Raw genomic sequence first — 57671 nt, 5'->3', positions numbered from 1 at the left:
CATACATCGATGGCAGCAACGTGCGGACGGCAATCGCCAGCCACAGCGGCGGCAATTTCGAGCGCGTCGAGGCCGATCGTTCGGCAGTGGTGACCAAAGTCACCGACGCCGTCGACACCACTGATATCAGCCTGAGCGCTACCGGCAGCGTCGCCGAGGGCGGCTCGATCGTCTACACCGCTACCCTGAGCAATCCGGCCGGCTCCGCCATGACCGTGACCCTGAGCAACGGCGCGGTGATCAGCATTGCCAAAGGCGCGAGCACCGGCAGCGCAACCGTCGCCGCGCCCGCCGATGATGTCTACAAGGACGCCGGCAAGATCGATGCGAGCATCACCAAGACCAGCGGTGGCAACTTTGAAAACCTGGTGGTCGACAAGACCCCGGCAGTCACCAACGTTACTGACACCATCGACAACAGCACTGTTTCGCTGACCGCCAGCGCCAGCGCGGTCGAAGGCGGCGCGGTCGTCTACACCGCTTCGGTGACCGCACCGGTCACCGGTTCGCCGGTAGTCGTCACCCTGTCCAACGGCCAGACCATCACCATTCCGGTCGGCGCCAGCAGCGCCAGCGTCAACTTCACCGCGCCGAACGATGCACAGGCCGGCGGCAACACCTTGAGCGTGAAAATCGATGGCGCCAGCGGTGGCAATTACGAAAATCTCGTGGCCGACCAGACCCCGGCGGTAACCTCGGTGACTGACGTCGCCGACACCACCAGCCTGGCGTTGTCCGCGACCGGCTCTGTGGCCGAGGGCGGTTCGATTGTCTACACCGCGACCCTGAGCAACCCGGCCGGCACGCCGGTTACCGTGAGTCTGAGCAACGGCGCGGTGATCACCATCGAGGCCGGCAAAACCAGCGGCACCGTCACCGTTCCGGCACCTGCCGATGACGTCTACAAAGACGCCGGCAAAGTTGAAGTCACGATCAAGGACGCCACCGGCGGCAACTTCGAAAACCTGGTGCCAAGCACCACGCCAGCGGTCACCGACGTCACCGACACCGTCGATACCTCGACGGTCAAACTGACCGCCACCGAGACAGCGGCCGAGGGCGGCACCGTCACCTACACTGCCACGGTTGGCGCTCCGGTCACCGGTTCGCCTGTGGTCGTGACCCTGGCCAACGGTCAGAACATCACCATCGAAGTCGGCAAGACCAGCGGCAGCGTGAGCACCACCGCGCCGAACGACGTCCTCGCCGGGCACGCGCCACTGACCAACTCGATCACCAATGTCAGCGGCGGCAACTTCGAAAACCTCGTCGCCGACCAGACCCCGGTCAGCACCACCGTGACCGACACCGTCGACACCACCAGTCTGTCGCTCAGCGCCACCGGCGCGGTGAACGAAGGCGGCCAGATCACCTACACCGCAACCCTGAGCAACGCCGCCGGCACACCGGTGACCGTGACCTTGAGCAATGGCGCGACGATCACCATCGAGGCCGGCAAAACCAGCGGCACCGTGACTGTCGATGCGCCGAAAGACGACGTCTACAAAGACGCCGGTTCTGTGCAGGCAACGATCACCAGCGCCACTGGTGGCAACTTCGAAAGCCTGGTTCCAAGCACCACGCCAGCCGTCACTCAAGTCACCGACACCATCGACACTTCGACGGTCAAATTGACCGCTGACACTTCTGTAGCAGAAGGCGGCACCGTCACTTACACCGCAACCGTCGGCGCACCAGTTACTGGTTCGCCTGTGGTCGTGACCCTAGCCAATGGTCAGAACATCACCATCGCTGTAGGCCAGACTTCCGGCACTGCGACCTTCACCGCACCGAACGATGCGCTGACCGGCAACGCTCCGCTGACCAATTCGATTACAGCCGTAACCGGCGGTAATTTCGAAAATCTCGTGGCGGACAAGACTCCAGTCTCGACTGCAGTTACCGATGTTGCCGACACCACCAACCTGTCGCTGAGCGCGACCGGTTCTGTGGCTGAGGGCGGCCAGATTACGTACACCGCGACCTTGACCAACGCAGCAGGCTCGCCTGTGACCGTGACCTTGTCGAACGGCGCTGTCATCACCATCAAAGCAGGCGAAACCAGCGGCACTGCGACCGTTCCGGCACCGTCCGATGACGTCTACAAAGACGCCGGTTCTGTGCAGGCAACGATCACCAGCGCCACTGGTGGCAACTTCGAAAGCCTGGTTCCAAGCACCACGCCAGCCGTCACTCAAGTCACCGACACCATCGACACTTCGACGGTCAAATTGACCGCTGACACTTCTGTAGCAGAAGGCGGCACCGTCACTTACACCGCAACCGTCGGCGCACCAGTTACTGGTTCGCCTGTGGTCGTGACCCTAGCCAATGGTCAGAACATCACCATCGCTGTAGGCCAGACTTCCGGCACTGCGACCTTCACCGCACCGAACGATGCGCTGACCGGCAACGCTCCGCTGACCAACTCGATCACTGGCGTAAGCGGCGGTAATTTCGAGAATCTGGTGGTGGACAAAACCCCGGTTTCGACTTCCGTCACAGACGTTGCCGACACTACAAATCTGTCGCTGAGCGCGACCGGTTCTGTGGCTGAGGGCGGTCAGATTACGTACACCGCGACCTTGACCAACGCCGCAGGCTCGCCTGTGACCGTGACCTTGTCGAACGGCGCTGTCATCACCATCAAAGCAGGCGAAACCAGCGGCACTGCGACCGTTCCGGCACCGTCCGATGACGTCTACAAAGACGCCGGTTCTGTGCAGGCAACGATCACCAGCGCCACCGGTGGCAACTTCGAGAACCTTGTTCCGAGCACTACGCCAGCGATCACTCAAGTCACCGACACCATCGACACCTCGACCGTCAAACTGACGGCTGATACTTCGGTGGCCGAAGGCGGCACTGTGACTTACACCGCAACAGTTGGCGCTCCAGTTACTGGCTCGCCTGTGGTCGTGACCCTAGCGAATGGTCAGAACATCACCATCGCTGTAGGCCAGACTTCCGGCATTGCGACCTTTACCGCACCGAACGATGCGCTGACCGGCAACGCTCCGCTGACCAACTCGATCACTGGCGTAAGCGGCGGTAATTTCGAAAATCTGGTAGCGGACAAAACCCCGGTTTCGACCTCCGTCACAGACGTTGCCGACACTACCAATCTGTCGCTGAGCGCGACCGGTTCTGTGGCTGAGGGCGGTCAGATTACGTACACCGCGACCTTGACCAACGCCGCAGGCTCGCCTGTGACCGTGACCTTGTCGAACGGCGCGGTGATTACCATCAAGGCAGGCGAAACCACTGGCACTGCGACTGTTCCGGCACCGTCCGATGACGTCTACAAAGACGCCGGCTCCGTGCAGGCAACGATCACCGGCGCTACCGGCGGCAATTTCGAGAACCTTGTTCCGAGCACCACGCCAGCGATCACTCAAGTCACTGACACCATCGATACTTCGACGGTCAAATTGACCGCCGATACCTCGGTTGCTGAAGGCGGCACCGTGACTTACACCGCCACGGTCGGTGCGCCAGTAACCGGTTCGCCTGTCGTCGTGACTCTGGCGAATGGTCAGACCATCACCATCGGCGTCGGTCAGACTACTGGCACTGCAACCGCTGTTGCTTCGAACGATGCGCTGACCGGCCACGCGCCGATCACCAATGCGATCACCAACGTCAGCGGTGGCAATTTCGAAAATCTGGTGGCCGACAAGACTCCGGTCAGCACCACCGTGACGGACACCGTCGACACCACCAACCTGTCGCTGTCGGCGACTGGCTCGGTAGCAGAAGGTGGTCAGATCACTTACACCGCGACACTGACCAACGCCGCTGGCTCGCCAGTGACCGTGACCTTGTCGAACGGCGCAGTGATCACCATCAAAGCAGGCGAAACCACCGGCAATGTGACCGTCCCAGCACCGTCCGATGACGTCTACAAAGACGCCGGCTCGGTGCAGGCCACGATCAAAACCGCAACCGGTGGCAGCTTCGAAAACCTGGTACCGAGCACTGCTCCAGCCGTGACGACAGTCACCGACACCATCGATACTTCGACGGTCAAATTGACCGCCGATACCTCGGTTGCTGAAGGCGGCACCGTGACTTACACCGCCACGGTCGGTGCGCCAGTAACCGGTTCGCCTGTCGTCGTGACTCTGGCCAACGGTCAGACCATCACCATCGGCGTCGGTCAGACTACTGGCACTGCAACCGCTGTTGCTTCGAACGATGCACTGTCCGGCCACGCGCCGATCACTAATGCGATCACCAACGTCAGCGGTGGCAATTTCGAAAATCTGGTGGCCGACAAGACTCCGGTCAGCACCACGGTAACCGACACCGTCGACACCACGAATCTGTCTCTGAGCGCGACAGGTTCGGTGGCCGAGGGTGGCTCGATTGTTTACACCGCTACATTGACCAACGCCGCAGGCTCGCCAGTGACCGTGACCTTGTCGAACGGCGCTGTCATCACCATCAAAGCAGGCGAAACCAGCGGCACTGCGACCGTTCCGGCACCGTCCGATGACGTCTACAAAGACGCCGGCTCCGTGCAGGCAACGATCACCAGCGCCACCGGTGGCAACTTCGAGAACCTTGTTCCGAGCACTGCTCCAGCCGTGACGACAGTCACCGACACCATCGACACTTCGACGGTCAAATTGACCGCCGATACCTCGGTAGCTGAAGGCGGCACCGTGACTTACACCGCCACGGTCGGTGCGCCAGTAACCGGTTCGCCAGTGGTCGTGACCCTTGCCAACGGCCAGACCATCACCATCGGCGTCGGTCAAACTACCGGCACTGCAACCGCTGTTGCTTCTAACGACGCGCTGACCGGCCACGCGCCGATCACTAATGCGATCACCAACGTCAGCGGCGGCAACTTCGAAAACCTGGTCGCGGACAAGACTCCGGTCAGCACCACCGTGACCGATACCGTCGACACCACCAATCTGTCGCTGTCGGCGACTGGCTCGGTAGCAGAAGGTGGTCAGATCACTTACACCGCGACACTGACCAACGCCGCTGGCTCGCCAGTGACCGTGACCCTGTCGAACGGCGCAGTGATCACCATCAAGGCTGGTGAAACCAGCGGCAATGTGACCGTTCCAGCTCCGTCCGACGACGTCTACAAAGACGCCGGCTCGGTGCAGGCCACGATCAAAACCGCCACCGGTGGCAGCTTCGAAAACCTGGTACCGAGCAGCACGCCAGCAGTGACCAGCGTCACTGACACGATCGACACCACCACCGTAAAACTGAGCGCAACCGCTGCAACGGCCGAAGGCGGCAACGTCGTCTACACCGCAACCGTCGGCGCACCTGTCACCGGTTCGCCTGTCGTCGTGACGTTGGCCAACGGTCAGAGCATCACCATCGCGGTCGGCCAGACCACCGGCACCGTGACCGCTGTCGCTCCAAACGATGCGCTGACCGGTCAAGCTCCGCTGACCAACTCGATTACCGGCGTGACCGGTGGCAACTTCGAAAATCTGGTCGCCGATAAAACGCCTGTCAGCACCACCGTGACCGACACCGTCGACACCACCAACCTGTCGCTGTCTGCGACTGGCTCGGTGGCCGAAGGTGGCCAGATCACTTACACCGCTACGCTCACCAACCCGGCGGGCTCGCCGGTCACCGTGACCCTGAGCAACGGCGCGGTCATCACCATCAAAGCAGGCGAAACCATCGGCACCGTGAACGTCCCAGCACCGTCCGATGACGTCTACAAAGACGCCGGCTCGGTGCAGGCCACGATCAAAACCGCCACCGGTGGCAGCTTCGAAAACCTGGTACCGAGCAGCACGCCAGCAGTGACCAGCGTCACTGACACGATCGACACCACCACCGTAAAACTGAGCGCAACCGCTGCAACGGCCGAAGGCGGCAACGTCGTCTACACCGCAACCGTCGGCGCACCTGTCACCGGTTCGCCTGTCGTCGTGACGTTGGCCAACGGTCAGAGCATCACCATCGCGGTCGGCCAGACCACCGGCACCGTGACCGCTGTCGCTCCAAACGATGCGCTGACCGGTCAAGCTCCGCTGACCAACTCGATTACCGGCGTGACCGGTGGCAACTTCGAAAATCTGGTCGCCGATAAAACGCCTGTCAGCACCACCGTGACCGACACCGTCGACACCACCAACCTGTCGCTGTCTGCGACTGGCTCGGTGGCCGAAGGTGGCCAGATCACTTACACCGCTACGCTCACCAACCCGGCGGGCTCGCCGGTCACCGTGACCCTGAGCAACGGCGCGGTCATCACCATCAAAGCAGGCGAAACCATCGGCACCGTGAACGTCCCAGCACCGTCCGATGACGTCTACAAAGACGCCGGCTCGGTGCAGGCCACGATCAAAACCGCCACCGGTGGCAGCTTCGAAAACCTGGTACCGAGCAGCACGCCAGCAGTGACCAGCGTCACCGACACTGTCGACACCACTACCGTCAGCATCAGTGGCAGCAGCTCGGTGACCGAGGGCCAGACCGCCAGCTACACCGTCAGCCTCAATCACCCGGCGCAGACCGAAGTGACCCTGAAAATCGTTTACAGCGGCACCGCTGCCGACGGTTCGGACTTCACCGGTGTGTACACCGTGAAGATCCCGGCGGGCGCCAGCAGCGCGCAGTTCAACGTCGCCACCCTCGATGACAAGATCACCGAAGGCACCGAGAACTTCGTCGTCAAGATCGATTCGGCTACCGGCGGCAACTTCGAGAACCTCGCGGTCAGCAGCACCAATGGCAGCGTCAGTACTTCGATCATCGACAACGATGCGCCACCGGTGCTCGATCTGGACGCCAACAACTCCAGCGGCGCGACCGGTGCCGATTACAAAGTGACGTTCACCGAGAACACCCCGGGCGCCGGCGTGTCGATCGCTGATACCGACATCAGCATCACCGACCCGGACAGCACGATGCTCACCGGCGCCACCGTGGTGCTGACCAACCGTCAGGACGGCGATGCACTGAATCTGGGCAACAGCGTCAACGGCATCACCATCAATGCCAACAGCACCAACGGCACGGTGACCCTCACGCTGTCGGGTAACGCGACGCTGGCCGACTACATGCAGGTCATCAAGAACATCAGCTTCACCAACAGCAGCGAAAATCCGAGCACCGTGCCTCGGATCATCACCGTGACGGTGACCGATGGCGGCAACTACTCGAACACCGCGACCACCACGGTCAACGTGGTGGCGGTCAACGATGCACCGGTCGCTGCGCCGAGCAATGTCACCGGCAGCGAAGACACGCCGCTGGTCCTCGGCTGGTCGACCTTTGGCGTCAGCGATGTCGACAGCCCTGCAACCAGCCTCGGGATCAAGATCACTCAGCTGCCGGGCGAGGGCAAACTGCAGTATCTGGAAGGCTCGACCTGGAAAGACGTTGCCAACAATCAGACCTTCAGCAAGGCCGACATCGACGCTGGCAAGTTGCGCTTCCTGCCGGATGCCAACGAGTCGGGCACCAACGGTTACGGCGGCACCGGTCTGGGCAACAATCAGGCGGACTACGCACAGATCAAGTTCCAGCCTACCGATGGCCAGGCGCTGGGCAATACCGGCACGGTGAAGATCGACATCACGCCAGTGACGGATGCGCCGACCGTGGCCGTGGCCGACAACAGCGTGAAATCCACTGGCCTGATCAAAGAAGTCTGGACCGGCCTCTCGGGTCTGGGCACTGACGGCAGCGGCGCGAACTCGACCACCCTGAAAAGCGTGATCGACGCGGCCGGCAAACCGAACTCCAGCGGCAACGTCACCAATGTGCAGTCCGACGGCAGCGTCGCCGCCGGTACGGCGTCGAAGACCTCTGGCCTGATCTACCTGGAAGCCGGCAAGACCTACAGCTTCAGCGGCGTCGCCGATGACAGCCTGCTGATCACCATCGGCGGCAAGAACGTGGCTTCGGGTACCTGGGGCGCGGGCGGTGCGATCAATGGTTCGTTCACCCCGACCACCAGCGGCTACTACACCCTCGACATCTACCACCACAACCAGAGCGGCCCGGGCAGCTACGACGTCAACCTGTCGGTCAACGGCAGCACACCGATCGACCTGAGCAACGCTGGCGTGCCGATCTACACCGGTGTGCAGGACCTGATCAACTCGGGCGTGACGGTGTCCGATCTGCACGGCACCAACGGCGAAGGTTACTACGACGGCTACAAGCTCAACACCGGCGCCGAGGGCACCACGGTGAAGCTGTCGGCGATCAGCACCGCGCTGACCGACACCGACGGCTCGGAAACCCTGAGCGTGAAGATCAGCGGTGCACCGGTCGGTTCGGTGCTCAGCGATGGCGCAGGGCATACCTTCACCGTTACCGCGAGCAATGGCGAAGCCAATGTCACTGGCTGGAACCTCGGCTCTCTGACCGTGACTCCGCCGACCTACTACAACGGTCAATTCAACCTGACCGTGACTTCGACGTCGACCGAACAGGTCGGCGGCTCGGCGAGCAGCACCGCGACCATTCCGGTCACCGTAGTGCCTGCGGTGTACAACGCAGTCACCGCCACCTCGGGTGACGACACCGTCACCGGCACCGACGCCAACGACATCATCGTCGCTGACATCGGCGGCCTGACCGTGGTCCCTGGCACCAACTACAACATCGCGTTCATGGTCGACAGCTCGGGCAGCATGAGCACGTCGTCGCTGAACGCTGCGAAAGACTCGCTGACTTCGGTGTTCAACAGCCTCAAGCAGAGCCTGGGCGGCAGCAACTCCGGCACGGTAAACATCTTCCTGGTGGACTTCGATACCCAGGTCAACAAGTCGGTGTCGGTGAACCTCAACGACCCGAATGCGCTGGCGCAACTCAAAGCCGTGCTGGACTCGATGGGCTCCGGCGGCGGCACCAACTACGAAGACGTGTTCAAGACCACGGCCAACTGGTTCCAGAGTGCCGATGCCGTGGCCAACACCGGGGCGAAGAACCTCACGTACTTCATCACCGACGGCCAGCCGACCTACTACCAGACCGGCGAGCAAGCCAATCCGACGCTGTACGGCAACGTGAAGCTCGATGACGTGGTGAAAACCAGCAACTACAAGCCGGGCGACACCTTCAGCACCTACATCGACAACACCCATGCGTTGACGATCAACAGTGCCGGCACCGTGACTCTGCAGACCTACAGCTCATGGTGGGGCTGGAGCAGCAGCAACCTGGGCACCATCCACGCTCAGGGCGACGGCACTTACGAGCTGTCGAACCTGGCCGGTACCGGCAACAGCACCAACTCGTCGACGACCAGCAACTCGGCCAGCGGCTTCGCCTTGCTCAGCGGGCTGTCGAACGTCGAAGCGATCGGTCTGAACAGCGGCGTCACCCTGGATGACCTGAAACCGTACGATTCGGATAAAACGCCGCAGACCAACATTGATCCGAAAGACCTGGCCAACTCGATCATCGGTCATACCGAAGCCACGATGCCGGGTAACGACACCGTCAACGGCGGCGAAGGCAATGACATCCTGTTCGGCGATCTGGTCAGCTTCAACGGCATTGCCGGCGAGGGTTACCAGGCGATGCAGGCGTTCGTCGCCAGGGAAACCGGCGTCGAGGTCAGCAAAGTCAGCACCAGCAACGTGCACCAGTACATCACCGAACACTACCAGGCATTCGATGTGTCCGGCGCACATGACGGCAACGACACGCTGCTCGGTGGCGCAGGCAATGACATCCTGTTCGGCTCGGGCGGCAACGACCTGCTCGACGGCGGCAAAGGCAATGACATCCTGCTCGGTGGCAGCGGCAAAGACACGCTGATCGGTGGTCAGGGCAACGACATCCTCATCGGCGGTTCCGGTGGTGACACCTTCGTCTGGAAATCGGGCGACACCGGTAACGATGTGATCAAGGATTTCAAAGCCAGCGAAGGCGACCGCATCGACCTGCGCGACCTGTTGCAGGGCGAGACCGGCAGCACGATCGACAACTTCCTGAAAATCACCACGGTCGATGGCACGTCGTCGCTGCAAGTCAGCTCGGCGGGTAAATTCAACTCGGGCGATGCCTCTGCGGCGACGCCGGACGTGACGATCAAACTGGAAGGCAACAATTGGGCGAGCGCCAACCTGCACAACCTGATTGCCGGCAGCGACCCGACCATCAAGGTCGATCACAACAACAGCTGAGGCTGAAACAAAAACGGCCGCCTCCGCTGAGGCGGCCGTCGCGTTTGCGGGCAATGCAGCGGTGACGATTGCATCGTCGCCCCGCATACTGGCGCGCAGTTGGCTATGCTGCTGACAGCATGACGCTGTTCATTTGTGAGGGATGCTCAATGTTCTACGTGCAACGCGATGCGCAAGGCCAGTTGATTCGCGTGGAAGCTGCGGCGTACGCCGAGGCCACGGAAACGCTGCCCGCCGACAACCATGAGATTCAGGCGTGGTACGCCAACGAAGCCGTGGAAAACAGCCTCAGACAGCTCAAGCAGAGCGACTTTGAAATGATTCGGGTGCTCGACGACCTGATTCAGGTGCTGACCCAGAAAGGCGTGATCCGCGTCACCGACCTGCCGGCGGCGGCCCAGGCCAAACTGATGGACCGCACCCAGGCGCGTGAAGCGCTGGGCGGGTTGAGCCAGTTGATCGATGAGGATGAGGGCGGGTTGATCTGATCCAGCCCAGATCAACAGCTTACCCTCACCCCAGCCCTCTCCCGGAGGGAGAGGGAGCCGATCGAGGTGTCTGGCGCTATCCATCGACCTGAGAGATCGAGTCGATCTTGGATTCAGTGGAGCTCTTGCACGTCGGCGTATCTCGTAAATATCCCACGGTCAGTCCCCTCTCCCTCTGAAGAGGGAGCCGATCGAGGTGTCTGGCGCTATCCATCGACCTGAGAGATCGAGTCGATCTTGGATTCAGTGGAGTTCTTGCACGTCGGCGTATCTCGTAAATATCCCACGGTCAGTCCCCTCTCCCTCTGGGAGAGGGTTAGGGTGAGGGCGCTTCCTGGCTCACCGCCATGGCTTCGGCTCACCGAGCAACTGCCCCTGCACGCCATACAGGCCCATCTCGCGAATCACCGACAACTCCCCTTCGGTCTCGACCCGTTCGGCAATCAACGGCAGATCGATGCTGTGCGCCGCGCGCTGGATCGCTTCGATGAACAGACGCTTGTCGCTTTCCTGATCGATCGCCCGAATGTAGCTGCCATCGATCTTCAGATACGCCAGACCTAAACGCGCCAGGTTGCCAATCATGCTGAAGCGTCCGCCAAAACGTTGCAGGCTCAGCGAGAAACCCAGCTCGCGCAGGCGTCGGGTCAACTGCTCCAGCACCGCCTGTTCAGGCAATTGCTCCTCACCGATTTCCAGAGTCAGACGCGCGCCGAGGTTGGAGTGTGCGCGCAGAATCTCGAACACTTTGTTCAACGCCTGCGGATCGGCCAGCGTCGCCGAGGACAGGTTCAGCGCCAGCGAATCCTCGTGCGCCTTCATCTGCTCGAGCACGCGTTCGAGCATCAGCCGATCGAGCCGTGCGGTCCAGCCGAAACGCTCCAGCCACGGCAGGAAGCGCCCGGCGGGAATGGTCTGGCCCTGCTCGTCGAGCAAGCGCGACAGCACTTTGTAATGCAGCACCAGTTGCGTGTCCTGCGCGGCGACCACCGGCTGGAAGTACAACTCGAAACGCTGCTGACTCAGGGCCTGATCCAGCAGTCGATGCCAGGCGTGGTGATCGTCGCCGACCTCCGCTACCAGACTCTGATCGATGCACGCCCAATTCTGCTCGCCCTGGCCTTCGGCCTGCGCCAATGCCTGATCGCCCAGGGTCAGCACTGCTTGCGGCGAATCACCATGGGCGAACGGCGCCAGCCCGATCGAAGCCACCGCCGGCACATCGGTCGCGCCGGTGGCATGCAGGCTGCTCAGTGCATTGTCGAGATTTTGCGCCAGCTGCAGCGCTTCCTCACGCACCAGCCCCGGCGCCAGCACGGCGAACTCACCGCCGCGAATTCGCGTTACCAAGTCTTGAGTCTGTGGATATCTTGCGCACTCGCGGGTCAGTTGCTCACCGACGGCTTTGAGCAACTGGTCGGTGCGCTGGCCGCCGAGACGCTGGTTGAGCCCGGCCAGATCCTTGACCCGCAACAGCAGCAGATAACCGGAACTGGCCTGCTCCGGGTTGCTAACCCGGTTGTTCAGTTGCATCTCGAAATAGCGGCGGTTGGCCAGGCCTGTGAGGTTGTCCTGATAGGACTCTGTGCGCAGTTTTTCGCTGCGCTCGGCCTGCTCCTGAAACAGCGTCTTGAGCTTCTCGACCATCTGATTCATCGCCTGCACCACCCTGCGCAATTCAGGCGTGCGCGGCAGATCCGGCAGGCTGAGAAACTCGCGGCGGGCGATGGCATGGGACTGCTGGACCATGTAATCAAGCGGCTTCAACTGCCGACGCAGCAGCAGCGCGCCGAGCACCGCGCTCAGCGCACCGCAGATCAACAACCAGCCGAGGCTGCCCAGTGCGCTCTGCCACAGCTTGGCCACGGCGAACATCGGATGGCTGACCACCTCGACCCGCGCCGCCTGCTCCCAGCCGCGGCTGACCAGCGCATCGCCACCGGCCGGTTCCAGACCGATCAGTCTGACGAACCAGTCCGGCACGTTGCTCACCGCCGGAGTGCCGCTGCGCTCGACGATGGTCTGCTCGGTCTTCACGTCGACGACGCGAATGCTCGCGTAATAGCCGCTGTCGAAAATCGAACTGACCAGCAGCTCGACCATCGCCGGGTCGTCGATATTCGGCGTCAGCGACAACGCCAGCGCCGTCGCGGCGTCCTGCGCGTGGGAGCGCAACTGATTGACGTACTGGGTGCGCGAGCTCTCCAGGCTGACCATGAAGCTGCCGGTGAAGGCCACGACCAGGAACAGACAGATAGCGATCAACAGCTGTTTGAACAAAGACATCTGAGCGCGTGCTCCTAGTTAGTCGTCTCGACCGGAAAACCTTCGGCCTGCATTTTTTTCAGCACATCCTGCCAGCGCGACAGGCGTTTGGTGTCGCCGACCTTTTTATTGCCCTTGGCGCCCGGCAGATACAGACCTTCGGCATTGAAAGAGTAGACCGGCAGCAAATCGGTCCGCTGCGACGCCGGCTGGATCGGATCGATCAGACTGTCGAGCACCAGCGGCATGGCGTCGGGGGTCGCATAGTACGTCAACACCATGTGCGCGCGGTTCTGCCGCAGCGCCTTGACGTAGGTGATGCGCAGCTTGTCACTGGAAACCCCGAGATGGCGCAGGCTGAAATACTTGGCGATCGCGTAGTCTTCGCAGTCGCCAGCGCCCTTCCACAGCGCTTCGATCGGGGTTTCCCAATAATCCACCTCGCGCCAGAGATCGATGTCCTCGACGTAGCGCACCTGCTTGTTGAAGAACAGGTTCACCACCTTGAGCTTGTCCATCTCACTGACCTGCTTCTGCGTCGCCAGCAGATTCTGCCAGGCGTCGATGCGCTGCTGCCCGGCACCCAGTGGCCCATAAAGAGCAGTGGCCTTGCGGCTGATCGCGGAAAAATCCCAATCGGCGTGCAGACCGCCCAGCATGACGCCGGCCAGCAGCAATGCGCAGCCAAGCCAGCGCAAGGTCCGAGGGATCGCGAAACGTACCGCCACAGCAGGTTTCCAGAGGACAGAAAGGAAGCGTTTGATGGTGAAGCTTAGCCCGGCAAAAAACAATGGCACCGTGAGATCATCGAAAGACGCGCTAGACTTGAGATGGCAGCGTTATGTTTTACAAGGTTTGACAACCTGTAGAGCAATCACTAGTGTCATTTGGATCCAAATATTACGACCTACAGGGTGTGTTGTCGTGACTCAGAAGCCCAAACCGCTGCACAGCATCAAAGTCGAAGGACCGATTCCTGCGCATCTGGCCCGGTCGGTAATTGAAGAAACCCTGCGCTCGGCCATTCTAGATGGCCGTCTACCCTGTGGCACAGCGTTGCGCCAACAGGATCTGGCCGACCTGTTCGGGGTCAGCCGTATGCCGGTGCGCGAGGCCTTGCGCCAACTGGAAGCGCAAGAGCTGCTCAGCGTCACCACGCACAAAGGCGCCGTGGTTGCGCCGCTGATCCAGGGCGATGCCACCGAAACCTACGAGTTGCGCATTCTGCTCGAATCCGAGGCATTACGGCAGTCGATTCCGTTGCTGACTGACGCCGAGCATCAACTCGCCGCCGGCTATATCGACGAACTGGAAGCCCAGCACGACTACAACGAAATCGGCCGCCTCAACCGTCTGTTCCACATGGCCCTGTACAGCAAGGCGCCCAATCAGCGCCTGCTGCGCCTGGTGGAGGACGGCCTCAACGAGGAAGAACGTTTCCTGCGTTTCAACCTGGAAGCCATGGGCCTGGGCAAGCTGTCTCAGGACGACCACCGCGCCATGCTTCACGCCGTGATCGAGCGAGACATCCCGCGTTCACTCGAACTGCTGGAGCAGCACCTCAACCGTGGCGTTGAGGTCATCACCCGCTACCTGGCGACCCCCGCCGCGCAGAAGCGCCATACCGCACGCTGACATCTCGCCCGCCGAATAATCCCCTTACAAATCTTCGCGACCGCTCTGCTGCCAGCTCTGGCAGCGGATCGGCGCGTGCGCGGCTGCCCGCCGCGCCCGGACCAGCGCTTTGTCGCTCTATGCCAATGACCAATCGGTAATAGCCGTGACGGCAATTTACCCGCACTCTTCCAGCGCCAACCCTATAGAACGGGGACACGCCGCCCTGACGGCACAGTCTCCGCAACAGGAACCTACGGAAGGAGCCTTGTCACGGGAAACAGGAAGTCATGGCGCCGGTCCCGGCCAACTTTCGCCCCCATCAATTCAATCAATCTCCTTAGTTAAAAGTTGCTTCGAGTGAGGCATTCACTCTTTTTATCTATTTTGGCCCCAATTAGCCGAAAGGAGCAACTTCGCCCAAATAAAACTTGCTCTGAAAGTTTTATCGGCAACTTTCATACTTGAAAAACAACCAACTTAAAATAATTGAAAATAAACTTGTTAATTGCTTTTGCCCTGTATTAGCTTTCTCTCGCCAGGTTTGAACTTTGTCGTTCACCGCGGCATACCTCACGTACCAAACGCAGCAACCGTGGCCCCGCAACGGCGTCAGAGCGCGATCTTGAAAGTATCTGGATAACTTCCATCCAACTTTCTCCATCGCTTACAGCAACTGAAAAGAACTGTGCACCTCATATCACTGATAAAGGACATCATGATGCCCACTAAGCAGCAACTCGCCCTGAAGAAAGCCGAACTGAGTATTCACCCGATCTTCTCCGAGATTACTTCGTTATCGGTACTACGCCGTTTCATGGAAACCCATGTATTTGCCGTATGGGACTTCATGTCGCTGACCAAGCGCCTGCAACAGGAACTGACTTGCACACGCTTGCCCTGGCTGCCGCCGCGCGATCCCCACGCGGCACGGTTGATCAACGAGATTGTGCTGGGGGAGGAATCGGACGATCGCCTCGATGCCGGCCATTACAGCCACTTCGAGTTGTACCTGGATGCGATGCGCGAAATCGGCGCGAGCACCACAGCAGTGGAGCGCTTCGTCGCGTTGCAGCAGGAAGGCGTGAGTTATGACGTTGCGTTGCAAAGCGTCGATGTCGAGCCGGCGGCGGCGCAGTTTGTCCGCGACACTTTGCAGATTGCCCTGCAAGCGCCGGGACACAGCGTCGCCGCCGCATTCCTGCATGGTCGCGAGAGCGTTATCCCGACCATGTTCCAGCGCATCCTCGATGACTGGGGCATCGGCATCGAACAGGCGCCGACTTTCCGGTATTACCTGCAACGGCACATCGAAGTCGATTCCGAAGACCACGGCCCCGCCGCCGAGCAGTTGCTGGAACGTCTGGTCGATGGCGATCCGCAGCGCGCAGCTGAAGTCTATGCCAGCGCCATCGCCGCCGTGGAAAGCCGCATCGCCCTGTGGGACGGGCTGCGCCTGAGCATGGGCGCAGAAGTTGTCGAGGTGGCCCAATGAACGCCGCCGACTATCAATCCTTCGCCGAGGCCTGGGAAACCCGCGCGACTATTCGTACCCGTCCGCGACGGGTGCTCGAAGACGATCAGCGCCTGATCTACCCGCTTAGCCGCCAGCCGCTGGTGCTCAGCGAAACCTTCCTGCGTGAATGCCCGCAACAGCGTGATTTCGCGCTGGTGCAGACGTTGTACAAATTCATCAATGACGTAGTGATTTTCGAAACCGAAATCGTCGACAAGACCGCCCGCAGCATTGCCAAAAATCGCTTCGCCGTGGCGTTTCCGTTCGCCTGTCGCTACGACGCGATGACCGTGGTGGTCGATGAGGATTACCACGCGCTGGTAGCCATGGATTTCATGCAGCAAACGGTGGCGCTGACCGGTATCGAACCGATTCAGTTGCCCGATGAAATCGAACTGAGCCGGGCGATTCCCGCCGCCGTGGCACTGGCGCCGGAGCACCTGCGCAGCGCGGTGGAATTGATTTGCGTGGCGATCGCCGAAAACACCGTGACCGGCGACGTCGCCGCGTTCGCCCGCGACGATTCGGTCAAGCCGTCGATCAAGGGCCTGATGGCCGACCATTTGCTCGACGAGGGTCGCCATTCCAGTTTCTGGGCGCGGATGGTGCGCATCTATTGGCACACCGCCAGCGACGCGGACCGCGAAACCATCGCGCAGATTCTGCCGGTATTCATCGGCCATTACCTGACCAATGACATCCAGAAGTCCTTCGACCTGCGCCTGATCGATGCACTGCCGATCAGCGAAATCACCCGGCGTTCACTGCGTGAGGAAATCGCTGGATTGGCCTTCCCGATCAACCGCCACCACCCGTTGGTGGGCAACATCGTCAAGTTTTTCCACAACAGCTCGCTGCTCGACACACCGTGTGTGCAGCACGCCCTGCGCGACTATCTGGTTTGAGGAGGCCGACATGAAACGTCTCGACATTTTGCTCACCGGCGCCAGCCAGGCCATGACCGATCTGGCCCGGGAACTCGAACAGCATGGCCATGCAGTGACGCGCAGCGGCGCGACACCCGCGGCGGTGGATCTGATCATCGACGATGGCTTTATCGGCGCCGGCGACTTCTGCGCGATCCCGCATCTGCACCTGCGCCTGGGTGTCGCTGCACAAGTTGACGGCGGCCTGCCGACCCTCGACTTGCTGTGCTTCCTCGGCTCGTCGCTGATCAGCCGTGTGCCGATCGGCGATGAGCCGTCCGGCAATGGTCAGTCCTTACGCCAGCGAGCGCTCGTCCATGTGGTCGACGAAGTGGCGTTGCTGGTCAGCCGTTTTTCCCGCGATGCCGATTATTTTCGCCATGCCCCTGCGCTGAGCGCGCCGGATTTCGAACGGCTGGAAGATCTGCTGTTTCTCGACAAACTGGCGTACGTCCACCGCCTCAACAATACGGCGAACCCTGCACTGCTGCAGCAAGCGCAGACCCCACTGATCGAGCGTCTGCAACAGAGCCTGATCGAGCATGCAGAACGGCCGGCGCTGTACCTCGGCGGACAGACCATCAGCTATCGTCAGTTGCACGCCCACAGCCGCGCGATTCAACAGCGACTGCTGCCGTTGCTCGAGCAACATCCGCAGCCGTGGGTGGTCGGAGTCTGCCAAGGCAAGAACCCGGCGTTGTTCGCTTCGATCCTGGCGATTCTCGGCAGCGGCGCGGTGTACTTGCCGCTGGAGCCGAGTCATCCGCTGCAGCGCCAGCAATACATCCTGGAAAACGCCGGCGCTGTGTTGTTGCTCCACGATGGGCGGCAGACGCTCAGCGAATCGATAACAGGGCTGGATGTCAGTGGCATCGAGGCGACCGACGCCGATCTCGATCGGCCGCTGATGCTGCACCCGCCCGAGCTCGATGCGCCGTGCATGGCGCTCTACACCTCGGGCACCACCGGGCATCCGAAAGGCGTGCTGCTCAGCCAGGCCAATCTCGCTCACTTCACTGCGTGGTACGCCGACCATGTGCGATTGCGCGCCGAGAGTCGGGTATTGCAGTTCTCGTCGCTGAGCTTTGATTCGTCGCTGATCGACATCTTTCCGAGCCTGCTCGTCGGCGCGGAGCTGGTGGTGCCGGACGACACCCAGCGTCGCGATCCTTTGCAACTGGTTGCGCTGATTCGCCGTCGGCAACTGACCCACGCCTTCCTGCCGCCGGCGCTGTTGAGCATCCTGCCGCTGCAACCACTCGAAGGCCTGCAGGTGATGACCGGCGGCGATGTCTGCGAGCCGTTCGTCATTGAACAACTGACCCGGCAAGGTACCCTGCACAACCTGTACGGCCCGACCGAAGCCACCGTGCTGATCACCGCACGCCAGCTGAAACCGGGCGACAGCAACCGCACGCTGGGAGCGCCGATCGCCAACAGTCAGGTGCTGATTCTCGACGACGATCTGCAACCGGTGCCCAATCAAACCGTCGGTGAACTGTTCATTGTCGGCCCGGGTGTCTGCCTCGGTTACCTGAACAACCCGCAGCAGACCGCCGAGCGCTATCTGACCCTGTCACTGCCCGGCGGCGAGACCTTGCGCGCCTACCGCAGCGGCGACATGGCCAAGTGGGGCGAGCACGGTATCGAGCTGTGCGGGCGGCGCGACAATCAGGTGAAAATCCGTGGCTTCCGCGTCGAGCCGGAAGAGATCGAACGCTGCCTGCGCGAGAGTCGCTTGTATCGGCAGATTGCCGTGGTCATCGACAGTCAACGGCGCATTCTGGCGTTCCTCGCCCAGCCGCAGACCGAGGCTGCCCGGGACGAACTGAAAGCCCATGCCCGGCAGTTTCTGCCGGACTACATGCAACCCGTGGCATGGACCGAACTGCCGCAGATGCCGTTCGCCAGCAACGGTAAGGTCGATCGCAGGGCGCTGTTGGGATTGCCGGTGAGCGTTCAGGACAGCGCTGCGAAATGCCTGCCGGCGAACGCCGACGAAGCGCTGTTGCTGGAGATCTGGGCCGAGTTGCTGGAACTGCCGACCAGCGACATTTCCACCGACGAAAGCTTCTTCAATCTCGGCGGCCACTCGATTCTGCTGTCGCGGATGTTGCTGCGCTTGCGCGAGGAATTCGGCCGAAGCATTTCGATCAATCGCTTCATCGAACTGCCGACGATCAGCAAACTGGCGACGCTGGTGCGCGGCACCGACGACAGCGCGGCACTCAGCGCTCAGGCCATGGCCGACGCCGAGCGCACGCTGGATATCGAACCGCTGCCGATCAGCCGCATGGGCGATGTGCACAAGGTCATCGTCACCGGCGCCAACAGTTTTGTCGGTGTGCACATCGTCGAAGCGCTGCTCGGTTGGGGCGCCAGCGAGGTCGCCTGTCTGGTGCGCGACGGCGCCGGGCAAACGGCAACACAACGCTTCGCTCAGGCCCTGCGCGAAAACCGTCTGGAGCATCTCGATCTGAGCCGTGTGCGGGTTTATGCAGCGGATATGAGTCGCCCGCAGTTGGGCCTGGGCGATGACGATTATCAGCGCCTGGACCGCGAGTTCGGCGCGCTGGTGCACAACGCCGCCAACGTCAACCACGTACTCGATTACGAGTCGCTGGCAGCGGACAACGTCGAGCCGATCTTTGCCTTGCTGAGGCTGTGCGAAGGGCGGAGCAAAAAGGTCTTCAATTTCGTCTCGACCCTGTCGGCCTCCAGCACCGTGGATGACGCCGGTCGAGTGCTCGAGTTGCCCGCCGCCGCGACGCCACCGATCTACATTCGCAACGGCTACAACCTGTCGAAGTGGGTCGGCGAACGCATCCTTGAACGAGCGCGCGAGCGCGGTGTGCGGGTCAATCTGTATCGTCCGGGCAATATCAGTTTCAACAGCCTGAGCGGCGTTTGTCAGCCGCACAAAAACCGCTTGATGCTGATGCTCAAAGGCTCGATCCAGCTCGGTCAGGTGCCGGCCTTTGCGCTGAATTTCGACCTGATGCCGGTGGACTTTCTCGCCCGCTTCATCGCCTTCCATGCCAGCCGTTATTCAGCGGAGCGCGCAGTGTTCAATCTGCACAACCCCGAGCCGCTGAGCTGGGATACCTACGTCGCTTCGTTCCGCGAAACCGGCAGCGAGTTCTCGCTGGTCAGCGTTGCCGATTGGCAGCAGCAACTGAACCGGGTCGACGCCGACAACGCGCTGTTCGGCGTGCTCGGTTTCTACCTCAACGGTTTCGAAGAAGACATCGGCGATATCTCGCTGATCGGCCACGCCAACGCCGAGGCCGGCGTGCAGCAGATGGGCGCGCACTACCCGCAGAAATCCCCGGCGCTGTTGCGTCGCGGCTGCGACTACCTGAAAGAAATCAACTTTCTCTGACTCATCAACAAGGAGCAACACCATGAGCAATCTGCAACCCGACACCCTGATCAAAAATCCGCAAGGCTGCCATGTTGTGTCGTCGGTGGAAGTGCCGGCGGACGCGGCAGAAGTCTGGGCCGTAGTGGGCGATTTCGCCGGCTTCGATCGATTCATTCCGGCGCTGTCGCACACCGAAATGACCGGCGAAGGCGTGTCTTCGCTGCGCAAGAAAATCTTCAAGGACGGCAACATCGTGGTCGAACAACTCAACGCCCGCGATGAACAGGCACGGCGCATGACCTGGACGACGATTTACAACACTCTGGGGGTGGCGAATCTGTGGGCGGCGATGCAGGTGGAATCGCTGAGCGAAGGGAAGTCGCGAGCGACCTGGACGATCATCGCCGAGCCGGCTGCGGGTGGGGATGAAGCATTGCCGGGATTCAAGGATTTCGTGCAGGGGTTTGCCGATGATGCGATGGGCAATGTCTTGAAGCTGTTTGTTTAAGGCTTCGGATTTGCGGTGGATGTCACACCGCTTTCGCGAGCAGGCTCGCTCTCACATTTCGATTGCATTCCTTCTATAGGAATGCGGTCACCCTGTGGGAGCGAGCCTGCTCGCGAAGAACGATAACGCGGTCAGATCTTGAAGCTGTCGACCAACTGCTTCAACCGGTTCGCCTGTTGCGACAACGCATCACAATCCTTCAACGTTTCGTTGAGGTTGGCCACGCTCTGCTGATTCAACAGGTTGATCTGGTTGACGTCGACGTTGAGGGTTTCCACCACCGCAGTCTGCTCTTCGGTTGCAGCTGCCACCGACTGGTTCATGCCGTCGATTTCGCCGATGCGCTGGGTCACGCTGACCAGGCGCAAACCGGCCTGATTCGCCACTTCCACGCTCTGCTCGCTGGACGCCTGACTGGCGTTCATCGTGCTCACCGCTTCACGCGAACCTACCTGCAGCGAGGTGATCATCTTGTGGATCTCTTCTGCCGACTCCTGGGTGCGATGCGCAAGGTTGCGCACCTCATCGGCGACCACGGCAAAACCGCGTCCGGCTTCACCGGCTCGCGCGGCTTCGATGGCCGCGTTGAGCGCCAGCAGGTTGGTCTGCTGCGAGATGCCTTTGATCACATCGAGAATGTGGCCGATGTTGTCGGTGCTGGCGTTCAAGGTCTCGATCTGCGTGCACGACAGGCTGATCTTCTGCGACAACTCGGTCATCGCCTGAATCGTCTGCTCAACCACCTGACGCCCGTCATCGGCTTGCTCGCTGGCGCCACTGGCGTGCTGCGACGCATCCGCCGCGTTGCGGGCGATTTCCTGAGTGGCCGCGCCCAATTCGTTGATCGCGGCAGCGACGCTGTTGGTGCGTGCACTTTGCTCGTCGGAACCGATGATCGAAGCGTTGGACGATGCCATCACCCGTTGCGACAGATCATGGACATGGCGGGTGGCGGAAGACACTTCGGAAATCGACGCGTGAATCCGTTCAACGAACTGGTTGAAAGCGCTACCCAACTCACCGAATTCGTCTTTGCTTTCAACCACCAGACGCCGGGTCAGATCGCCCTCGCCTTGAGCGATATCTTTCATCGCACGGCCCATGGTGATCAGCGGACGCATCAACACGTTGATCAACAGGCTCAGCAGCAACGCAATCGCCGCGACTGCGACAAACATGGCGATCAGCGCCGAGGTGCGGAATTGGCTGAGTGCGGCGTAGGCCTTGTCGCGATCGATCGACAGACCGATGTACCACTGCGCATTCGGCAGATCGCTGACCGGGGTGAACGACAGAATGCGTTCCTGGCCGTTGAGCACAACGTTCTGGTTGCCCTTCTCGATGCGCACGTTGGTGTTCGGGTAGATGTCCTTGAGGTTTTTCATCACCTGATCTTTGTCCGGGCTGACGATCACCTGGCCGTCACCGCTGACCAGAAACGCATGGCCGAGGCCACCGAAATCCACCGAATTGATGATCTTCACCAGCGTTTCCAGACTCAGGTCACCGCCGACCACACCGAGCAGTTCGCCGTCCTTCTTCACCGGCATGGCGATGGTCACCACCAGGCCACCGACTGCCGCCATGTAGGGCGGCGTCAGCATGGTTTTGTCAGCGACCACTGCCTGCTTGTACCAGGGGCGCTGACGCGGATCGTAACCGTCCGGCATCTTCGCATCGGGACGTTGGGTGAAGACACCGTTGGCCTGCCCGACGTAGGTGAACTGGAAGTTCGACGTGAAGGCTGGTTGATCGACCAGTCCGGGGAAGTCGGCATTCTTGCCTTGATGAGCCACGTTCTGCGCGAGGTTTTCCAGCACCAGAATGCGCCCGCTCATCCAGTTCTGCACGCTGCTGGCGGTCAGGTCACCGGCCTGCTGCACGGAGGACTGCAGATTCTGGCGAATGGTGTTTCGCTGCAAGTAATCGTTGTAGAGCGTGAACAAGGCGAACGCCAGGACGACGACGCCCGACGCGGCCAGGAGGATTTTATGGCTGAACTTGAGATTCATTTCAGAGGACTTCTTATGCCAAAAGTGGGTATGCGTTCCGGATGCAACATTCCATGTACAGCGCAGGCAGCATTCTTCTGGCCGCTCTACTTTGGTGCACGCATTTCTCACCAGTCTGTCGGCCAGTCGGCGATAAATCTTAGGGTCGAGTAGGAAATGGATGAGATTCGTGACTGATTCCCGCCGAACGGCGTGCCAGAGCGGCTGAGGTGAAATTTTTCTCACTGTCCTCAGGACGACAGTTGCAAAATCGGTAACCCTTGATGACAATGCGACTAATTATCATTTGTGACGTTCGGGCTGGCGTGGTCATGTCTTCACCTGAGTTGGTCGTACAGGCGCTTTACGGTAGTCATCACGGCTGGCTGAACGCTTGGCTGCGCGCGCGTCTGGGCAATGCGGCGGATGCCGCGGATCTGGCTCAGGACACTTTCCTGCGTCTGCTCCAGCGCACCGAGCGCCTCGAATTGAAAGCGCCCCGAGCCTTTTTGCGGACCATTGCCCGCGGTCTGGTGATCGACCATTGGCGCCGCGAGGAAATCGAGCGCGCTTATCTGGAAACCATTGCTCATCTGCCTGAAGGCGAAGCACCCGACACGGAATCCCGAGCATTGGTGCTTGAACTGCTGGAGAGCATTGCGCGCATGCTTGAAGGACTGAAGCCGAAAGTGCGTCAGGCGTTTCTGCTGGCGCAGTGTGAAGGTCTAACCCACAAACAGATCGCCGAGCAGCTGGGGGTGTCGGTTCGCTCGGTGGAACGCTACGTCGCCGATGCGTTGTTTCACTGCTATGTGTTGCGGTACGAGCGCTGATGCCTGTGGATAACCTCTCGCTCGGTCGCCGCGTTGAACCTCGGCAACAGGTGGTTAAACAAGCGATTCACTGGCTGCTGCGGCTGCGCAACAACCACGGCAATTCCCGGTTGACTCGCCAATGCGAGCAGTGGCGCGCCGAGCACCATGAGCATGAAATCGCCTGGCAACGGATGCAATCACTGCACGCCGAATTGAGTTCCAGCCTGCGTGCCGTGCCCGGCGCGCAGGTCGCGTTCAACACCCTGGAAAACAGTGCGCAGGAGCTGGGCCGACGCCAGGCTTTGAAGTTGCTGTCCGGTGCGCTGTTGATGGGATCTGCCGCGTGGCTGGCCAAGGACAGCGCCGCCTGGCAGCAATGGAGCGCCGACTACGCCACGGCGACCGGCGAACGGCGCGGCTTCCAGTTGCCCGACGGCACGCGGATCGAGCTCAACACCGCCAGCGCCGTGGATCTGGATTACACCGCCCGGCAGCGCCTGATCAAACTGACCCGCGGCGAAATCATTATTACCTGCGGCGGCTCTGACGAAGGCGCGGCGACGGATCGACCGCTGCGCGTACAGAATCGCCACGGGAGTTATGAGCCGTTCGCTGCGCGTTTCATTTTGCGTCAGGAAGATCAGTGCACGCGGCTCAGCGTTACCCGTGGCCGAGTGGTGGTTCGCGCTGGCGGTCATTCGCTCGAAGCCCTCGCCGGGCAGAGCTTTCTGGTCGATCAAGGCGGTTTGCGCGCGGCACCGAAGCTGGATATGGATGCGGGCGCCTGGCTCGATGGCTTGATTGTCACGCGCAATATGCGGCTGGGCGACTTTATTGCTGAAGTCGCCCGTTACCGCCCGGGGTTTCTGAGTTGCGCGGCGGATATTGCTGAGCTGCGCTTGTCCGGTGTGTTCCGTCTGGAGGACACCGACAGGCTGCTGGCGGTCCTGCCGCAGACGCTGCCGGTGCAACTGCGCTACCGCACCCGTTGGTGGGTGACCCTCGAGCGCGCGGTGTGAAATTTTTTTGGCGGGTTTTTTCAGACAGTCCGGCTTAGTCAGTAAGCACTTCAACTCAGCCCTCGCGACTGCCTACGGAAATCCATGATGACTGTCCGCGCTACTTGTAAGAACCCTCTGAATTTCACTGCAGAATCGACACTGCTGCGCCATGCGGTGCGGGCAGCCCTGCTGTCCACCGCGCTGGGTGTCAGCGTATTACCAAGCCTGAGTCTGGCCGCCAACCCTGCCGGCACCGAGGTCAGCCACCGCTACAACATTGCTGCCGGGCCACTGGGCGAGGCGTTGAATCAGTTTGCCCGGCAGGCCGGCATCACCTTGTCGATGACGCCGCAACAGACCCAGGGTCAGCAATCCCCGGGCGTGCAGGGCGAATATTCGACCGATCAGGCCTTGAGTCATTTGCTCGGCGGCTCGGGACTGGAAGCCGTCAGCCAGGACGGCAGCAGCTACATCCTGCGCCCGCTCGCCGAAAGCGAAGCACTGGCCTTGCCGACTACCGACATCAAAGGTTTTGCTCTCGGCAATGCGCTGGGCAGCATGGCCGGCTACAACGCCACGCACAGCCAGATCGCCACCAAGACCAGTACCGCGTTGCTGGAAACCTCGCAGAGCGTATCCGTGGTCACGCGCGAGCAAATGGATGACCAGGGCTCGCAAACCGTCTCGCAAGCGATGCGCTACACCCCGGGCGTGCTGACCAACCCATACGGCGCCACGCATCGGTATGACTACGTGGCGATGCGCGGTTTCAACGACGGCTCGGTGGACAACATCTACCTCGACGGCCTCAAGTCGATGGGCGACAGCGGCACCTACAGCACCATGCAGGTCGATCCGTATTTCCTCGAACGCGTGGATATTCTCAAAGGCCCGTCGTCCGTGCTGTACGGCCGCAGCTCACCCGGCGGTCTGGTCGCACTCACCAGCAAAAAACCGTTGTACGAGGCATACCACCAGGTGCAGGCCACCGTTGGGACACAAGGCCAGCGTGGGGTTGGTTTTGACTTCAGTGGCCCGGTCGATGACGACAAGCGCATTGCTTATCGTCTGACCGGATTGAGCGATCAGTCCGACACGCAATTCGACCACAACAAGGAAAAACGCTTCGCTCTCGCCCCGACGTTGAGCATCGATTTCACTGAAGATACCTCGCTGACCCTGCAGGCCTATCTACAGCATGATCCGGACGGCGGCTACCACGGCGGCGTTCCGGCGGACGGCACGATCCATCAGCGAAATGGCGGCCGTATCTCGCCGCGCTTCTTCGAGGGCGAGCCGGGGATCGATGGTTATTCCCGTGACCAGCAGTCGTTCGGCTACCAGTTCGAACACCGATTCAACGACGTCTTCACCGCCCGGCAGAACTTCCGCTATCTCGACTCCAAAGTGAATATGGATCAGGTCTACGCCTATGGCTGGACCACCCCGACCAGCAACGAACTGAACCGCTATTACACCGGCGGTGATGAGCGCCTGCATGCGTTCATCGTCGACAACATGCTGCAGGCGGAATTCTTTACCGGCGCGACCAAGCATACGGTGCTGATGGGCGCGGATTATCAGCGGCGTAAAACGGTGGTCGACTGGACCAGCGGTGGACTGGCACCGATCAATGCGTTCAATCCGGTGTACGGCAACTCGGCGATCGAGATGTACGGCGAGACCAGCTATCTGCGTCGCCTCGAACAGACCGGTGTGTATCTGCAAGACCTGATCGAGATGGACAAATGGCGCTTCTCGCTGGGTCTGCGTCAGGACTGGGTGGAGACCTCCGATGAAAACCGCATTGCTGAAGCGGGACGTCCTGTTGGTACAGAGATCAATGATCGACGCACGAAACTCACTGGCCGCGCCGGCGCGTTATACCTGTTCGATAACGGTCTGGCGCCCTACATCAGCTACTCCGAGTCGTTCAATCCGAACTCCTATGCAGACAGCGCCGGCAACCCACTGGCCCCCACCGATGGCACGCAGTGGGAAGTCGGATTGAAGTATCAGCCACCAGGCACCGACAACTTGTTCACCGCCTCGCTGTTCCGCATCGATCAGGAAAACCTCGCGACCAAACTGCCCCAGGAGAACTTCTATCGCGCGGTCGGCGCTGTGCGCTCGCAAGGTCTGGAGCTCGAAGCGCACATGCAACTGACCGACAACTTGAAAGTACTCGGCAGTTACACCTTCACTGACATCGAGTATTCCAAATCGATGATCAGCACTTTGAGTACACCGACCGACGTAATCGAGAACAAGGGCAACTCACCCACTCAAGCGCCGCGACACATGGCCTCGCTGTGGGCTGACTACAGATTCGACAGTGCCGCACTTGATGGTCTGCGCCTGGGTGGTGGTGTGCGCTACGTCGGCTCCAGCTGGGCCGATGCCGAGAACACCATGAAGGTGCCCTCCTATACGTTGTTCGACGCGTCGATTGGTTATGACCTGGGCAAGATTGGTTTGAAGGGTGTTGATGTTCGGCTCAATGCGAACAACCTGACCAACGAATCCTATGTCGCGTCCTGCGCCAGTCTGAACTTCTGCTACATGGGCGAAGAACGCAACGTAGCGGCGACCGTCAGCTATCAGTTCTAAAGCATTGTCCTGCGTATAAAAAAGCCAGCGCCTGATCTCAGGGGCTGGCTTTGTCGTTTCTTCGGGGTGTCTTGCATGCGTGCGTTTCTGGTTTTGTTGCATCGTTACATTGGCTTGGCCATTGCGGTGTTTCTATTGTTGGCCGGGCTGACCGGCAGTGTGCTGGCGTTCAATCACGAACTGGATGAATGGCTGAATCCGCAGTTCTTTGAGGCGACGTCAGTCGGTGAGCGCTTGTCGCCGGGCGCGTTGGTGGATGCGGTGCAGACTGCACATCCGAAACTGCAGGTCTGGTACATGGAGTATCCCCATGAGGCGGGGCATACGGCGCTGCTGGCGGCAGTTCCACGCAACGATCCTGCGACGGGCCAGCCGTTCGATGAACGCAATCAAGTGTTCTATCTGGACCCGGTCAGCGCGGAGCAAAAAGGCGCGCGCTATTGGGGTGAATGCTGTTTTCAGCGGGAGAACCTGATCCCGTTCATTCTGGAGTTTCACTACAACCTGACATTGCCGGGTAACTGGGGATTGCTGTTGATGGGCCTGGTGGCCATCGCGTGGGTGATCGACTGTTTTGTCGCATTGTGGCTGACCTTCCCGCGTGGCAAGCCATTCTGGAAGAAATGGGCTACTGCGTGGAAGGTGAAAAGCGGGCATGCCTACCGCTTGAACTTCGACCTGCACCGCGCCGGAGGATTATGGCTATGGCTGCTGCTGTTGCCGATCGCCGTCAGCAGCGTCGCGATGAACTTGCCTAGTCAGGTGTTCAAGCCTGCTGTTTCGCTATTTTCGCCGATAGAGCCGAGCGTTTATGAAGCCAGAGGGCAAATGCCAGTCGATGAACTGGGGACGACACAGTTGAGCTATCAACAGGTGTACGAAAGGGCATTGCAGGAGGGGAAGCGATTAGGACTGACGGCGGCAATCGGCGAGTTGTATTACAGCTTTGAGTACAACTTCTACGGCGCCGGATTTGGGCAGCACGATACGGACGCACACGGTAAATCCTGGTTGTTCTTTCACGGTACCGATGGCCGATTATTAGGACAGGAAATAGCAGGACAGGGCACGCTTGGGGAGCAGTTCTTCCGACTCCAGTTGCCGATACATGGGGGACGGATCATCGGGGTGACAGGGCAGATAATGATCGCAGTATTGGGTGTGTTGATTGCGGGGTTGTCAGGGACGGGGGTTTATATCTGGTGGCGCAAGTGGCAGGCAAGACGCAGCAGCAAGGCCCGTAAAACAGCCTGATCTTTGTACACGCTTAAATGACAAAACCCCTGTCTGCGTTAGCAGACAGGGGTTTCGGAATTCAATCTTGACGATGACCTACTCTCACATGGGGAAACCCCACACTACCATCGGCGATACATCGTTTCACTGCTGAGTTCGGGATGGGATCAGGTGGTTCCAATGTTCTATGGTCGTCAAGAAATTCTTTATCTGGCCCGTCAACACGGTAACAAGCCAGCAAAAACAGGAACTTCTACTAAAACAAAACCCCAACTGCTTTCGCAATTGGGGTTTCGGAATTTAATCTTGACGATGACCTACTCTCACATGGGGAAACCCCACACTACCATCGGCGATGCATCGTTTCACTGCTGAGTTCGGGATGGGATCAGGTGGTTCCAACGCTCTATGGTCGTCAAGAAATTCGGGTACTGAGTCGTGACCAGATGGCCTCGCTTCAGCAAATTGGGTATGTGACAGCTGTCGGTGTTTGTGCGCTTCGAACTTTCGGTTCGTTTCGTCTTCACACACCGCAATCTGGTGCCTTCTCAGGTCAGCAAATTGCTTGGGTGTTATATGGTCAAGCCTCACGGGCAATTAGTATTGGTTAGCTCAACGCCTCACAGCGCTTACACACCCAACCTATCAACGTCGTAGTCTTCGACGGCCCTTCAGGGAACTCAAGGTTCCAGTGAGATCTCATCTTGAGGCAAGTTTCCCGCTTAGATGCTTTCAGCGGTTATCTTTCCCGAACATAGCTACCCGGCAATGCCACTGGCGTGACAACCGGAACACCAGAGGTTCGTCCACTCCGGTCCTCTCGTACTAGGAGCAGCCCCTCTCAAATCTCAAACGTCCACGGCAGATAGGGACCGAACTGTCTCACGACGTTCTAAACCCAGCTCGCGTACCACTTTAAATGGCGAACAGCCATACCCTTGGGACCGGCTTCAGCCCCAGGATGTGATGAGCCGACATCGAGGTGCCAAACACCGCCGTCGATATGAACTCTTGGGCGGTATCAGCCTGTTATCCCCGGAGTACCTTTTATCCGTTGAGCGATGGCCCTTCCATACAGAACCACCGGATCACTAAGACCTACTTTCGTACCTGCTCGACGTGTCTGTCTCGCAGTCAAGCGCGCTTTTGCCTTTATACTCTACGACCGATTTCCGACCGGTCTGAGCGCACCTTCGTACTCCTCCGTTACTCTTTAGGAGGAGACCGCCCCAGTCAAACTACCCACCATACACTGTCCTCGATCCGGATAACGGACCTGAGTTAGAACCTCAAAGTTGCCAGGGTGGTATTTCAAGGATGGCTCCACGCGAACTGGCGTCCACGCTTCAAAGCCTCCCACCTATCCTACACAAGCAAATTCAAAGTCCAGTGCAAAGCTATAGTAAAGGTTCACGGGGTCTTTCCGTCTAGCCGCGGATACACTGCATCTTCACAGCGATTTCAATTTCACTGAGTCTCGGGTGGAGACAGCGCCGCCATCGTTACGCCATTCGTGCAGGTCGGAACTTACCCGACAAGGAATTTCGCTACCTTAGGACCGTTATAGTTACGGCCGCCGTTTACCGGGGCTTCGATCAAGAGCTTCGCGTTAGCTAACCCCATCAATTAACCTTCCGGCACCGGGCAGGCGTCACACCCTATACGTCCACTTTCGTGTTTGCAGAGTGCTGTGTTTTTAATAAACAGTCGCAGCGGCCTGGTATCTTCGACCGGCATGAGCTTACGGAGCAAGTCCTTCACCCTCACCGGCGCACCTTCTCCCGAAGTTACGGTGCCATTTTGCCTAGTTCCTTCACCCGAGTTCTCTCAAGCGCCTTGGTATTCTCTACCCAACCACCTGTGTCGGTTTGGGGTACGGTTCCTGGTTACCTGAAGCTTAGAAGCTTTTCTTGGAAGCATGGCATCAACCACTTCGTCACCCAAAGGGTAACTCGTCATCAGCTCTCGGCCTTAAGATCCCGGATTTACCTAAGATCTCAGCCTACCACCTTAAACTTGGACAACCAACGCCAAGCTGGCCTAGCCTTCTCCGTCCCTCCATCGCAATAACCAGAAGTACAGGAATATTAACCTGTTTTCCATCGACTACGCTTTTCAGCCTCGCCTTAGGGACCGACTAACCCTGCGTCGATTAACGTTGCGCAGGAAACCTTGGTCTTTCGGCGTGGGTGTTTTTCACACCCATTGTCGTTACTCATGTCAGCATTCGCACTTCTGATACCTCCAGCAAGCTTCTCAACTCACCTTCACAGGCTTACAGAACGCTCCTCTACCGCATCACCCGAGGGTGATACCCGTAGCTTCGGTGTATGGTTTGAGCCCCGTTACATCTTCCGCGCAGGCCGACTCGACTAGTGAGCTATTACGCTTTCTTTAAAGGGTGGCTGCTTCTAAGCCAACCTCCTAGCTGTCTAAGCCTTCCCACATCGTTTCCCACTTAACCATAACTTTGGGACCTTAGCTGACGGTCTGGGTTGTTTCCCTTTTCACGACGGACGTTAGCACCCGCCGTGTGTCTCCCATGCTCGGCACTTGTAGGTATTCGGAGTTTGCATCGGTTTGGTAAGTCGGGATGACCCCCTAGCCGAAACAGTGCTCTACCCCCTACAGTGATACATGAGGCGCTACCTAAATAGCTTTCGAGGAGAACCAGCTATCTCCGAGCTTGATTAGCCTTTCACTCCGATCCACAGGTCATCCGCTAACTTTTCAACGGTAGTCGGTTCGGTCCTCCAGTCAGTGTTACCTAACCTTCAACCTGCCCATGGATAGATCGCCCGGTTTCGGGTCTATTCCCAGCGACTAGACGCCCTATTAAGACTCGCTTTCGCTACGCCTCCCCTATTCGGTTAAGCTCGCCACTGAAAATAAGTCGCTGACCCATTATACAAAAGGTACGCAGTCACAGAACAAAGTCTGCTCCCACTGCTTGTACGCATACGGTTTCAGGATCTATTTCACTCCCCTCTCCGGGGTTCTTTTCGCCTTTCCCTCACGGTACTAGTTCACTATCGGTCAGTCAGTAGTATTTAGCCTTGGAGGATGGTCCCCCCATATTCAGACAAAGTTTCTCGTGCTCCGTCCTACTCGATTTCATGACTAAGAGATTTTCGCGTACAGGGCTATCACCCACTATGGCCGCACTTTCCAGAGCGTTCCGCTAATCTCAAAGCCACTTAAGGGCTAGTCCCCGTTCGCTCGCCACTACTAAGGGAATCTCGGTTGATTTCTTTTCCTCAGGGTACTTAGATGTTTCAGTTCCCCTGGTTCGCCTCTTGCACCTATGTATTCAGTACAAGATAACCATCTTATGATGGCTGGGTTCCCCCATTCAGACATCTCCGGATCAAAGTCTGTTTGCCGACTCCCCGAAGCTTTTCGCAGGCTACCACGTCTTTCATCGCCTCTGACTGCCAAGGCATCCACCGTATGCGCTTCTTCACTTGACCATATAACCCCAAGCAATCTGGTTATACTGTGAAGACGACATTCGCCGAAAATTCGAATTTCTCAACTAAGAGAACTCACAAATTTTACCTTAGCCTGATCCGTTACCAGTGAAAGTAACGTTCAGTCTATCTTTCTATCACATACCCAAATTTTTAAAGAACGATCCAGTCAAAAGACTAGAAATCAATATTCACTACGAATATTCATTTCTAAACTCTGTAACGGCGAAGCAGTTTATGGTGGAGCCAAGCGGGATCGAACCGCTGACCTCCTGCGTGCAAGGCAGGCGCTCTCCCAGCTGAGCTATGGCCCCATAACAAAATTGGTGGGTCTGGGCAGATTCGAACTGCCGACCTCACCCTTATCAGGGGTGCGCTCTAACCAACTGAGCTACAGACCCAATTTCGAGCTTGTAACTGTTAGCTCAGAGCTATCAGCTTGGAGCTTAAAGCTGCTTCTATCGTCTTCTTCAATGAATCAAGCAATTCGTGTGGGAGCTCATGCAGCAGCTGATGTCGTCGATTAAGGAGGTGATCCAGCCGCAGGTTCCCCTACGGCTACCTTGTTACGACTTCACCCCAGTCATGAATCACACCGTGGTAACCGTCCTCCCGAAGGTTAGACTAGCTACTTCTGGTGCAACCCACTCCCATGGTGTGACGGGCGGTGTGTACAAGGCCCGGGAACGTATTCACCGCGACATTCTGATTCGCGATTACTAGCGATTCCGACTTCACGCAGTCGAGTTGCAGACTGCGATCCGGACTACGATCGGTTTTATGGGATTAGCTCCACCTCGCGGCTTGGCAACCCTTTGTACCGACCATTGTAGCACGTGTGTAGCCCAGGCCGTAAGGGCCATGATGACTTGACGTCATCCCCACCTTCCTCCGGTTTGTCACCGGCAGTCTCCTTAGAGTGCCCACCATAACGTGCTGGTAACTAAGGACAAGGGTTGCGCTCGTTACGGGACTTAACCCAACATCTCACGACACGAGCTGACGACAGCCATGCAGCACCTGTCTCAATGTTCCCGAAGGCACCAATCCATCTCTGGAAAGTTCATTGGATGTCAAGGCCTGGTAAGGTTCTTCGCGTTGCTTCGAATTAAACCACATGCTCCACCGCTTGTGCGGGCCCCCGTCAATTCATTTGAGTTTTAACCTTGCGGCCGTACTCCCCAGGCGGTCAACTTAATGCGTTAGCTGCGCCACTAAGAGCTCAAGGCTCCCAACGGCTAGTTGACATCGTTTACGGCGTGGACTACCAGGGTATCTAATCCTGTTTGCTCCCCACGCTTTCGCACCTCAGTGTCAGTATCAGTCCAGGTGGTCGCCTTCGCCACTGGTGTTCCTTCCTATATCTACGCATTTCACCGCTACACAGGAAATTCCACCACCCTCTACCATACTCTAGCTTGCCAGTTTTGGATGCAGTTCCCAGGTTGAGCCCGGGGATTTCACATCCAACTTAACAAACCACCTACGCGCGCTTTACGCCCAGTAATTCCGATTAACGCTTGCACCCTCTGTATTACCGCGGCTGCTGGCACAGAGTTAGCCGGTGCTTATTCTGTCGGTAACGTCAAAATTGCAGAGTATTAATCTACAACCCTTCCTCCCAACTTAAAGTGCTTTACAATCCGAAGACCTTCTTCACACACGCGGCATGGCTGGATCAGGCTTTCGCCCATTGTCCAATATTCCCCACTGCTGCCTCCCGTAGGAGTCTGGACCGTGTCTCAGTTCCAGTGTGACTGATCATCCTCTCAGACCAGTTACGGATCGTCGCCTTGGTGAGCCATTACCTCACCAACTAGCTAATCCGACCTAGGCTCATCTGATAGCGCAAGGCCCGAAGGTCCCCTGCTTTCTCCCGTAGGACGTATGCGGTATTAGCGTTCCTTTCGAAACGTTGTCCCCCACTACCAGGCAGATTCCTAGGCATTACTCACCCGTCCGCCGCTGAATCCAGGAGCAAGCTCCTTTCATCCGCTCGACTTGCATGTGTTAGGCCTGCCGCCAGCGTTCAATCTGAGCCATGATCAAACTCTTCAGTTCAAACATCTTTGGGTTTTTAAGAAACCCTAAACTTGGCTCAGCAATCGTTGGTTACATCTTTGATTTCTCGCGGAGTAACTTGTGATGCTGATAATCTTGTTGACTATCAGTCTGACTGCACAAGCACCCACACGAATTGCTTGATTCAGTTGTTAAAGAGCGGTTGGTTAAGATCTTTCGTCTCAACCGAGGCGCGCATTCTACAGCAGCCTCATTTGCTGTCAAGTGATTATTTTCAGAAGTTTTCGAAGAATTCTTCAACAACTTCAACCACTTGCGCTTCCGATCTCTCGTTAGCGGGAGGCGAATTCTACAGCGTTAATCGCTGCTGTCAACACCTCTTTTTCTCCGCTTTCGACCGAGAAGATCGAACCGTTAAAAGAGCCAACATCACTGCTCTTTCAACTCCTTCCAGGCTTCGATGATCTGAAGCGAGCTGCTGTCGAAAACTGCGTAACTCTTTGAATCTCAAGGAGTTTTCCGTTTCGACTGCGCCGGAAGTGGGGCGAATTATAGACCTCTGGAATCTGCCGTCAACCGTTAATTTCGCTTTTCTTTCAACAACTTGCAGATTGGCTAAAAAACAGCCAATCGAAAGAGAAATCAGTGCCCTCTATATAGAAGAAAGACTCAGAGGACTCCTTCTACCTTAAGTGCAGCCACCGCACCCGCCCCCAGCCCCAACACTCGCTGAAGAACCTCCAGCGTATGTTCCCCTAATAAAGGAGGCGCATACCGATACTCGACCGGCGTCTCCGATAACCGGATCGGACTGGCTACCTGCGGCACCATGCCCGCCAGCGCATGCGGCAACTCGATAGCCAGACCGCGCGCCTTCACCTGCGGATCCTCGAACACCTGCGCCAGATCATTGATCGGCCCACAAGGCACGCCCGCCTGTTCCAGTTGAGCAACCCACTCGGCCGTCGTCTTGAAGACCGTCGCCTGGCGGATCAAGGGGATCAACACTGCGCGGTTCGCCACCCGCAGTTTATTCGTCGCGAAGCGAGGATCATCCGCCCACTGCGGTTGCCCAGCGACTTCGGCGAACTTGCGGAATTGCCCGTCATTACCCACGGTGAGGATGAAGTCGCCATCCGCCGTAGGAAAATCCTGATAAGGCACGATGTTGGGATGCGCATTGCCCAGCCGCTTTGGGGCATTGCCCGTGGTCAGGTAATTCATGGCCTGATTGGCCAGACACGCAACTTGCACGTCCAGCAACGCCATATCGATGTGCTGGCCACCACCGTCGTGATCGCGATGAGCCAATGCCGCGAGGATCGCCACGGTCGAATAAAGCCCGGTGAGGATATCCGTCAGCGCCACGCCCACCTTCACCGGTCCGGCGCCTTCGTCTCCTTCGGGGCGGCCGGTCAGGCTCATCAAGCCGCCAAGGCCCTGGATCATGAAGTCATACCCTGCGCGCTTGGCGTAAGGACCGGTCTGGCCGAAGCCGGTGATGGAGCAATAGATCAGATTCGGGTTGAGTGCCTTCAGCGACTCATAGTCCAGACCATACGCCGCCAGACCGCCAACCTTAAAGTTCTCGATCAGAATGTCCGACTTCACCGCCAGGTCGCGCACCAGCTTCTGCCCTTCAGGCCGGGTGAAGTCGATGGTGACCGATTGCTTGTTGCGGTTGGCCGACAGGTAATAGGCAGCTTCCGACGTGTTCTCGCCGTAAACGTCCTTAAGGAAGGGCGGCCCCCAGGCCCGAGTGTCGTCACCATTACCCGGGCGCTCGACCTTGATCACTTCGGCGCCAAGGTCGGCGAGTATCTGTCCGGACCACGGCCCGGCCAACACGCGCGATAAATCCAGTACCCGTAGATGCGACAGCGCGCCCATGGTCCGCCCCCCTATTAATAGAACGCCTGCAGACCGGTTTGCGCGCGCCCGAGGATCAGCGCGTGAACGTCGTGGGTACCTTCATAGGTATTCACCACTTCCAGATTGACCAGGTGACGGGCCACGCCGAATTCATCAGAGATGCCATTGCCACCGAGCATGTCGCGCGCCATCCGCGCGATATCCAGCGACTTGCCGCAGGAGTTGCGCTTCATGATCGAAGTGATCTCAACGGCGGCGGTGCCTTCGTCCTTCATCCGCCCCAGCCGCAGGCAGCCTTGCAGCGCCAGAGTGATCTCGGTCTGCATGTCGGCGAGTTTCTTCTGCACCAGTTGCGTCGCGGCCAATGGGCGGCCGAATTGCTGACGGTCCAGAGTGTATTGGCGCGCGGTGTGCCAGCAAAACTCGGCGGCGCCCAGCGCGCCCCAGGAAATGCCGTAGCGTGCGGAGTTGAGGCAAGTGAATGGACCTTTCAGACCACGGACGTCCGGGAAGATGTTTTCTTCTGGCACGAACACGTTGTCCATGACGATCTCGCCGGTGATGGAAGCGCGCAGGCCGACCTTGCCGTGGATCGCCGGAGCGCTCAGGCCTTTCCAGCCTTTCTCCAGAACGAAGCCACGAATGTCGCCGGCGTCGTCCTTGGCCCACACCACGAATACGTCGGCGATCGGGCTGTTGGTAATCCACATTTTCGCGCCGGTCAGGCTGTAGCCACCATCGACCTTGCGCGCCCGGCTAATCATCGCGCCCGGATCAGAACCGTGGTTCGGCTCGGTCAGGCCAAAGCAACCGATCCATTCGCCGGAAGCCAGTTTCGGCAGGTACTTCTGTTTCTGTGCTTCGGTACCGAATTCGTTGATCGGCACCATCACCAGTGAGGACTGCACACTCATCATCGAGCGATAGCCGGAGTCGACGCGCTCGACCTCACGGGCAATCAGGCCGTAGCTGACATAGTTCAGACCGCTGCCGCCGTATTGCTCCGGAATGGTCGCGCCGAGCAGGCCCACTTCACCCATCTCCCGAAAGATTGCAGGGTCAGTCTTCTCATGACGGAAAGCTTCGAGTACACGCGGCGCCAGGCTCTGCTGAGCGAACTGCGCGGCGGTGTCGCGGATCATCCGCTCTTCTTCGGTGAGCTGTTGATCCAGCAGCAGGGGATCGATCCAGTTGAAGCTAGCTTTACCGCCCATGGGTGTGCCCTCGCAATCGGGTGAATTAACGTGGCATTGATCCTAGGCGCGGTTCGCCATCGCGGCAAACGAGGATTTTGCATTCTGTTGTGCTAATTTCTCACTCCGAACCGTCGCGAAATGCCATTTATGCGGCGTATTAGTGAGGTTGACGTACATGCGCAGGAAGATACCCAGCACCACTGCCTTGATCAGTTTCGAAGCCGCCGCGCGCCACGAGAGCTTTACACGCGCAGCGGAAGAGCTTTCCCTCACCCAAGGCGCCATTTGCCGACAGATCGCCAGCCTTGAAGACTTCCTCAGCGTGGAACTGTTCCGACGCTCGCGACGTGGAGTGAAACTGACTGAGGCGGGCCTTTCCTACAGCCGCCGGGTGGCGACTCAGCTCGACGCAGTGGAGCGCGACACGCTCTCGGTGATGGGCCAGCAAGGCACCAACGTCATCGAGCTCGCCGTCGTCCCGACCTTCGGCACGCAATGGCTGCTGCCTCGCCTCAAGGATTTCCAGCTCAAGCACCCGGAAGTGACCGTCAACCTGACCAACCGCACCCGGCCGTTCCTGTTTGCCGACACCGAATTCGATGCCGCGATCTACTTCGGTGATGCCGACTGGTCGGGTACTGAATCCCACAGGTTGATGGGCGAGAATCCGATGCCGGTGTGCAGCCCCGCCCTGCTCGGCAATCGCAAGCAGATGACAGCTGCAGCCATCGCTGAACTACCGCTGCTGCAGCAAACCACCCGACCTTACGCCTGGCGCCAGTGGTTCAACTCGCAGCAGTTGAATATCCCTCGCGACATGACAGGTCCCCGCTACGAGCTATTCTCCATGCTTGCCCAGGCAGCCATGCACGACATGGGCGTCGCGCTGATTCCGCCGTTTCTGATCCAGCGCGAGCTGGCCGAGAAACGTTTGGTGGTTGCCAACCCTCAAGCGCTCCCCAGCATCAAGGCGTATTACCTGATGATTCCGGAGAGAAAGGTCGAATCAGCATCGCTAAAGGCATTTCGCGACTGGCTGGTAAACCAGGCGCGAAGCTACAGCCTAGAAGAATAAAGGCTCTCGGCAATACCTAACCCCGTAGTCAGATAATTGAAAGCCCTACAGATATAACTATTTGTCGCGTTTTCGCAGACTGTATCCGAAAGTCGTACAGACGTCCCACAAGCTGCCAACGGCGTGGCTTTGAGCCTCTACGGGCGACTCATTACTGCCTATTCACGCCACCGATGCGAATTTTTTTCAAATTCAGCCAGAATCCTTGCAAGGCACGGCCTGCAAGGGGTTCAACTGGCCATCTGCGACATTCGGTCACGGCATGACTTGTAGTTAATTTTCCGTCACCCGTCATAATCCCTTGAAGGGCATAAAGTTCGCCTGCAAAATGCCGCGCCCCCCGCCCTGATTCGGCGGGATCGTGCTGATCGGCCGCCCCAGTCGCACCATCCGTAGTGCATGGGTTTACTCAATAAGATCACGCAGGAGATTTGACGTGCACATTGGTGTTCCTCTCGAAACCCAGACCGGTGAAACACGGGTTGCTGCAACCCCGGAAACCATCAAGAAGCTGATCAGCCAAGGCCATAAGGTCACTGTGCAAAGCGGCGCCGGCATCAAAGCCAGTGTCGTCGACAGTGCCTATGAAGCGGCCGGCGCAAGCATTGGCAGCGCCAATGACGCGTTTGGCGCCGAGCTGATTCTCAAGGTGGTCACGCCAAGCGATGCCGAACTGACGCTGATCAAGCGCGGTACGGTGCTGGTGGGCATGCTCAATCCGTTCAACAACGAGACCATCGCAAAAATGGCCGAGTGCGACATTACCGCGTTCGCCCTCGAAGCCGCGCCGCGCACCTCGCGGGCGCAGAGTCTCGATGTGTTGTCGTCGCAGGCAAACATTGCCGGCTACAAAGCGGTATTGCTGGCCGCGCACTACTACCCGCGCTTCATGCCAATGCTGATGACCGCTGCGGGTACGGTGAAAGCGGCGCGCGTGCTGATTCTCGGCGCGGGCGTGGCCGGATTGCAGGCGATTGCCACGGCCAAACGCCTCGGTGCTGTCATCGAAGCGTCCGATGTACGCCCAGCGGTGAAGGAACAGATCGAATCCCTCGGCGCCAAGTTCGTAGACGTGCCTTACGAGACCGATGAAGAACGCGAATGCGCCGTCGGTGTCGGCGGTTACGCACGGCCGATGCCGGCAAGCTGGATGCAGCGTCAGGCCCAGGCCGTGCATGAGCGCGCCAAGCAGGCCGATATCGTCATCACCACCGCACTGATTCCGGGCCGCAAGGCGCCGACGCTGCTCAGCGCCGAGACCGTAGCGCAGATGAAACCGGGTTCGGTGGTCATCGACCTTGCCGCCGCTCAGGGTGGCAACTGCCCGCTGACCGTGGCCGATCAGGTCGTTGTGGAAAACGGTGTAACCATCGTCGGTCCGACCAACCTCGCCGGTGAAGTCGCTGCAGACGCTTCGGCACTGTACGCACGCAACCTGCTGGACTTCCTCAAGCTGGTGTTCACCAAAGAAGGCCAGTTCGACGTCAACCTCGAAGACGACATCGTCGCCGCGTGCCTGATGTGCCGCGACGGCCAAGTCATCCGCAAAAACGCCTAAGCAGGGATTCAGACGATGGAAGAGCTTATCTCCCCCGGTATCTACAACCTGATCATCTTCGTGCTGGCAATTTATGTCGGTTACCACGTGGTCTGGAACGTGACGCCTGCGCTGCACACTCCGTTGATGGCGGTGACCAACGCGATTTCGGCGATCGTGATTGTCGGCGCCATGCTTGCCGCCGCACTCACCGTAACGCCGCTGGGCAAGACCATGGGCACGCTGGCCGTTGCACTGGCGGCGGTCAACGTCTTCGGTGGCTTCCTGGTCACCCGCCGCATGCTTGAGATGTTCAAGAAGAAAGCCCCGAAAGTAAAAGAAGAGGCGCCGAAGTAATGAGCATGAATCTCGTCACGACGCTTTACCTGATCGCGTCGATCTGCTTTATCCAGGCCCTCAAAGGCCTGTCGCACCCGACCACCTCGCGACGCGGCAACCTGTTCGGCATGCTCGGCATGGCGTTGGCCATCCTGACCACCGTCGGCCTCATCTATAAGCTCGGGGCTGAACTGGCTACGGCCGGTATCGGTTACGTCATCGTCGGCTTGCTGGTAGGTGGCACTGCCGGGTCGATCATGGCCAAGCGTGTTGAAATGACCAAGATGCCGGAACTGGTGGCGTTCATGCACAGCATGATCGGCCTCGCGGCGGTGTTCATTGCCATTGCGGCGGTGGTTGAGCCGCAATCGCTGGGTATCGTGAAACAGCTGGGCGACTCGATCCCGGCGGGCAACCGTCTGGAGCTGTTCCTCGGTGCTGCGATCGGCGCGATCACCTTCTCCGGTTCGGTGATTGCCTTCGGCAAGCTGTCGGGCAAATACAAGTTCCGCCTGTTCCAGGGCGCACCGGTACAGTTCTCCGGTCAGCACAAGCTCAATGCGGTGCTGGGTCTGGCGACTCTGGTTCTCGGCCTGACCTTCATGCTCACCGGCAACCTCACTGCCTTCGCACTGATGCTGGCACTCGCATTCGTGATGGGCGTGCTGATCATCATCCCGATCGGCGGCGCCGACATGCCGGTGGTGGTGTCGATGCTCAACAGCTATTCCGGCTGGGCGGCGGCGGGGATCGGTTTCTCGCTGAACAACTCGATGCTGATCATTGCCGGCTCCCTGGTGGGTTCGAGCGGTGCGATCCTCTCGTACATCATGTGCAAGGCGATGAACCGTTCCTTCTTCAATGTACTGCTCGGCGGCTTCGGCAATACGGCAGATGCTGGTCCTGCCGGCGCGAAGGAAGCCCGCCCGGTGAAATCCGGTTCGGCTGATGACGCAACCTTCCTGCTGACCAACGCCGACACTGTGATCATCGTGCCGGGTTACGGTCTGGCGGTAGCGCGTGCTCAACATGCGCTGAAGGAACTGACCGAGAAGCTGACCCACCGTGGCGTGACGGTCAAGTACGCAATCCACCCGGTAGCGGGTCGGATGCCGGGACACATGAACGTCCTGCTCGCCGAGGCAGAAGTGCCTTACGACCAGGTGTTCGAGATGGAAGACATCAACTCTGAGTTCGGCCAGGCCGACGTGGTGCTGGTGCTCGGTGCGAACGATGTGGTCAACCCGGCCGCGAAGAACGATCCGAAGTCGCCGATTGCCGGGATGCCGATTCTCGAAGCGTTCAAAGCCAAGACCATCATCGTCAACAAGCGCTCGATGGCCAGCGGCTATGCCGGCCTGGACAACGAGCTGTTCTATCTGGACAAGACCATGATGGTCTTCGGCGACGCGAAAAAAGTCATCGAAGACATGGTCAAAGCAGTCGAATAATCCGCCGCTGCTATAACGAACGCCCCGACTTGTCGGGGCGTTTTTGTTTGCGTCAGATGACGGACAATTTGCCGCGTTGTTGCAGATCCGGTAACGGTGTTTTACTTGAAACCCGCGAAATAGAGGCCTCGTTTGCGACCTTGGTAGCGGGACAGGCGCCGGCCAAATTCACTAGACTGCGCATCCTGCTACTCGTTGCCCGAGATAATAATCCATGTACCGTGACCGTATTCGCCTGCCTTCGTTGTTGGACAAAGTGATGAGCGCTGCCGACGCCGCTGCTCTGATTGAAGACGGCATGACCGTCGGCATGAGCGGTTTCACCCGCGCCGGCGAAGCCAAGGCCGTGCCCCACGCACTGGCCGAGCGCGCCAAGGTCACGCCCCTGAAAATCAGCCTGATGACCGGCGCCAGCCTCGGCAACGACCTCGACAAGCAATTGACCGAGGCCGGCGTGCTGTCGCGGCGCATGCCGTTTCAGGTCGACAGCACATTGCGCAAGGCAATCAACGCCGGCGAAGTGATGTTCATCGATCAGCATCTTTCCGAAACCGTGGAGCAGTTGCGCAATCAGCAATTGAAGCTGCCGGACATCGCCGTCATCGAAGCAGTCGCCATCACCGAGCAAGGCCATATCGTGCCGACCACTTCGGTGGGCAACTCGGCGAGCTTCGCGATTTTCGCCAAACAGGTAATCGTCGAGATCAACCTGGCGCACAACGCCAACCTCGAGGGCCTGCACGACATCTATATCCCCACGTACCGCCCGACGCGGACGCCAATCCCGCTGGTGAAAGTGGATGATCGTATCGGCAGCACGGCGATTCCGATTCCGCCAGAGAAGATCGTTGCGATTGTCATCACTCAGCAGTCGGACTCGCCGTCCACGGTGTCGGTACCGGACGTCGACACCAACGCCATCGCTGAACATCTGATCACGTTCTTCAAGCAGGAAGTGGCTGCCGGGCGCATGACCAACAAGCTCGGCCCGTTGCAGGCCGGGATCGGCAATATCGCCAACGCGGTGATGTGTGGCTTGATCGACTCGCCGTTCGAAGACCTGACCATGTACTCCGAAGTGCTGCAGGATTCGACCTTCGACCTGATCGATGCCGGCAAGCTGAGCTTTGCTTCGGGCAGCTCGATCACCCTGTCCGAGCGGCGCAACAGCGATGTATTCGGCAACCTGGAGAAGTACAAGGACAAACTGATCCTGCGGCCTCAGGAGATCTCCAATCACCCGGAAGTGGTGCGGCGCCTGGGCATCATCGGCATCAACACCGCGCTGGAGTTCGATATCTATGGCAACGTCAACTCCACCCATGTCTGCGGCACGCGGATGATGAATGGCATCGGCGGCTCCGGCGACTTCGCGCGCAACGCGCATCTGGCAGTGTTCGTGACCAAGTCGATTGCCAAAGGTGGCGCGATTTCCAGCGTGGTGCCGATGGTCAGCCACGTTGACCATACCGAGCACGATGTCGACATTCTGGTGACCGAGGTGGGTCTGGCGGATCTGCGTGGCCTGGCACCACGGGAGCGCGCGCGGGTCATCATTGATAACTGTGTGCACCCGGACTTCCGTCAGGCGCTGAATGATTACTTCACCGCGGCCTGTGCAATCGGTGGCCACACCCCGCACATCCTGCGTGAAGCCTTGAGCTGGCACATCAACCTGGAAGAAACCGGGCGCATGCTGGCGGGGTAACTCGTACAGATAGCCACTGGCGCAAATACGATTTGCATCGGTGGCTATCGACAAGACGCCTGCTCGCCAAAAACTGTACTGCTGTACCGGTCTTTTCCTACAGTAAATCCTTACTGATCTCTCAAAAATGTACGGAAGCGCACCAATAAAGTGCAGACAAGTACAGTTTGCCCAATTTCGACCCATACACCCCGCGTAAACAGTTAACTGGTCACTCACAATACAGTTGAACTGTATCTACAGAGACTAGGCAAACGAGAGGATCATGGGCACCAGTCAAACCACTACCTGATCCCGCCACAAGCGGAAGGATGTCAACCATGGAACGTACACTCAGTTCCGAACTGTTCTTCGAAGACAAAGCCGTAAACACCCAGGCTTCCCTGCCTCTGCGCGTTATCGCCAACCTGATGCTGTGGCAGCGCCGCATCTCCAGCCGCCACCAACTGGCCCGTCTGGATTCGCGTCTGCTGGCCGACGCCGGTATCAGCGAAGCTCAACGCTACGAAGAGCTGAGCAAGCCGTTCTGGCGCTAAGCAGCGTCGCTGGCTCTGGTCGTCAGACCCACCGCCAGCAACCCGAATTGCACAACCAGAACCCGTCGTGGGAAACCACGGCGGGTTTTGTCGTTTCAGGACGCAGAGGATGACTCCAACACGTACCTGAACCGATAAAGGTACAGTTTCAATATTATATGAATTTACAGGTACAGTTCCCGGCCCGGCTTGAGTAAGTGTGGCCACCACTGGGCGAACCGAGTTTGGCAGCCTAATATCCAGGCAGAACGTGGCGAACGCTGCGCGACAGGCGTCTGACTCCTCAGATACCGAGCCACCTCTCACTACGGTTTATCCAAAGGAGTTACATAATGACCCGTCTTCGTCTGCTCAGTGCCGCCGCCCTGCTGGCCGTGGCTGCCAACGCCAGCGCTACCAGCTTCATCGTGACCACCGACTCGATCGTTGGCGCGCTGAAAGCTTCTTCCGACGCCACTTCCGATGTGACCTCCTCGTTCCGTGACGACAAGATCGTGCTTGCCGCTCGTGACGACGCCGCCAGCTTCGTGGCCAGCGAAGGCGATATCCGTGGTGTGAAACTGGAAAGCGCGCTTGATCACATTCGCCATCAGGCGCCACAACTCAGTGCCACCGACGCTCAATTGGCTCAAGCCATTCTGACCCTCTGATCGCTTGCCGCATTGCGGGACACGGCAGCCGTGTCCCGATGTTTCAATGCTGGCTCTGGCCCGGGCATTTGCGCTAGCCTTCAGGCTCGTTAACAGTTGTCGAGTCCCATGCGCTTTCTTCCAAATCTGCTCATCTCTTCTACGTTATTCACCGCCTGCTGGGCGATGTCTGCCAACGCCTTCGATGCTTTCAACGCTTCGACCCAAGGCACGGTTGTCAGCGGTTACGCTACCAGCATGGTGTCTTCTGCGCCGTTCGACCGTAAACTGCTGCTCGCCGCCCATGACGACGCGGCCGCCTTCGTTGCCAGTGACGGTGAATGGCGCGGGGCACGGCTGGAATCGGCGCTGCATTACCTGCGCAAAACCCGGCCAAAACTTCATGCCAGCGACCTTGAACTGGCAGAGGCAATTCTCGTCCAATAGTTATCCTTTTCCTTCCGGAGTCGTTCCATGCGTAGCCCGCTGATTGCTGCCGCCCTTGGCCTGTTTGTGTTGGCCGATGTGGCCCAGGCGCACACCCTGGTAGCCACCAGTAACATCATCGTTCGTGCCTCCCAGCGCACCATCGATTTCACCTCCGATACCACCACGTCGATTCGCGATTCGAAAATCATCCGCGAAGCCCATGATGACGCCGCCAGTTTCGTCGCCAGCAACGGCGACATCCGTGGCGCGCATCTCGAAGCCGCCCTCAACACCTTGCGCACACGCGTGCCGGAAGCGCGCGACGCCAGCGATCAGGTACTCGCCGAAGCCATCCTCGCACTGTGAGGTCCGTTGGCGCCTGGCTGCTGGCCGGGGCGTTGTTGCTGCTTGGCAACAGCGCCCACGCCGCCCTGCAATTGCGGCTCAAGACCGAGGGTCTGAGCCCGGCTCAAGTACAGGCCAGTCAGGCGCTGATCGATGAGGCCATGCACAAGCTGCCGCCGAGTTTCATTGAGCGGCTGGATCGGCGCATCGATGTCGGCTGGACCGATGACATGCCTGCCAACGCTTACGGACAGGCAACGCTGGTCGCCGAACTCGATCTGAATCGCAGGCTGCTCGCCGGGCTCACCGATGGCAGCGCAGCGAAAGCGAAAACCAATCGCCCCCATGGCACTGTGCGTCAGGAACTGCTGGCCACGGTGCTGCACGAAATCACTCATATCTACGACCGCGCGCGGTTATGGCCAAGTGCCGAACGCACGGTGATCCAGCGCTGCACCCGACGCTTCAACAGCGCCGGGCTGATCGGCATTCCCGATGAGTGTCGCGGGCAGAATGGCCGACGCTTCACCATCAGCGACGATCCGCGTCTGCTCGATCTGGCCGGTTGGCAGCAGTACGTCGGCCGCCGTGGCGAGCGTGAACAACACAACCGCCAGATCGCGCGCAGCCCGGACCTTTACGAAATTTCCAGCCCCAAGGAATTCGTCGCGGTCAACATGGAGTATTTCCTCCTCGACCCGAGCTACGCTTGCCGCCGCCCGGCGCTGTATCGCTACTACAAGGAACATTTCGGCTGGGCGCCGCCGGCGCAGGACAGCTGCAGCAAGAGCTTCGCCTTTCTCAATGCCGGCAATGACTTCGCCAAGCAGCCTCTGGGGCAAGTCGATCCGGAACGGGTCTACGCTGTCGATTACCTGCTGGCCGAGGCCAACCAGAACTGGGTCAGCCGCTGGGGCCACAGCATGCTGCGCCTGGTGATCTGCGCCCCCGGCCGCCCGCGCGGTCCGGATTGCCGCCTCGACCTCGATCAGCACCTGGTTTTGTCCTATCGCGCCTTCGTTGGCGACGTGCAGCTGTCGAGCTGGGACGGACTGGTCGGCAAATACCCGTCGCGGCTGTTCGTGCTGCCGCTGGCGCAAGTGATCGACGAGTACACCAAGACCGAGCTGCGCAGCCTCGCTTCGGTGCCGCTGAACCTGTCTCGCGAGGAAATCGAAGGCGTCGTCGAACATGCCGCCGAGATGCACTGGAGCTACGACGGCAACTATTTCTTCCTGTCCAACAACTGCGCCGTGGAAGGCTTGAAACTGTTGCGCAGCGGCAGCAATAACAGCCAGCTTGTCGGCCTCGACAGCATCATGCCCAACGGTTTGCTGGAAGTGCTCAAGGGCCGTGGGCTCGCTGACACCAGTGTGCTCGACGATCCGAAAGAAGCCTTGCGGCTGGGTTACCGCTTCGACTCGTTCCGCGATCGCTATCAGGCGATGTTCGATGTGCTGAAAAAGCAGCTGCCGATCAAGCAGAGCACCGTCGAAGAGTGGCTGTCACTCAGCGCTGAACAACGCCGCGAATGGTTCGACCGCGCCGACCTGCGCACCAGTGCAGCGCTGTTGCTGCTGGAGCAAGCCAGCTTCCGCCGTCAGTTGCTGCTGGCCCAGGATGAGGTCAAACAACGCTACCTCGGCGCGCGGGAGCTGGAGAACGGCGGTATGGACAAAGCCAATGCGACGTTGCAGCAGATCCTTGCCAACAGTGGCTTCCTCAGCCGCCCGGCGGAATTGCTCGATTCCAAAGGTTACGGACTGCCGCAGCCAGACGAGTTCAGCCGACTGGAGGCAGAAAGCAGTCAACGGCAGAAAAAGCTGCTGGCGCTGTCCGGCGACCTCGATACTGAAGTGCGCAAACTGCTCGAACCCAAGCGCGCCGCCGAGATTGCCGCCAGCGAGGCCAATGTGAAGCAGATTGGCGAGCATCTGCGCAAACTGCACAAGGCCTCGGGCGGACTGCAATTGCCCTGACCACAAAAAAGGCTTCAGAACGCCTGTTCTGAAGCCTTTTTGTTTTCCCTGCGGTCTTAGGCGCGAGCGTTGCGCACGCCTTGGGACAGTGCTGAACACAGGCTCAACACGCCATCGATCGCCTGCTCAGGCTTATCGGCACTGGCGATGTGATCGATCAATGCCGACCCCACCACCACACCGTCGGCAAGACGCGCGATGGCAGCAGCCTGCTCCGGCGTACGGATACCGAAACCGATGCTGATCGGCAGGTCGGTGTGCCGACGCAGACGCGCAACGGCTTCTTCCACATGTTCCAGGGTCGCCGCACCGGCGCCAGTGACACCGGCCACCGACACGTAATAGACAAAACCGGAGCTGCCGTTGAGCACGCGGGGCAAACGCGCGTCGTCGGTGGTCGGTGTGGTCAGGCGAATGAAATCCAGCCCGGCAGCCTGCGCCGGATCGCACAGCTCTTCATTGTGCTCTGGCGGCATGTCGACCACGATCAGGCCATCAACGCCCGCCTCTTTGGCTTCGGCGATAAAACGCTCGACGCCGAATTTGTGGATCGGATTGAAGTAGCCCATCAATACCAACGGCGTGTCGCTGTTCCCTTCACGGAACTCGCGAACCATCTGCAGGGTTTTCGCCAGATTCTGCTTCGCCGCCAGCGCACGGATGTTGGCCAACTGAATCGCCGGACCATCGGCCATCGGATCGGTGAACGGCATGCCCAGTTCGATCACATCGGCACCCGCCGCCGGCAAGCCTTTGAGGATCGCCAGCGAAGTGTCGTAGTCAGGATCACCGGCGGTGACAAAGGTCACCAGCGCGGCGCGGTTCTGTTGCTTGAGGTCGGCAAAACGGGTTTGCAGGCGGCTCATCAGTGTTTCTCCTGCTGCGACTGTTGCATATGGTGCATCACGGTTTGCATGTCCTTGTCGCCACGGCCCGAAAGGTTGACCACCATCAGGTGATCCTTCGGCAACTTCGGTGCACGCTTGAACACTTCGGCGAGGGCGTGGGCGCTTTCCAGCGCAGGAATGATCCCTTCCAGGCGGCAGCATTTGTGGAACGCTTCCAGCGCTTCGTCGTCGGTCACCGAGGTGTACTGGACGCGGCCGATGTCGTGCAACCACGCGTGTTCAGGGCCAATGCCGGGATAGTCGAGGCCGGCAGAAATCGAGTGGGCGTCGATGATCTGGCCGTCATCGTCCTGCAGCAGGAAGGTGCGGTTACCGTGAAGAACGCCCGGCACACCGCCGTTGAGGCTGGCCGCGTGCTTGCCGGTTTCGATGCCGTAACCGGCGGCTTCAACGCCGATGATTTCAACGCTTTTGTCGTCGAGGAACGGGTGGAACAGGCCCATGGCGTTGGAGCCGCCACCGATGCACGCCACCAGACTGTCCGGCAGACGACCTTCCTGAGCTTGCAACTGATCGCGGGTTTCCTTGCCGATAACGGCCTGGAAATCGCGGACCATTGCTGGATAAGGGTGTGGGCCGGCCACAGTGCCGATCAGGTAAAAGGTATTGTCGACGTTGGTCACCCAGTCACGCAGGGCTTCGTTCATTGCGTCCTTCAGGGTGCCGGTACCGGCGACAACCGGGATCACTTCAGCGCCGAGCAGCTTCATGCGGAAGACGTTGGCCTGCTGACGTTCAATGTCAGTGGTGCCCATGTAAATCACGCAGTCCAGGCCGAAACGCGCAGCGACAGTGGCCGTGGCCACGCCGTGCATGCCGGCGCCGGTCTCGGCGATGATGCGCTTCTTGCCCATGCGCCGCGCCAGCAGGATCTGGCCGATGCAGTTGTTGATCTTGTGCGCGCCGGTGTGGTTCAGCTCTTCACGCTTGAGATAGATCTTCGCGCCGCCGCAGAATTCGGTCAGGCGTTCGGCGAAATACAACGGGCTCGGACGTCCGACGTAGTCCCGCTGGAAGTAGGCCAATTCTTCTTTGAAGGCCGGATCTTCCTTGGCCGCTTCGTATTCGCGGGCCAGGTCGAGGATCAACGGCATCAGGGTTTCCGCTACATAACGGCCACCGAACGCACCGAACAGGCCGTTGGCATCAGGGCCGTTACGCAGATCAGAGGTGTTCGAAGTCTGGGTCATGGGTCGCTCCAGGTGAATTCGGTCAGAAGACAATGACGCCCACTCTACCCCTGACTTCTCACGCTGAAAACCGATAAGATCGCCACCACCTGTCAGGAAAACTCACAGATATCATGAGCCACGACCTTCCCCCGCTGAATGCCTTGCGCGCCTTCGAAGCCACCGCCCGATTGAACAGTGTCAGTCAGGCTGCCGAGCAGTTGCACGTCACCCACGGCGCGGTCAGCCGTCAGTTGAAGGTGCTTGAAGAGCATCTCGGCGTGAGCCTGTTCATCAAGGACGGGCGCGGCTTGAAACTCACAGATGCCGGCGTGCGCCTGCGTGATGCCAGTGCTGAGGCGTTCGATCGGTTGCGCAGTGTCTGCGCGGAGCTGACGCAAAGTACTGCCGATGCGCCGTTTGTGCTCGGGTGTTCGGGGAGCCTGCTGGCGCGCTGGTTTATTCCGCGCTTGGGGCGGCTGAATGCCGATCTGCCGGATTTGCGTTTGCACCTGTCTGCCGGTGAAGGCGATCTCGATCCCCGACGCCCGGGTCTGGATGCGCTGTTGCTGTTCGCCGAACCACCGTGGCCCACCGATATGCAGGTCTACGAACTGGCGGCGGAACGCATCGGCCCGGTGATGAGCCCGTTGTTCAGCGGCTATCGAAAGCTGCAGGCCGCTCCAGCCGCAGAACTGCTTGATGAGCCCTTGCTGCATACCACCTCTCGGCCGCAGGCCTGGCCGAGCTGGGCGCAGCAGAACGACCTCGACGCCAAGGCGTTGAAGCTCGGGCAAGGATTTGAGCATTTGTATTATTTGCTGGAGGCAGCGGTTGCCGGTCTTGGCGTGGCGATCGCGCCGGAGCCACTGGTAACCGAAGATCTGAAGGCGGGTCGCCTGGTTGCGCCGTGGGGCTTTTGTGAAACCCCGGCGCAACTGGCGTTGTGGCTACCCAAGCGCGCCGCGGACGGGCGCGCCCGGCAACTGGCGCAGTGGCTCAAAAATGAGCTGCGCCAAACCGATCACTCGCCGCGCTTGAACAAAAAGTAGGCAGCAAGCAGGCCGATTGCACCGACAGCCACGCCGGCTGTGGTCCATGGGTGTTCCTGCGCGTAGTCACGAGTGGCAATGCCGGTCTCGCGGGTTTTCACTTTGACTTCTTCGTACGCGTCGCTGAGCAGATGACGGGAATGTTTCAGTGCACTTTCGGCATTGCTTTTCAGCGCCTTGAGGGTCTTGCGCGACTCGTCCGAAGCATCGTCTTTCAAGCTTTCCAACGATTTGAGCAGACTCTCGATCTCGGCTTCCATGCTTTGCAACGAGGCTTTACGTAAAGAGGTGTTGGCCATGGTGGCTCTCCTGCATTGGTGATGAGTGGCGTGTGTTGGTTGGGACTTCAGCACTTCGAGAAAGTGCAGAAATTCTGAACTTCGGCAGCGCAGCGGCGCCGAAATCAACAGTGCAATTGCCTGCCAGGTTCAATTTCACACGCCATTCCAACCCAAGGAGATCGCCATGAGTGACCATCACACGTACAAGAAAGTCGAGCTGGTCGGTTCGTCCACCACCAGCATTGAAGACGCTATCAATAACGCGCTGGCCGAAGCCAACAAGACCCTGCGCAATCTGGAATGGTTCGAAGTGACCGAAACCCGTGGCCACATCGAAAACGGCCAGGTGGCGCATTTTCAGGTAACGCTGAAGGTCGGCTTCAAGATTGTCGCCAGCTGAGTTTGATCCAGTCTTCTGAACTTGCGCGCTGGCCGAGTGCCATAGGGAATGGCAAAGCGCTACAAGGTGAGCGCATCGGGTGGATAACCCGATGCCCGCCTCTTTCAATCCGACCAGGGAGTGCGACCGATGAAGAAGTTCATGTTGGCAGTAGGTTTGTTGAGCCTTGCGGGTGGTGCGTTTGCAGCCGGCAAGCCATGTGAAGAGCTGAAAAGCGAAATCGCAGCGAAGCTCGACGCCAAAGGCGTTTCCGGTTACTCGCTGGAAGTTGTCGACAAGGGTGCGGCGGCTGACGGCAAAGTAGTTGGCACCTGCGAAGGTGGCAGCAAGGAAATCGTCTACAAGCGTGGTTGATCGCGCCTGAAATACAAAAGCCGACGTGGATGCGTCGGCTTTTTTGTGGGCGATGATTTTCCGTGTGAAGCTGCGAGACGCTGCGCTTTTGATCTTGATTTCAAATCACGATCAAAAGATCGCAGCCTCGTTTCACTCGACAGCTCCTACAAGGGTTCGCGTTAGCCCTTCATGACTTGCGCAAGCAGTTCGTAGGAATGGATGCGATCGGCGTGTTCGTAGAGATCACTGGTGAAAATCAGCTCGTCCGCCTGGGTCTGCTCGATCAGCACCTCAAGCTTGGCGCGGATCTTCTGCGGGCCGCCGACCATGGCGAGGCCAAGGAAATCGCCCACCGCTTCACGCTCATGGGGTAGCCACAGGCCGTCCATGGTTTTCACCGGCGGACGCTGCACCAGACTTTGCCCACGCATCAGGGCAAGGATGCGCTGGTACACCGACGTCGCCAGATAATCGGCCTGCTCATCGGCATCAGCGGCCACCAGCGGCACGCCGAGCATCACGTAGGGCTTGTCGAGCACCGCCGACGGCTTGAAGTGATTGCGGTAGATGCGAATCGCCTCATGCATGAAGCGCGGCGCGAAGTGCGAGGCGAAGGCATAAGGCAAGCCCCGCTCACCCGCCAGTTGCGCACTGAACAGGCTCGAGCCGAGCAACCAGATCGGCACATTGGTGCCGGTGCCGGGCATGGCGATCACCCGTTGTTCCGGGGTGCGCGGGCCGAGGTAGCGCATCAGTTCGGCGACGTCCTCAGGGAAGTCGTCAGCGCTGCCGGAGCGTTCGCGGCGCAAGGCGCGGGCGGTCATCTGGTCGGAGCCCGGCGCGCGGCCCAGTCCCAGGTCGATGCGTCCCGGGTACAGGCTCTCAAGGGTGCCGAACTGCTCGGCGATCACCAGCGGCGCATGGTTGGGCAGCATCACTCCACCGGAGCCGACGCGGATTGTCGAAGTGCCACCGGCCAGATAACCGAGCAAGACCGAGGTGGCGGAACTGGCGATGCCGTCCATGTTGTGGTGCTCGGCGACCCAGAACCGCGTGTAGCCAAACTTCTCGGCGTGCTGCGCAAGGTCCAGCGAGTTGCGCAGCGACTGCGCAGCGCTGCCGTTTTCGCGCACCGGCACCAGGTCGAGGGTGGAAAATTTAACGTCGGACAGTTTTTTCATGAACCTGCATCTCCGGGTGGGGAGGCAGGTTTTTCTTGCGAACGAAAACCTGCCAAATCCATAAGCGTGTTTTATGGAATGAGGGCATATACCCGAGATTCAATAGCAGCGCCGAAATTTCCTACTAAAAAAGTCAACGATTCAAGCAGGCTGAACTTTGTTCCGCCGTCTATCCTCAGAAGCCTTGCTAGTAAAAACCGCGACGGCGCGGCGTCCCGCGCCACATTTGAGGAGGCAGACATGGCTATCGTGAAAAAGGCATCGGCGCATTGGGAAGGCGACCTGAAAACCGGTATCGGCTCGATCTCCACCGAAACCGGCGTACTGCGGGAAGCGCCGTACGGCTTCAAGGCCCGCTTTGAAGGCGGCAAGGGCACCAACCCGGAAGAACTGATCGGTGCGGCCCACGCCGGCTGCTTCTCCATGGCGTTTTCGATGATTCTCGGCGATGCCGGCCTGAAGGCAGACAGCATCGACACCAACGCTGAAGTCACCCTCGATCAGGTTGAGGGCGGCTTCGCCATCACCGCAGTGAAGCTGATTCTCAAGGCGAAAATCCCGGGCGCCACCCAGCAGCAGTTTGAAGAGCTGAGCAACAAGGCGAAGGAAGGTTGCCCGGTTTCCAAGGTGCTGAACGCGAAAATTACGCTTGAGGCTTCGCTGGTCAGCTGATTCGGCGTTTGCAGGTCCGACGCTTTCGCGAGCAGGCTCGCTCCCACAGGCAATCGCATTTATCAGTTGGAATGCGCTCAACTGTAGGCGTGAGCCTGCTCGCGATAACAATCTCGGCATCAAGCAAATCCAAAGGTGTGAGCGAAGTCAGAACCCGCCCTGCAGAAATGTGGTCGAATAATCGACAGCAGCTTCAGCGCACGCCCGTGCGCGCTGCCTCAAGGAGCTTCATCGATGAAACGTATTGGCTTGGCGATCCTTTGCAGTGCACTGGCCACGTCCGCTTTCGCAGCCCCCAAGGACTGCGAAGAGCTCAGGAAGGAAATCGAGATCAAGATTCAGGCGAAGGCAATTCCCTCGTACACCCTGGAAATCATCACGGCGGAAGAGGCGGAGCAGCACGACTCCGCCATGATCGTCGGTACTTGCGAGAACGGCACCAAGCGAATCGTCTATCAGAGAAACGACAACAGCTAGATGATGCAGTTGAACTCGCGGTCTTCAGCAACGATTTCGCGCTTGGCATTGTACAAACGCGCGCTCGGCGTGAACGCCAACGAACGCCCTTCCAGCAGGTAACGCTGGCCGGCCTCGAAGTGGTCATAACGGATCGTCAGGTAGCACAAACGTTCTACAGGTCCCGTGAGCAGGCTGCCGCCACCGCCGAACACTTCGAAGTCGAAGCGCACCCGCAGCTCATGGCTGCCGGGGGTCACCTGGAAGAATCGGCCGTCGTTCAATCGCTGATTATCGAGACGTTCGGCCATCAGCAATTTGCCGCCGGGGCTTGGCGTGGAGAAGTCGACCCAGGCCATTTGCGGGTCGACCGCGGGTAACGGCGTCTGGCAACCGGCGACAAGACCGACAACGAGCAACGGCAGCAAGGTGCGCATGATGGATATCCACAGATCTGAACCGCCAGCATAGCGCCGATCAGCTGCTCTGACAGCCCGCCGGCGTGCCCTGACCGACCACTTTGCGCTGTTCGTCATAAAGCTTGGCCCAAGGCCGGAAGCCGATACTGCCAGCCTGTAACTGATAGCGCTGGCCGGCATTGAAATCCTTGAATTTCACGCTCATCTGGCAATCACGCCACAGCGGTTCGGCATTCGGGCCGATGTTGGTGGCCTCGACCGGAAATTGATAGCGCACCTTCAGCTCATGGCTGCCGGGCTGCACTTCGAAATAGCGTTTATCGATGGCCTGGGTGGCATCGACTTGCACGGCTTGCAGCGCCGTGTCGTGTTGGTGGGCGTCGAGATCGATCCAGGCTTGCGAGGGGTCGGGATCGGGCATTCCGAATCCGGCACAACCGGCCAGCGTCAGCAGGCCTCCTGTCAGCATCAACATGCGCATAGCGGTGCTCCTTGAGGCGGGATAGTCTTGGGGCAGACTTTCCGGGGAATTTCTTATTTTGATCAGGCCGTTTTCCAGCCTTGGGTTACTTGATCGCGTTTTTCCGATTTTGTTTCCGAGTGTGTTGTTTTTGTTGCTCAACGGTTGCGCCAGCGTCAGCTATTACAGCCAGCTCGCCAGCGGACAATTGCAATTGCTGCGCGCGCGGGAGCCGGTCGAGAAAGTCATTGCCGACCCCAGCCGCGACGCCAGATTGCGCGCGCATCTGGCCCAGTCGCAGAAGGCCCGCACGTTTGCCAGTGAGCATCTGCACCTGCCGGACAACCGGAGCTATCGGCTATATGCCGACATTGGCCGACCGTTCGTGGTGTGGAACGTCTTCGCCACCGCCGAATTTTCCCTCACGCCGCAGAATCACTGCTTCCCGATTGCCGGCTGCGTGGCCTATCGCGGCTACTACAGCCAGAGCGCTGCCCGTGGCGAAGCGGCGATTCAGCGCCTGCAGGGCATGGACGTGACGATCGGCGGTGTCGAAGCGTATTCGACCCTTGGCTGGTTCAACGACCCGATCCTCAATTCAATGACGGGCTGGGGCGATGAACGGCTGGCCACGCTGATTTTTCATGAGCTGGCGCATCAGCGGTTCTATGTGAAGGACGACACCGAGTTCAACGAGTCATTCGCCACGTTTGTCGAGCAGGAAGGCACGCGGCAATGGCGCGCGTTTCGCGGCTTGCCGGCGGAATCCGATGCCAGGCTCAAGCAGCGTGACCAGTTCATCGGCCTGGTGCTCGACACACGCTCACGGCTGGAGAAGCTGTATGCGCAGCCGTTGTCCATCGAGCAGATGCGTGAGCGCAAAGCAGCCGAGTTCGAGCGCTTGCGCAGGGACTATCGGGCAATGCGCGACAGCCAGTGGGCCGGGGACAAACGTTATGACGCCTGGGTCAATGCGCCGCTGAACAATGCCCGCTTGTTACCGTTCGGGCTGTATGACCAGTGGGTGCCGGCGTTCGCGGCGGTGTTCCGGCAGGTGGGTGGGGATTGGCTGAGGTTTTATGCCGAGGTTGAGCGGTTGGGGAAGTTGCCGGTTGATGAGCGCAAGACGGCTTTGAAGGCCTTGGCAGGTCCAGATAGCTGAGGTGGTTGGGAGGGCCACATCGCGAGCAGGCTCACTCCTACAGTTGATCGCATTCCAAATGGATAAATGCGATCCCTTGTAGGAGTGAGCCTGCTCGCGATAGCCATCTGATCAGCGCTGCAAAAACGCCTGATGCAACTCATCCAAAGTTTCAAAGTGATATGCCGGCGCCTCGGCATTCAACTCTTCAAAACTGCCAAACCCATACCCTACCGCCGCTGCATCGATGCCATTGCTGCGCGCGCCGATCAGGTCATGCTTGCGATCACCGATCATCAGGGTCTGCGCCGGATCCAGGCCTTCTGCCTCGAGCAGATGCGCGATCAGCTCAACCTTGTTCGTCCGCGTGCCGTCCAGCTCGCTGCCGTAGATCACTTTGAAATGCCGGGCAAAATCAAAATACCGGGCGATTTCGCGGGCGAACACCCACGGCTTGGACGTTGCGATATATAACTGCCGCCCTTGCCCGCTCAAGGTTTCCAGCAGCGGCGTCACGCCGTCGAACACACGATTCTCGTAGAGACCTGTGACCTTGAAGCGCTCGCGGTAGAAATTCACCGCTTCCCAGGCCTTGGCCTCGTCGAAATCGTAGAACTGCATGAACGCTTGCAACAGCGGCGGGCCGATGAAGTGTTCCAGTTTGCTCAGATCAGGTTCGTGGATGCCGAGGTTGGCCAAGGCAAATTGAATTGAGCGAGTGATGCCCTCACGCGGATCGGTCAGGGTGCCATCAAGGTCGAACAATACAGTCTGGTAATGCATGAGAAATCCTGAGCAGGTGTAGGGCAATTCAGAGCTGGTCGTAGCCTTCGGCCAGATGCAGGTCCTTGAGCTTGACGTAGTTCGCCGCGCTGTAGGTAAAGAAGGCGTTTTCCTTGTCGGTCAGCGCTCGCACCTGTTTCACCGGGCTGCCGACATACAGGAAGCCGCTTTGCAGGCGCTTGCCCGGCGGCACCAGACTGCCGGCGCCGATGATCACGTCGTCCTCGACTACGGCGCCGTCCATGACGATGCTGCCCATGCCGATCAACACGCGATTGCCGACCGTGCAGCCATGCAGCATGACCTTGTGGGCGATGGTCACGTCATCGCCGATCAGCAAGGGAAAACCGTCCGGGTTGAACGGGCCGGCGTGGGTGATGTGCAGCACACAGCCGTCCTGCACGCTGGTGCGCGCACCGATGCGGATGCGGTGCATGTCGCCACGGATCACCGTCAGCGGCCAGACCGAGCTGTCTTCACCGATCTCGACGTCGCCGATCACCACCGCCGAGCCGTCGACGAATGCGCCTTTGCTCAAGCGGGGGGTGTGATTCTGATAGTTGCGAAGGGACACGATTAGTTCTCTCTCTGTCGCCGATAGCTGCGGTGAGTGGCGATTGTAATTAAGATGGGCGCATGTTTCTTCCAGCCAAGGTGCCAACCGTGAGCGTGAACAACCCTCTTTTGCAGTCCTACGACCTGCCACCGTTCTCCACGATCCGTGCCGAACACGTCCTGCCCGCCATCGAAACCATCCTCGCGGACAACCGCGCCGCCATCGCCGAAATCCTCAAGACCCAGGGCAAGAACCCCACCTGGGCCGGTCTGGTGCTGGCGATGGACGAACTCAACGATCGCCTCGGTGCAGCGTGGAGCCCGGTCAGTCATCTTAACGCTGTGTGCAACAGCGCCGAATTGCGTGAAGCCTACGAGTCGTGCCTGCCGGCCCTGAGCGCCTACTCCACCGAGATGGGCCAGAACCGCGAACTGTTCCAGGCCTACGAGGCGCTGGCCAACAGCCCGGAAGCCGCCAATTTCGACGTCGCGCAAAAAACCATTCTGGAACACGCACTGCGCGATTTCCGCCTGTCGGGTATTGATCTGCCGGAAGCCGAGCAGAAACGTTACGCCGAAGTGCAGAGCAAGCTGTCCGAACTCGGCAGCCGCTTCTCCAACCAATTGCTCGACGCCACCCAGGCGTGGACCAAACACGTCACCGACGAAGCCGCCCTCGCCGGCCTGACCGATTCGGCCAAGGCGCAAATGGCTGCTGCTGCCCAGGCCAAAGGCCTCGACGGCTGGCTGATCACCCTGGAATTCCCCAGCTACTACGCGGTGATGACCTACGCACAAGA

Annotated in this window: 41 protein-coding genes, 2 tRNA genes, 4 rRNA genes and 1 pseudogene (2 of these 48 cut by a window edge); 28 read left to right on the top strand and 20 right to left on the bottom strand. The window is 59.3% G+C overall.

The genetic code is table 11. The features are described from left to right. Positions 1-10136, top strand: partial view of a LapA family giant adhesin gene (locus BLU71_RS22740; RefSeq protein WP_083353938.1) — the 3' portion only. 5503 nt of this gene lie to the left of the window's left edge; 10136 of the gene's 15639 nt are visible here — the last part of the coding sequence; its start codon lies beyond the left edge, outside the window; the stop codon is at positions 10134-10136. Positions 10137-10285: 149 nt separating this feature from the next. After that, positions 10286-10624, top strand: a complete 339-nt coding sequence (locus BLU71_RS22735) for a hypothetical protein (RefSeq protein ID WP_042610141.1) — start codon at positions 10286-10288, stop codon at positions 10622-10624. A 339-nt stretch (positions 10625-10963) separates the two neighbouring features. Here the strand turns inward: BLU71_RS22735 and lapD are convergent, their stop codons facing one another. Further along, entirely contained in the window at positions 10964-12910 is a 1947-nt protein-coding gene (lapD, locus tag BLU71_RS22730; protein WP_064364559.1) for a cyclic di-GMP receptor LapD, read from the bottom strand. Between the two features lie 14 nt (positions 12911-12924). Next, positions 12925-13617 (bottom strand): cysteine protease LapG, encoded by a 693-nt coding sequence (gene lapG / locus BLU71_RS22725; protein WP_024011112.1) that lies wholly within the window; start codon positions 13615-13617, stop codon positions 12925-12927. 196 nt (positions 13618-13813) lie between these two features. Between lapG and BLU71_RS22720 the strand changes: the two genes are divergently transcribed. The 5 genes from BLU71_RS22720 to BLU71_RS22700 all read left to right on the top strand — a co-directional run bounded on the left by BLU71_RS22720 (position 13814) and on the right by BLU71_RS22700 (position 20817). Further along, positions 13814-14524: a GntR family transcriptional regulator gene (locus BLU71_RS22720; RefSeq protein WP_064364558.1), complete on the top strand. Its 711-nt coding sequence runs from the start codon at positions 13814-13816 to the stop codon at positions 14522-14524. Between the two features lie 697 nt (positions 14525-15221). Then, the gene (locus BLU71_RS22715; protein WP_064364557.1) at positions 15222-15998 is read left to right on the top strand and encodes a DUF3050 domain-containing protein; all 777 of its coding nucleotides are present in this window, start codon (positions 15222-15224) and stop codon (positions 15996-15998) included. Then, positions 15995-16924 (top strand): diiron oxygenase, encoded by a 930-nt coding sequence (locus BLU71_RS22710; RefSeq protein WP_083353937.1) that lies wholly within the window; start codon positions 15995-15997, stop codon positions 16922-16924. The genes BLU71_RS22715 and BLU71_RS22710 overlap by 4 nt, the downstream gene beginning before the upstream one ends. Before the next feature lie 10 nt (positions 16925-16934). Beyond that, the gene (locus tag BLU71_RS22705) at positions 16935-20327 is read left to right on the top strand and encodes an amino acid adenylation domain-containing protein (protein WP_083353936.1); all 3393 of its coding nucleotides are present in this window, start codon (positions 16935-16937) and stop codon (positions 20325-20327) included. A gap of 22 nt (positions 20328-20349) precedes the next feature. Next, positions 20350-20817, top strand: coding sequence for an SRPBCC family protein (locus BLU71_RS22700; RefSeq protein ID WP_064364555.1), 468 nt, complete (start codon positions 20350-20352; stop codon positions 20815-20817). 131 nt (positions 20818-20948) lie between these two features. Here BLU71_RS22700 and BLU71_RS28220 read toward each other — a convergent pair whose 3' ends face one another. Beyond that, positions 20949-21734 carry a methyl-accepting chemotaxis protein gene (locus tag BLU71_RS28220; RefSeq protein WP_371919881.1) on the bottom strand — a complete coding sequence of 262 codons (786 nt, stop codon included), beginning with the start codon at positions 21732-21734 and terminating at the stop codon, positions 20949-20951. Between the two features lie 69 nt (positions 21735-21803). After that, a pseudogene (locus BLU71_RS28215) lies at positions 21804-22829 on the bottom strand (cache domain-containing protein); the annotation flags it as partial. A gap of 311 nt (positions 22830-23140) precedes the next feature. On the opposite strand from BLU71_RS28215, the gene BLU71_RS22690 reads away from it, so the two are divergent. The 4 genes from BLU71_RS22690 (at position 23141) to BLU71_RS22675 (ending at position 28488) form a co-directional block, all read left to right on the top strand. Then, entirely contained in the window at positions 23141-23641 is a 501-nt protein-coding gene (locus tag BLU71_RS22690) for a sigma-70 family RNA polymerase sigma factor (RefSeq protein WP_065615689.1), read from the top strand. Continuing rightward, positions 23641-24642 carry a FecR domain-containing protein gene (locus BLU71_RS22685; protein WP_083353935.1) on the top strand — a complete coding sequence of 334 codons (1002 nt, stop codon included), beginning with the start codon at positions 23641-23643 and terminating at the stop codon, positions 24640-24642. Before BLU71_RS22690 ends, BLU71_RS22685 begins: the two co-directional genes overlap by 1 nt. A gap of 87 nt (positions 24643-24729) precedes the next feature. Continuing rightward, positions 24730-27234, top strand: a complete 2505-nt coding sequence (locus BLU71_RS22680; RefSeq protein WP_083353934.1) for a TonB-dependent siderophore receptor — start codon at positions 24730-24732, stop codon at positions 27232-27234. 75 nt (positions 27235-27309) lie between these two features. Then, entirely contained in the window at positions 27310-28488 is a 1179-nt protein-coding gene (locus BLU71_RS22675) for a PepSY-associated TM helix domain-containing protein (protein WP_083353933.1), read from the top strand. Positions 28489-28553: 65 nt separating this feature from the next. Here BLU71_RS22675 and rrf (BLU71_RS22670) read toward each other — a convergent pair. The 8 genes from rrf (BLU71_RS22670) to BLU71_RS22635 all read right to left on the bottom strand — a co-directional run bounded on the left by rrf (BLU71_RS22670) (position 28554) and on the right by BLU71_RS22635 (position 37048). Further along, positions 28554-28669 (bottom strand): 5S ribosomal RNA (gene rrf, locus BLU71_RS22670). Positions 28670-28774: 105 nt separating this feature from the next. Further along, positions 28775-28890: ribosomal RNA gene (rrf, locus tag BLU71_RS22665) — 5S ribosomal RNA — on the bottom strand. A 156-nt stretch (positions 28891-29046) separates the two neighbouring features. After that, a 23S ribosomal RNA gene (locus BLU71_RS22660) occupies positions 29047-31940 on the bottom strand. 238 nt (positions 31941-32178) lie between these two features. Further along, positions 32179-32254, bottom strand: a tRNA-Ala gene (locus BLU71_RS22655). 10 nt (positions 32255-32264) lie between these two features. Beyond that, a tRNA-Ile gene (locus BLU71_RS22650) sits at positions 32265-32341 on the bottom strand. A gap of 123 nt (positions 32342-32464) precedes the next feature. Then, positions 32465-34001: ribosomal RNA gene (locus tag BLU71_RS22645) — 16S ribosomal RNA — on the bottom strand. The 16S, 23S and 5S rRNA genes sit together here with 2 tRNA genes alongside, the layout of an rRNA operon. Positions 34002-34631: 630 nt before the next feature. Then, positions 34632-35852: a CaiB/BaiF CoA transferase family protein gene (locus BLU71_RS22640; protein ID WP_083353932.1), complete on the bottom strand. Its 1221-nt coding sequence runs from the start codon at positions 35850-35852 to the stop codon at positions 34632-34634. A gap of 14 nt (positions 35853-35866) precedes the next feature. After that, entirely contained in the window at positions 35867-37048 is a 1182-nt protein-coding gene (locus BLU71_RS22635) for an acyl-CoA dehydrogenase (protein WP_024015035.1), read from the bottom strand. A 157-nt stretch (positions 37049-37205) separates the two neighbouring features. Between BLU71_RS22635 and BLU71_RS22630 the strand changes: the two genes are divergently transcribed. From BLU71_RS22630 to BLU71_RS22585, 10 genes are all read left to right on the top strand, one after another. Next, complete coding sequence (locus tag BLU71_RS22630; protein ID WP_042608976.1) at positions 37206-38105, top strand: LysR family transcriptional regulator; 900 nt, start codon at positions 37206-37208, stop codon at positions 38103-38105. Between the two features lie 436 nt (positions 38106-38541). Next, the gene (locus BLU71_RS22625; protein ID WP_083353931.1) at positions 38542-39663 is read left to right on the top strand and encodes a Re/Si-specific NAD(P)(+) transhydrogenase subunit alpha; all 1122 of its coding nucleotides are present in this window, start codon (positions 38542-38544) and stop codon (positions 39661-39663) included. A gap of 15 nt (positions 39664-39678) precedes the next feature. Next, entirely contained in the window at positions 39679-39999 is a 321-nt protein-coding gene (locus BLU71_RS22620; RefSeq protein WP_003187417.1) for an NAD(P) transhydrogenase subunit alpha, read from the top strand. Beyond that, positions 39999-41432, top strand: a complete 1434-nt coding sequence (locus tag BLU71_RS22615) for an NAD(P)(+) transhydrogenase (Re/Si-specific) subunit beta (RefSeq protein WP_083353930.1) — start codon at positions 39999-40001, stop codon at positions 41430-41432. The genes BLU71_RS22620 and BLU71_RS22615 overlap by 1 nt, the downstream gene beginning before the upstream one ends. 214 nt (positions 41433-41646) lie before the next feature. Beyond that, the gene (locus BLU71_RS22610; RefSeq protein ID WP_083353929.1) at positions 41647-43140 is read left to right on the top strand and encodes an acetyl-CoA hydrolase/transferase family protein; all 1494 of its coding nucleotides are present in this window, start codon (positions 41647-41649) and stop codon (positions 43138-43140) included. A gap of 320 nt (positions 43141-43460) precedes the next feature. After that, positions 43461-43676, top strand: a complete 216-nt coding sequence (locus BLU71_RS22605; protein WP_007911656.1) for a DUF1127 domain-containing protein — start codon at positions 43461-43463, stop codon at positions 43674-43676. Between the two features lie 332 nt (positions 43677-44008). Beyond that, a complete protein-coding gene (locus BLU71_RS22600) occupies positions 44009-44326 on the top strand; it encodes a DUF2388 domain-containing protein (RefSeq protein ID WP_065616475.1) in 318 nt (105 codons plus the stop codon). 108 nt (positions 44327-44434) lie between these two features. Further along, positions 44435-44752, top strand: a complete 318-nt coding sequence (locus BLU71_RS22595) for a DUF2388 domain-containing protein (protein WP_064365263.1) — start codon at positions 44435-44437, stop codon at positions 44750-44752. 27 nt (positions 44753-44779) lie between these two features. Beyond that, positions 44780-45100 carry a DUF2388 domain-containing protein gene (locus BLU71_RS22590; RefSeq protein ID WP_039757071.1) on the top strand — a complete coding sequence of 107 codons (321 nt, stop codon included), beginning with the start codon at positions 44780-44782 and terminating at the stop codon, positions 45098-45100. Then, a complete protein-coding gene (locus BLU71_RS22585; protein WP_083353928.1) occupies positions 45097-47058 on the top strand; it encodes a DUF4105 domain-containing protein in 1962 nt (653 codons plus the stop codon). Before BLU71_RS22590 ends, BLU71_RS22585 begins: the two co-directional genes overlap by 4 nt. Positions 47059-47114: 56 nt before the next feature. On the opposite strand, the gene trpA is transcribed toward BLU71_RS22585, so the two are convergent. Both trpA and trpB read right to left on the bottom strand, forming a co-directional pair. Continuing rightward, entirely contained in the window at positions 47115-47924 is an 810-nt protein-coding gene (gene trpA / locus BLU71_RS22580) for a tryptophan synthase subunit alpha (RefSeq protein WP_083353927.1), read from the bottom strand. After that, complete coding sequence (gene trpB / locus BLU71_RS22575; RefSeq protein ID WP_016772302.1) at positions 47924-49156, bottom strand: tryptophan synthase subunit beta; 1233 nt, start codon at positions 49154-49156, stop codon at positions 47924-47926. The genes trpA and trpB overlap by 1 nt, the downstream gene beginning before the upstream one ends. Before the next feature lie 113 nt (positions 49157-49269). On the opposite strand from trpB, the gene BLU71_RS22570 reads away from it, so the two are divergent. After that, positions 49270-50187 carry a LysR family transcriptional regulator gene (locus BLU71_RS22570; protein ID WP_083353926.1) on the top strand — a complete coding sequence of 306 codons (918 nt, stop codon included), beginning with the start codon at positions 49270-49272 and terminating at the stop codon, positions 50185-50187. Here BLU71_RS22570 and BLU71_RS22565 read toward each other — a convergent pair. Then, the gene (locus BLU71_RS22565) at positions 50160-50486 is read right to left on the bottom strand and encodes a DUF883 family protein (RefSeq protein WP_039757078.1); all 327 of its coding nucleotides are present in this window, start codon (positions 50484-50486) and stop codon (positions 50160-50162) included. The genes BLU71_RS22570 and BLU71_RS22565 overlap by 28 nt on opposite strands. Positions 50487-50652: 166 nt before the next feature. Here BLU71_RS22565 and BLU71_RS22560 point away from each other — a divergent pair, with 166 nt between their 5' ends. Then, positions 50653-50868, top strand: coding sequence for a dodecin (locus BLU71_RS22560; protein ID WP_039757080.1), 216 nt, complete (start codon positions 50653-50655; stop codon positions 50866-50868). Between the two features lie 129 nt (positions 50869-50997). After that, on the top strand, positions 50998-51222 hold the full coding sequence (locus tag BLU71_RS22555) for a DUF1161 domain-containing protein (protein WP_064365259.1): 225 nt from the start codon (positions 50998-51000) through the stop codon (positions 51220-51222). A 161-nt stretch (positions 51223-51383) separates the two neighbouring features. On the opposite strand, the gene BLU71_RS22550 is transcribed toward BLU71_RS22555, so the two are convergent. Next, a complete protein-coding gene (locus tag BLU71_RS22550; protein ID WP_083353925.1) occupies positions 51384-52385 on the bottom strand; it encodes an LLM class flavin-dependent oxidoreductase in 1002 nt (333 codons plus the stop codon). Between the two features lie 240 nt (positions 52386-52625). Between BLU71_RS22550 and BLU71_RS22545 the strand changes: the two genes are divergently transcribed. Further along, positions 52626-53057, top strand: a complete 432-nt coding sequence (locus BLU71_RS22545; protein ID WP_064365258.1) for an OsmC family protein — start codon at positions 52626-52628, stop codon at positions 53055-53057. Positions 53058-53291: 234 nt separating this feature from the next. Then, entirely contained in the window at positions 53292-53534 is a 243-nt protein-coding gene (locus BLU71_RS22540) for a DUF1161 domain-containing protein (RefSeq protein WP_064365257.1), read from the top strand. On the opposite strand, the gene BLU71_RS22535 is transcribed toward BLU71_RS22540, so the two are convergent. After that, complete coding sequence (locus tag BLU71_RS22535; protein WP_065616471.1) at positions 53531-53950, bottom strand: hypothetical protein; 420 nt, start codon at positions 53948-53950, stop codon at positions 53531-53533. The genes BLU71_RS22540 and BLU71_RS22535 overlap by 4 nt on opposite strands. A 40-nt stretch (positions 53951-53990) precedes the next feature. Next, complete coding sequence (locus BLU71_RS22530; protein ID WP_042608989.1) at positions 53991-54413, bottom strand: hypothetical protein; 423 nt, start codon at positions 54411-54413, stop codon at positions 53991-53993. A 58-nt stretch (positions 54414-54471) separates the two neighbouring features. Between BLU71_RS22530 and BLU71_RS22525 the strand changes: the two genes are divergently transcribed. After that, entirely contained in the window at positions 54472-55554 is a 1083-nt protein-coding gene (locus tag BLU71_RS22525) for an aminopeptidase (protein WP_083353924.1), read from the top strand. A 111-nt stretch (positions 55555-55665) separates the two neighbouring features. On the opposite strand, the gene BLU71_RS22520 is transcribed toward BLU71_RS22525, so the two are convergent. Next, on the bottom strand, positions 55666-56316 hold the full coding sequence (locus BLU71_RS22520) for an HAD family hydrolase (protein WP_083353923.1): 651 nt from the start codon (positions 56314-56316) through the stop codon (positions 55666-55668). Positions 56317-56344: 28 nt separating this feature from the next. Further along, complete coding sequence (locus BLU71_RS22515; RefSeq protein ID WP_064365253.1) at positions 56345-56890, bottom strand: gamma carbonic anhydrase family protein; 546 nt, start codon at positions 56888-56890, stop codon at positions 56345-56347. 89 nt (positions 56891-56979) lie between these two features. Here BLU71_RS22515 and prlC point away from each other — a divergent pair, with 89 nt between their 5' ends. Continuing rightward, positions 56980-57671, top strand: the beginning of a protein-coding gene (gene prlC, locus BLU71_RS22510) for an oligopeptidase A (protein WP_065616974.1). 1360 nt of this gene lie beyond the right edge of the window; only the first 692 of its 2052 coding nucleotides appear in the window; the start codon lies at positions 56980-56982; the stop codon falls past the right edge of the window.

Origin of the sequence: Pseudomonas moraviensis (genome assembly GCF_900105805.1) — a bacterium.
In the GTDB taxonomy this organism is placed as follows: Bacteria; Pseudomonadota; Gammaproteobacteria; order Pseudomonadales; family Pseudomonadaceae; genus Aquipseudomonas; species Aquipseudomonas moraviensis_A.
Note: the sequence above shows the minus strand (reverse complement) of the source record. Positions and strands in the feature narration are given on the sequence as shown.

What these genes read in the sequence shown, in the direction of transcription:
- BLU71_RS22735 (WP_042610141.1), top strand. Translation starts at nt 10,286, where the DNA reads ATGTTCTACGTGCAACGCGATGCGCAAGGCCAGTTGATTCGCGTGGAA.
- lapD (WP_064364559.1), bottom strand. Translation starts at nt 12,910, where the DNA reads ATGTCTTTGTTCAAACAGCTGTTGATCGCTATCTGTCTGTTCCTGGTC.
- BLU71_RS22715 (WP_064364557.1), top strand. Translation starts at nt 15,222, where the DNA reads ATGATGCCCACTAAGCAGCAACTCGCCCTGAAGAAAGCCGAACTGAGT.
- BLU71_RS22710 (WP_083353937.1), top strand. Translation starts at nt 15,995, where the DNA reads ATGAACGCCGCCGACTATCAATCCTTCGCCGAGGCCTGGGAAACCCGC.
- BLU71_RS22705 (WP_083353936.1), top strand. Translation starts at nt 16,935, where the DNA reads ATGAAACGTCTCGACATTTTGCTCACCGGCGCCAGCCAGGCCATGACC.
- BLU71_RS22700 (WP_064364555.1), top strand. Translation starts at nt 20,350, where the DNA reads ATGAGCAATCTGCAACCCGACACCCTGATCAAAAATCCGCAAGGCTGC.
- BLU71_RS28220 (WP_371919881.1), bottom strand. Translation starts at nt 21,734, where the DNA reads ATGGCATCGTCCAACGCTTCGATCATCGGTTCCGACGAGCAAAGTGCA.
- BLU71_RS22690 (WP_065615689.1), top strand. Translation starts at nt 23,141, where the DNA reads ATGTCTTCACCTGAGTTGGTCGTACAGGCGCTTTACGGTAGTCATCAC.
- BLU71_RS22685 (WP_083353935.1), top strand. Translation starts at nt 23,641, where the DNA reads ATGCCTGTGGATAACCTCTCGCTCGGTCGCCGCGTTGAACCTCGGCAA.
- BLU71_RS22680 (WP_083353934.1), top strand. Translation starts at nt 24,730, where the DNA reads ATGACTGTCCGCGCTACTTGTAAGAACCCTCTGAATTTCACTGCAGAA.
- BLU71_RS22675 (WP_083353933.1), top strand. Translation starts at nt 27,310, where the DNA reads ATGCGTGCGTTTCTGGTTTTGTTGCATCGTTACATTGGCTTGGCCATT.
- BLU71_RS22640 (WP_083353932.1), bottom strand. Translation starts at nt 35,852, where the DNA reads ATGGGCGCGCTGTCGCATCTACGGGTACTGGATTTATCGCGCGTGTTG.
- BLU71_RS22635 (WP_024015035.1), bottom strand. Translation starts at nt 37,048, where the DNA reads ATGGGCGGTAAAGCTAGCTTCAACTGGATCGATCCCCTGCTGCTGGAT.
- BLU71_RS22630 (WP_042608976.1), top strand. Translation starts at nt 37,206, where the DNA reads ATGCGCAGGAAGATACCCAGCACCACTGCCTTGATCAGTTTCGAAGCC.
- BLU71_RS22620 (WP_003187417.1), top strand. Translation starts at nt 39,679, where the DNA reads ATGGAAGAGCTTATCTCCCCCGGTATCTACAACCTGATCATCTTCGTG.
- BLU71_RS22615 (WP_083353930.1), top strand. Translation starts at nt 39,999, where the DNA reads ATGAGCATGAATCTCGTCACGACGCTTTACCTGATCGCGTCGATCTGC.
- BLU71_RS22610 (WP_083353929.1), top strand. Translation starts at nt 41,647, where the DNA reads ATGTACCGTGACCGTATTCGCCTGCCTTCGTTGTTGGACAAAGTGATG.
- BLU71_RS22605 (WP_007911656.1), top strand. Translation starts at nt 43,461, where the DNA reads ATGGAACGTACACTCAGTTCCGAACTGTTCTTCGAAGACAAAGCCGTA.
- BLU71_RS22600 (WP_065616475.1), top strand. Translation starts at nt 44,009, where the DNA reads ATGACCCGTCTTCGTCTGCTCAGTGCCGCCGCCCTGCTGGCCGTGGCT.
- BLU71_RS22595 (WP_064365263.1), top strand. Translation starts at nt 44,435, where the DNA reads ATGCGCTTTCTTCCAAATCTGCTCATCTCTTCTACGTTATTCACCGCC.
- BLU71_RS22590 (WP_039757071.1), top strand. Translation starts at nt 44,780, where the DNA reads ATGCGTAGCCCGCTGATTGCTGCCGCCCTTGGCCTGTTTGTGTTGGCC.
- trpA (WP_083353927.1), bottom strand. Translation starts at nt 47,924, where the DNA reads ATGAGCCGCCTGCAAACCCGTTTTGCCGACCTCAAGCAACAGAACCGC.
- trpB (WP_016772302.1), bottom strand. Translation starts at nt 49,156, where the DNA reads ATGACCCAGACTTCGAACACCTCTGATCTGCGTAACGGCCCTGATGCC.
- BLU71_RS22570 (WP_083353926.1), top strand. Translation starts at nt 49,270, where the DNA reads ATGAGCCACGACCTTCCCCCGCTGAATGCCTTGCGCGCCTTCGAAGCC.
- BLU71_RS22565 (WP_039757078.1), bottom strand. Translation starts at nt 50,486, where the DNA reads ATGGCCAACACCTCTTTACGTAAAGCCTCGTTGCAAAGCATGGAAGCC.
- BLU71_RS22560 (WP_039757080.1), top strand. Translation starts at nt 50,653, where the DNA reads ATGAGTGACCATCACACGTACAAGAAAGTCGAGCTGGTCGGTTCGTCC.
- BLU71_RS22555 (WP_064365259.1), top strand. Translation starts at nt 50,998, where the DNA reads ATGAAGAAGTTCATGTTGGCAGTAGGTTTGTTGAGCCTTGCGGGTGGT.
- BLU71_RS22550 (WP_083353925.1), bottom strand. Translation starts at nt 52,385, where the DNA reads ATGAAAAAACTGTCCGACGTTAAATTTTCCACCCTCGACCTGGTGCCG.
- BLU71_RS22545 (WP_064365258.1), top strand. Translation starts at nt 52,626, where the DNA reads ATGGCTATCGTGAAAAAGGCATCGGCGCATTGGGAAGGCGACCTGAAA.
- BLU71_RS22540 (WP_064365257.1), top strand. Translation starts at nt 53,292, where the DNA reads ATGAAACGTATTGGCTTGGCGATCCTTTGCAGTGCACTGGCCACGTCC.
- BLU71_RS22535 (WP_065616471.1), bottom strand. Translation starts at nt 53,950, where the DNA reads ATGCGCACCTTGCTGCCGTTGCTCGTTGTCGGTCTTGTCGCCGGTTGC.
- BLU71_RS22530 (WP_042608989.1), bottom strand. Translation starts at nt 54,413, where the DNA reads ATGCGCATGTTGATGCTGACAGGAGGCCTGCTGACGCTGGCCGGTTGT.
- BLU71_RS22520 (WP_083353923.1), bottom strand. Translation starts at nt 56,316, where the DNA reads ATGCATTACCAGACTGTATTGTTCGACCTTGATGGCACCCTGACCGAT.